Here is a 57,671-nt window from a genome sequence, read left to right as displayed (position 1 = left end):
CCTTCAGCTAACGTCCCTTTGGGTAATGCCGGAATTTCCAGTGACATATCAAAACGATCAAGTAATGGCCCAGATAAGCGGCTGAGATAACGTAAGATGGTTTGCGGATTGACTCTCGATTGATTGCCTTCGTAGTAACCCGTTGGACTTGGATTTAATGCTCCTACTAACTGAAAGCGGGCTGGAAAACGGGTTTTGCCCTGCGCCCGTGAGATGATAATTTCTCCCGACTCTAATGGCTCACGCAAAGAATCCAGCACCTTACGTTCAAATTCGGGCATTTCATCTAAAAACAGTAAACCATTATGGGCTAATGAGATTTCACCAGGGCGAGGAATGGAGCCGCCACCAACTAACGCCGCCATGGAACTGGAATGATGAGGGGCGCGAAACGGGCGCTGTTTCCAGTTATGGATATTGATCTCTTGCTGGGTCAATGACGCCACCGAAGCGGTCTCCATCGCTTCATCACAGGTCATTTCCGGTAATAAGTCACACAGCCGAGAAGCAAGCATGGTTTTTCCGGTCCCGGGCGGGCCTAAAAACAGGAGGTTATGATTCCCCGCCGCTGCGATTTCTAACGCACGCTTACCTTGTTGCTGACCAATAATATCTTGTAGATCTCTTTGCAGTTCCCGCTTTACGCTTAATGATGACGTTTGGTGCAGTGCCAATGCTTGCTGACCACACAAATCAGCACACACTTCGAGTAAACTCTGCGCTGACTTATGCGTATCTGCGCCGACTAACGCTGCTTGGTCACCATTATGATGAGGAACAACCAGTCGACGCTGAGCCTTGTTCGCCGCCAATGCCGCAGGTAATACGCCTTTCACGCAGCGCAGTTCTCCAGATAAAGCCAGCTCACCGATAAACTCAATATCGGCCAGCGCTTGCAGTGGAACTTGTTCGGATGCGGCCAAAATGCCTAACGCGATCGGTAAATCAAACCGCCCACCCTCTTTAGGCAAATCTGCCGGAGCAAGGTTGACGGTAATCCGCTTGGCGGGAAACTCAAAGCGAGAGTTAATGATCGCGCTGCGCACTCTATCTCGGGACTCTTTGACCGTGGTTTCCGGTAACCCAACCAATGTAAAGCCTGGCATACCATTACTAATGTGGACTTCGACCGTCACCGCAGGCGCTTCAACCCCGACACAGGCTCGGCTATGGATAACAGCTAGGCCCATAATCTAACCACCTGACTATTGTTGCTCATTTATACCCCTGATAGTTCGTTTATTTTGTTATCAAGGTTGTTATATAGCTTGGCTAGATGCTGAAAGAATGTGAAAAAAGAATGAGTTTTTGCTTGTCATTTAACGGAATTGTATGTTACCACTAGAGACGCAAACATTTTCGTGCCTAACTAGGCACACATATAACTAAAGAAATAAAGATGAACTTCAACGCCCGCACTAACGCACTGATTGCCCTGATTATCGTGGTCATTATTGACACCACGCGGGGTCTAGTGGGCGAAAGATAGCCACAGAATAGAAAAAACCCCCGCACTGAAAAGTCCGGGGGTTTTTTACAATTAGTACGCCGTAAATTTAGGCATATAACGAATTTAAAAGCTCATATAAGGGCTGCAGGAAGAATGGGAGCGCACATGATGTGCAATGCAACACAACAACAAATGACAGACCACCAGGAGGTTTACGATGACAGGTGCTGAGTTAGTCGTAGCCGCTTTGGCGCAGCAGGGGATAAAAACGGTATTTGGTTACCCAGGCGGGGCCATCATGCCAATCTATGATGCTCTATACGATGGTGGTGTTGAACACATCCTCTGTCGTCATGAGCAAGGGGCAGCAATGGCCGCTATCGGTATGGCCCGCGCAACACAAGATGTCGCTGTCTGCATGGCAACATCAGGTCCAGGAGCAACCAACCTAGTCACAGGTTTAGCGGATGCCTTTATGGACTCTATCCCTCTAGTGGCGATCACAGGTCAGGTTGCAAGCTCTCACATTGGTACTGACGCATTCCAAGAAATGGATGTGATCGGCATGTCCCTTTCATGTACTAAACACAGCTACCTAGTTACTGACATCAATGAACTGGCACCAACCTTAGCCGAAGCCTTTGAAGTCGCTAAAGCTGGTCGCCCTGGCCCTGTCATTGTTGATATCGCTAAAGATGTCCAGCTTGGCCAAGCTCCTGTAAAGACCTTACCTGACTTTACGCCACCTAACGCGCCAGTCGCCAACACTGACGACATCGCTAAAGCTCAACAACTGTTATCACAAAGCTCTCGTCCGGTTTTATACGTTGGCGGTGGTGTACAACTTGGCCACGCGACGGACTCTGTGCGCGAATTCCTGCGCTTAAATCCAATGCCATCAGTTAGTACCTTGAAAGGTCTAGGCACGATCGAGCGTCACGACCCGCACTACCTTGGCATGCTAGGTATGCACGGCACCAAAGCGGCTAACCTAGTGGTACAAGAGTGTGACTTACTGATTGCAGTGGGCGCGCGTTTTGATGACCGAGTAACAGGCAAGCTCGATACTTTTGCGCCGAACGCTAAAGTCATTCACATCGATATCGACGCCGCGGAACTGCACAAGCTGCGCACCGCAAACGCAGCGGTTCGCGCCGAGATCCCAGCCGTTCTTCCTCAGCTAGAGTTAACTCACGACATCACGCCTTGGGTTAAACACAGTGAAAGCTTACGTAGCGGATTTAAATGGCGCTACGACCATCCGGGCGAACTTATCTACGCACCAGGATTACTAAAACAGCTTTCCGACCTGATGCCAGATAGCTCAATCATCTCAACCGATGTTGGCCAGCATCAAATGTGGGCAGCGCAACATATCCAACCGCGCGATCCACAAAACTTCATCACATCTGCTGGCCTTGGCACTATGGGCTTCGGTCTTCCTGCTGCGATGGGCGCTGCCGTCGCTCGCCCTGATGATCAATCTATACTTATTACTGGGGATGGCTCATTTATGATGAACATCCAAGAGCTCGGTACGCTAAAGCGTCGCCAGATCCCGGTAAAAATGGTGTTACTGAACAACCAACGCCTCGGCATGGTTCGTCAGTGGCAATCACTGTTTTTTGATGGCCGCCATAGCGAGACCATCCTAGATGACAACCCTGACTTTGTAATGCTAGCTAAAGCCTTTGATATTCCTGGTAAAACCATCACTAAGAAAGAAGAAGTTGAGCCAGCACTAAAAGAAATGCTAGAAAGTAAGACGTCTTATCTTCTTCATGTTCTAATCGATGAGGAAGAAAACGTCTGGCCACTTGTACCACCAGGTGCTTCAAACAATGAAATGCTGGAGAACACATAACATGGAAAGATACCTAATCGACATCAAAGCAGACGATAAACCTGTCCTGTTAGAGCGTGTTCTTCGCGTTGTTCGCCACCGTGGCTTTATTGTTAAGCAAGTGGCAGGCACGCAAAACCACGAAAGCAAAGTCGCGAGCGTCGAGATCATCGTTGATAGCGATCGCCCAATTTCATTTCTCACCAATCAGATCGAGAAGCTTTGGGATGTACGCACCGTTGAAGTAACGCAAATTGCGCGCGACGAACTACCGAATAACAACCTACAACAAAAGATTTGTGCATAAGGAAGGCAATAAATGGCTACAAAAACTGCAGATTACATTTGGTTCAATGGTGAAATGGTTCCTTGGGCAGAGGCGAATGTACACGTGTTAACTCACGCAATGCACTACGGTACTTCGGTTTTCGAAGGGGTACGCTGTTACAACACACCTAAAGGTCCAATTGTCTTCCGTCACCTAGAGCACGCAAAACGTCTTAAAGATTCAGCGAAGATTTACCGCTTCCCGATTCCTTACACGGTTGAAGAGATCATGGAAGCAACGCGCGAAACACTGCGTCAAAACAAGCTAGATAGCGCTTACATTCGCCCGCTAGGTTTTGTTGGTAATGTTGGCCTTGGCGTTTGTCCGCCAGCAGACACAGAAATGGATCTGATCATTGCAGCCTTCCCTTGGGGCTCATACCTAGGTGAAGAAGCGCTAGAAGCTGGCGTAGATGCGATGATTTCAAGCTGGAACCGCGCAGCACCAAACACTATCCCTACTGCGGCTAAAGCAGGCGGTAACTACCTATCATCACTACTAGTCGGTGGTGAAGCACGTCGTCACGGTTACGACGAAGGCATCGCACTAAGCGTAGATGGTTACCTATCTGAAGGTGCAGGTGAGAACATCTTTGTAATTAAAGATGGCGTGATCACCACTCCACCAGCAACCAGCGCAATCCTGCCAGGTATTACTCGCGACTCGATCATGACGCTGGCACGCGATCGTGGTTATGAAGTACGTGAAGCAAACATTGCTCGTGAAGCACTTTACCTTGCAGACGAAGTATTTATGACAGGTACAGCAGCAGAAGTTGTTCCGGTTGCAACCATCGATAAGATTGAAGTGGGCACAGGCAAACGCGGCCCAATCACCAAAGAACTGCAAGAAGCATACTTTGGCCTATTCAACGGCACCACTGAAGATAAGTGGGGCTGGTTAGATTACGTTTACCCAGAAGACGCGGCGAAATAAGGAAATAGAAGATGCCTATATATAGATCAGCAACCACCACTCATGGCCGTAACATGGCGGGTGCTCGTGCCCTTTGGCGCGCAACTGGGGTAAAAGACGAAGATTTTGGTAAACCAATTATTGCCGTAGTTAACTCATTCACTCAATTCGTACCGGGCCACGTCCACCTAAAAGATATGGGCCAACTAGTCGCGGGTGAAATCGAAAAAGCCGGTGGTATTGCAAAAGAATTTAACACCATTGCGGTCGATGACGGTATCGCAATGGGTCACGGCGGTATGCTTTACTCACTGCCATCACGTGAACTGATCGCTGACTCAGTTGAGTACATGGTCAACGCCCACTGTGCGGATGCGATGGTGTGTATCTCTAACTGTGACAAAATTACTCCAGGGATGCTAATGGCCTCTATGCGCCTCAACATTCCAGTGATCTTTGTGTCTGGCGGCCCCATGGAAGCAGGTAAAACCAAGCTTTCTGACCAAATCATCAAGCTCGACCTTGTTGATGCGATGATCCAAGGTGCAGACCCGAAAGTATCGGACGAGCAGAGTGAACAGATCGAGCGTAGCGCATGTCCAACTTGTGGTTCATGTTCAGGTATGTTCACCGCGAACTCAATGAACTGTCTAACTGAAGCGCTGGGTCTTTCTCAGCCAGGTAACGGTTCAATGCTAGCAACCCACGCAGACCGTGAGCAGCTATTCATCAATGCGGGGAAACGTATCGTTGAACTGACGCGTCGTTACTACGAACAAGATGACGAATCAGCACTGCCGCGCAATATTGCTACGTTTGACGCATTTGAAAACGCGATGGCGCTAGATATCGCAATGGGCGGTTCAACCAATACCATTCTTCACCTGCTAGCCGCTGCGCAAGAAGGTGAGATTGACTTCGATATGGACGATATCGATCGCTTGTCTCGTAAAGTGCCTCATCTATGTAAAGTGGCGCCATCAACGCAGAAATATCACATGGAAGACGTACACCGCGCTGGTGGTGTAATGGCTATCCTGGGTGAACTAGACCGCGCAGGTCTACTGCATAATGACGCTCGCACTGTACTTGGTCTTTCAATGAAAGAGCAGCTCGCTAAGTACGACATCATCCAAACGGAAGACGAAGACGTATTGAAGTTCTTCCGCGCTGGTCCTGCTGGTATTCGTACCACTAAAGCGTTCTCACAAGACTGTCGTTGGGATCGTCTTGATGATGACCGTGCTGAAGGTTGTATCCGTACCAAAGAAAATGCCTTTAGCCAAGAAGGTGGCCTAGCAGTACTGTCAGGTAACATCGCCCTTGATGGCTGTATCGTTAAGACCGCTGGCGTGGATGAAAGTATCCATAAATTCACTGGCCCTGCAGTTGTGTTTGAAAGCCAAGAAGATGCAGTAGAAGGCATCTTGGGCGGCAAAGTAAAAGCCGGTGATGTTGTGATTATCCGTTACGAAGGTCCTAAAGGTGGCCCGGGTATGCAAGAAATGCTTTACCCAACCACTTACCTAAAATCTATGGGTCTTGGTAAAGAGTGTGCACTTCTGACTGATGGTCGTTTCTCTGGTGGTACATCAGGTCTATCAATCGGTCACGCTTCTCCTGAAGCAGCAAACGGCGGCGCAATTGGTCTGGTTAAACAAGGCGATATTATCGCAATTGATATTCCAAACCGTTCAATTTCTTTACAAGTTTCTGAACAAGAGCTTGCTGAGCGCCGTGCGAAACAAGACGAGTTAGGCTGGAAACCAGTCGACCGTCAACGTGAAGTTTCATTTGCACTAAAAGCGTACGCAAGTATGGCGACCAGTGCTGACAAAGGTGCAGTACGAGATAAATCAAAGCTAGAGGACTAGCTTATGAATGACTCAATACTTTCAGGGCAAGAACCTCAAACTGGCGCGGATTACCTGCGCCAGATCTTGCGAGCGCCTGTTTATGAAGTGGCAACGGTAACGCCACTTCAAGAAATGCCACGCCTGTCGGCACGTATTGGTAACAATGTGCAGATCAAACGCGAAGACCGCCAGCCGGTACACTCGTTTAAACTGCGCGGCGCGTACAATATGGTCGCGAGCCTGACTGATGAGCAAAAAGCTGCGGGCGTGATTACCGCATCCGCGGGTAACCATGCCCAAGGTATGGCGCTATCAGGTACAAAGCTCGGCATTAAGACCACCATCGTGATGCCAAAAACCACTCCTGATATCAAAGTCGAGGCGGTACTTGGCTTTGGTGGTAACGTGGTTTTACATGGCAGCAACTTTGATGAAGCGAAAGCTGAAGCAGAGCGTCTGTCTGCTCAGCATGGATACACCTTTGTACCACCCTTCGATCACCCATTAGTGATTGCAGGTCAAGGTACGATTGGTATGGAGATGCTGCAGCAAAATGGCCATCTCGATTATATCTTCGTTCCTGTAGGTGGCGGCGGTCTAGCAGCCGGTGTTGCGGTGCTGGTTAAACAGCTAATGCCAGAAATCAAAGTGATTGCCGTTGAGCCAGAAGATTCAGCCTGTCTAAAAGCAGCGCTGGATGCCGGTGAGCCGGTAGTACTCGATCAGGTCAGTATGTTTGCCGATGGTGTTGCGGTTAAGCGCATTGGTGAAGAGACCTATCGTTTATGTGAAAAGTACATTGATGGTCATATCTCTGTCTCCAGTGATGAAATCTGCGCGGCAGTCAAAGATATCTTTGAAGACACTCGTGCTATCGCTGAACCTTCTGGCGCACTTGCACTAGCTGGTCTAAAGAAGTTCGCTGAACAGAATAAGCTTGAAGACAAGCAACTTGGCACAGTGCTGTCAGGTGCTAACACCAACTTCCATGGTCTGCGTTACGTCTCTGAGCGTTGTGAGCTGGGTGAAAAGCGTGAAGGTCTGTTGGCTGTCACCATCCCAGAGCGTCAAGGTGCATTCTTTGAGTTCTGTAACCTGATTGGCGGCCGTGCAGTGACTGAGTTTAACTATCGCTACAACGACGACAAACTAGCGAACATCTTTGTTGGTGTCCGTTTGCAAGGTGGTCAAGAAGAGTTAGACAACATCATTCATGATCTCCGTGACGGCGGCTACCCAGTGGTCGACCTCTCTGATGATGAAATGGCCAAACTGCACGTGCGCTATATGATTGGAGGTAAACCTTCGAAGCCACTTAAAGAGCGTCTTTACAGCTTTGAATTCCCAGAATACCCGGGTGCACTAGTGAAATTCTTAAGCACGCTTGGTACTCACTGGAATATCAGCCTATTTAACTACCGTAACCACGGTGCTGACTATGGTCGAGTACTGTGTGGCTTTGAGCTTGATGAGTCAGACTTATCCCGCTTCTCAGCCCATTTACGAGAGCTCGGCTATCAATGTAAAGATGAAACCGACAACCCGTCGTACAAGTTCTTCCTTTCATAAACTCTTAAGCCCTTAACCCACTCGGTTAAGGGCTTTTCTTATCTACATCCCTAAACAATTTCTCACTTGCTTATACTTTGGTCAAAATGCGTGATACGCATAGATATAATGCTAAAGTTTCATTTTTGTCATAGCCAGTTTAGGTCTACACTGAACCCAGTTTTTAAATTGCTGCTCTATTTGTGGAGATCACTATGTTTAACGCACTGATTCTAAACCAAGAAGAAAAACGTACTATCGCAACCATCGAACAGATCGATGAAGCACAACTGCCAGAAGGCGAAGTACTGATCGATGTTGATTACTCATCACTAAACTACAAAGACGGTTTAGCAATCACGGGTAAAGGCAAAATCATCCGCAACTTCCCGATGGTGCCAGGTATCGACCTTGCCGGTACGGTAGTGAGCTCTGAAGATGACCGATACCAAGCAGGTGACAAAGTTGTCCTAACTGGTTGGGGCGTAGGTGAAAACCACTGGGGCGGCATGGCACAGCGCGCGCGTCTAAAAGCGGACTGGCTAGTACCACTACCACAAGGCCTAGATAGCAAAAAAGCTATGATGGTCGGTACAGCTGGCTTTACTGGCATGCTGTGTGTTCAAGCGCTACTTGATGCTGGCATCAAACCTGAAGATGGTGAAATCCTAGTGACTGGCGCAAGTGGCGGCGTAGGCTCAGTAGCAGTCACACTGCTAGCTCAACTAGGCTACCAAGTTGCTGCGGTAACAGGTCGCGTTGAACAAAACGGTCCACTACTAGAGAAACTTGGCGCTAGCCGCATTATCGACCGCGTAGAATTTGAAGAGCCAGCACGTCCGCTTGAAAAGCAAATCTGGGCAGGTGCGGTTGATACTGTCGGCAGCAAAGTACTGGCGAAAGTACTGTCACAAATGGATTACAACAGCGCAGTAGCCGCTTGTGGTCTAGCGGGTGGTTTTGACTTACCGACTACAGTAATGCCGTTCATTCTACGTAATGTACGCCTGCAAGGTATCGATTCAGTATCGTGCCCAACCGAAAAACGCATCGCGGCATGGGAAAAACTAGTTGAGTTACTACCAGACAGCTACTTCGAGCAAGCATGTACCGAAGTAGAGCTAGCAGAAGCGCCAAAATACGCTGAAGACATCACTAACGGTCAAGTAACAGGCCGCGTAGTTATCAAGCTTTAAGCACGCACAATAAAAAAGAGCCAGCATCTGTAATGCTGGCTCTTTTTTTATTCAAGCGGTTTAGTCCAAACCAATATCTTCAATTCGTTTGGCAATCAAGCGACTGCATTCTTCCTTTACGATTCCACGTAACCACTCCTGAGCTGGTGAATGTTCACAGCGTGGATGCCAGATCATCGAGTAATCAAAAGGGGTAAATTGGAACGGCAGTGGCTTTATCACTAAGTCGTAACGCTCGGCGACTAAATAAGCTAAATCAGCTGGCACAGTAATAATGATTGGCATGGTATCGACAATCGCTAGCGCCGCTTCAAGATGGTATGCGCGCAGCGCCATTTTGCGTCTTGGTTGGTCGACCAAAGCACCTTCAATCAGAGCCTTAACGCCATCACTGATCGCAATCATCGCATGGGGATAAGTCAGGTAGTCCGCCAAACTCATCTCTTCATCAGCGAGTGGATGCTGCTTTGAGAGCAAACACAACACACCGACACGGCCTAGTATTTCGCTACGGAGTGGCGCAACCGGACCAATTGGACGACAAATGGCTAAATCTGCGCCTTCTGCGGTGAGCTGATCGGCCAAACGGTCATGCTGCAGCGGTAAGAAATTAAACGATACATTGGGCGCTTCTTGATAGATACGCGGCAAAGCAAACGGCAAAATAGTTTGCATCGCATAGTCCGTGGTCGCAATGGTAAAGGTTTGGTCACAGCTTTGCGGCTCAAACTCAATCGGTGATAACAACTGACGCAGTGACTCGAGCGGCTCACCCAAACAGCGATCAATCTCTAACGCTTTTTCGGTCGGGATTAAGTGTTGCCCTTGGCGGGTAAATAAAGGGTCACCAAGCATCTCTCGCAATCGACCTAGCACTCGACTCATCGCAGACTGACTGAGGTTTAAACGATGGGCAGCTTTACTCACGCTGCACTCTTCAATTAACACTCGCAGTGCGACTAGCAAGTTAAGATCACGACGATAGATGTCTTCTAATTCCACGTTGAGCCACTAATTTCTATAAGGGATTAACTTGATTGTACCTTTTTCAGGCAAAAAAAATCCCGCTTTTCAGCGGGGAAGCCCAAGAAAACTGGGGATAGTGTCGGAATGTAGTTGAGCGTAGTGGTAAAAACAGATAACAGTTGGAAGTGCTATTATCCGTTCTCTTGTTCTTCAGATGCGCTCGGCCAGCGATGCATCTCAAGCCAAATCCCTACAACCGTCGCGCCCATACCAAGCAATGGCATAAACGAGGACGATTCTGCTGGTGAACGTAAAACAAGGGCGCAAAAAGAGATAAAACACAGCACGGAATAGATGGTTAAACGATCTAGAGCTGTCAACATACTTGCTTTCCTTGTTAATTGTTACCAACTTGTTAACTAAGTTAAAACAAATTGTTCACTTTGCCAAGGGGTTATTGAATATTTTTTCTTCACTAGTATTATCTAGGCCAAATTGAGTAACCAAAGATACGACCATGACATTCAATCCACAGCAGGCAGACAAAACCTTAGAGGCAGAAGGATTACGCTGCCCAGAGCCAGTTATGATGGTCAGGAAGACAATTCGAAATATGCAGGATGGAGAAGTGTTGCTTGTGAAAGCCGATGATCCATCGACGACACGCGACATTCCTAGTTTTTGCCGCTTTATGGATCATCAACTGATAGATTCTCAAACTGAAGAGCTACCTTTTCAGTACCTAATCAAGAAAGGCATGGAGTAATCTCTGCCTGAGAAAACAAAACGGCAGCCAGATGGCGGCCGTTTTTTTATTCATCATATTCGAGGGTGCGGACTTCGCTTTGCAGTTTGTTGAGCTGTTTTCTCATCGTGCGCATCTCTTCATGCATAGGAATAATATGCGCGACGCGGATCCAAGCTTCAACCGTCAATCCAGTCAAAATAAACGACCCTGCGACTATCGGTAGCCACATATCAGTTAGCACCATTGCCAATAGGCATAGCGCCAAGCCGAAGGTGAACAAATAACTCTGACTCTTAGGGGTCATCCCCATATAACGTGTAAGCATAACCTTGCCCTCTCGCTATCATCCACAAGGTTAAATTACCATGACAACTATGACACTAATATGTCAGCGATCACGTATCAGTTCGAATTTAAGTCAGAGTTTGATCTAACGCGATTTCATCGATAGTTATTGATATTTAACATCGTAATCGCAGCTTTTGGCTACAGTACCGCAGCGCCAATCGCCAGAGCGACAAACAACAAAGCCGTGACTTTTCGAATCAAAGCCAGTGGCATTTTATCCGCGGAAAGTTTACCAATCAGTACCACAGGAACATTGGCCAACAACATACCGATGGTGGTGCCAAGAATCACCCAAGTTAACGCATCAGCATACTGCGCACCCAGAATCGAGGTCGCGATTTGAGTCTTATCGCCAATCTCTGCAACGAAGAATGCAATAAAACTAGCGATAAACGGGCCACGATTGGAAATCTGTTCGTCATCATCCAACGTATCAGGAATCAGTACCCAAGCCGCCATGGCAATAAAACTGACCACCAGCACCCATTTCAAGGTTTCAGGTGTCATGTAATCTGCGACAACCACACCAAGCCATGCAGCTAAGGCATGATTAGCAATAGTGGCAAGAAAAATTGCAGCAATAATAGGGATTGGTTTGCGGTATCGACTGGCTAGTAAAAGTGATAGTAATTGAGTTTTATCACCGATCTCCGCCAGTGCGACGGTGGTGATTGAGATAGCTAAAACGCTCACGACATGCTCTTCATGGGGCGGGAATATTATATTTAACCAAAGACAAACCTCATGCCCCACCCCGGTTCATGATGATTTGTCTAAGGTCTTGCTAAACCACATCGGCATGTTGTTATTGTGCGCCGATATTGGGTCTCGAATGCCATGATGATTTTGCATCAATTATGTTGACAGACGAACCTACTATCCCAGTGTTGATAAATAGGTAAGCTACTCCCCAAAGACGGTGTGATTCTAACCAGCTCAAGGATGATTCTCAACCGCCAAACTGCAAATAAACTCCCTTTTAAGAGAATTTGGTTAGATAAGTCGGAAAAATTCCACTAAAGGAGATTTTCGCCTACGAATTAATCAAGATTAGCGCTACTCCCATGCCAAATATCTGGGTATACTTGATTGTTATTTTTCTCTGTTTTAGACAGACCTTTTACTCAAAGAATTGCGCGAATTACTATGCAAAAATACGATATCAAAACCTTCCAGGGAATGATCCTCGCGCTGCAGGATTACTGGGCACAAAACGGTTGTACTATTGTTCAACCTCTAGATATGGAAGTAGGTGCGGGCACCTCTCACCCAATGACATGTCTACGTGCACTTGGCCCAGAGCCAATGTCGACAGCTTACGTTCAACCTTCACGTCGTCCTACCGATGGCCGTTACGGTGAAAACCCGAACCGTCTGCAGCACTATTATCAATTCCAAGTAGCCCTAAAACCTTCTCCAGATAATATTCAGGAGTTGTACCTAGGCTCACTTGAAGTTCTTGGTATCGATCCGCTAGTTCACGATATTCGCTTCGTCGAAGACAACTGGGAAAACCCAACGCTAGGCGCATGGGGTCTTGGTTGGGAAGTATGGCTAAACGGTATGGAAGTAACTCAGTTCACTTACTTCCAGCAAGTTGGTGGCCTTGAGTGTAAGCCTGTTACTGGTGAGATCACTTACGGTATCGAACGTCTAGCAATGTACATTCAAGAAGTAGACTCAGTTTACGACCTTGTATGGAACGTGGCACCAGACGGTAGCAACGTGACTTACGGTGATATCTTCCACCAAAACGAAGTTGAGCAATCAACCTACAACTTCGAGCACGCTGACGTAGATTTCTTATTCACTTTCTTCGACCAGTGCGAGAAAGAGTGTAAAGAACTACTTGAGCTAGAGAAGCCACTTCCGCTTCCAGCTTACGAGCGCATTCTAAAAGCAGGTCACGCATTCAACATCCTTGATGCGCGTAAAGCTATCTCTGTTACAGAGCGCCAACGTTACATCCTTCGTATCCGCAACCTGACTAAATCAGTTGCTGAAGCATACTACGCATCACGTGAAGCGCTTGGCTTCCCTATGTGTCGTACCCAAGAACAAAAAGTTCAAGGCGAGGAGAAGTAATCATGGCTAAAGAATTTCTAATTGAACTGGGCACGGAAGAGCTACCACCAACGCAACTTCGCACTCTAGCGGAAGCGTTCGCAGCAAACTTCGAAGCTGAGCTAAAAGGCGCAGACCTAGCACATGAAGGTGTGAAATGGTACGCCGCTCCTCGTCGTCTAGCACTTAAGGTTTCAGCGCTAGCTGAAGGCCAAGCAGACAAAGTGGTTGAGAAGCGTGGTCCTGCAGTTTCTGTCGCATTCGATGCTGACGGCAATGCAACTAAAGCGGCTCAAGGCTGGGCTCGTGGTAACGGCATCACTGTTGAGCAAGCTGACCGTCTAGTCACAGACAAAGGCGAATGGCTGCTGTTCAAACAGGAAGTAAAAGGCCAAGCAACGTCTGAAATCGTTGTTGAGCTGGCAGCAAAAGCACTAGGTAACCTGCCTATCGCTAAGCCAATGCGTTGGGGTAACAAGACAACTCAGTTTATCCGCCCGGTTAAAACGCTAACTATGCTAATGGGCACTGACCTTATCGAAGGTGAGATCTTAGGCGTAGCATCAGACCGCACTATCCGTGGTCACCGCTTCATGGGTGAGCAAGAGTTCACTATCGAATCTGCAGAGCAATACCCAGCGATCCTAGAAGAGCGCGGTAAAGTAATGGCAGATTACGAAGCGCGTAAAGCGATCATCCTTGCTGACTCGCAAAAAGCAGCAGCAGCGGTTGGTGGTACAGCAGATCTAGAAGATGACCTAGTAGAAGAAGTGACTTCTCTGGTTGAGTGGCCAGTAGTCCTAACTGCGAAGTTTGAAGAAGAGTTCCTAAAAGTACCTTCTGAAGCTCTGGTTTACACCATGAAAGGTGACCAGAAGTACTTCCCTGTTTACGATGACAACAAGAAGCTACTGCCTAACTTCATCTTCGTTTCAAACATCGAATCAAAAGAGCCTCGCTACGTAATCGAAGGTAACGAGAAGGTTGTACGTCCACGTCTTGCGGATGCAGAATTCTTCTTCAACACTGACCGTAAGCGTCCTCTAATCGACCGTCTACCTGAGCTAGAGCAAGCTATCTTCCAGAAGCAGCTTGGTACTATCAAAGACAAGACTGACCGTATTACTGAACTTGCTGGCTACATCGCTGAGCAGATCGATGCTGACGTTGAAAAATCTAAGCGTGCTGGTCTTCTAGCTAAGTGTGACCTAATGACATCTATGGTATTCGAGTTTACCGATACTCAAGGTGTAATGGGCATGCACTACGCGACTCACGATGGTGAAGACGAGCAAGTTGCACTAGCGCTTTACGAGCAGTACATGCCTCGTTTCGCCGGTGATGACCTACCAAGCACAGGTATCTCATCTGCTGTAGCAATGGCAGACAAGCTAGACACTATCGTAGGTATCTTCGGTATTGGCCAAGCTCCAAAAGGTTCTGACCCATTCGCTCTACGTCGTGCATCTCTAGGTGTACTACGTATCATCGTAGAAAACGGCTACAACCTAGACCTAACAGACCTAATCGCAAAAGCGAAGTCTCTGTTTGCTGACCGCCTGACTAACGACAACGTTGAAACTGATGTTATTGAATTTATGCTTGGTCGTTTCAATGCATGGTACAAAGACGAAGGCTTCAGCGTGGATATCATCCAAGCTGTACTGGCTAACCGTCCAACCAAACCAGCAGACTTCGATCAGCGCGTGAAAGCGGTATCTCACTTCCGCGAGCTAGAAGCCGCTGAAGCACTAGCCGCTGCGAACAAGCGTGTAGGTAACATCCTAGCGAAATTCGACGGTGAACTAGCTGCAGACATCGACCTTGCACTTCTACAAGAAGACGCAGAGAAAACACTAGCAGAAAGCGTTGAAGTAATGACAGAAGCACTAGAGCCAGCGTTCGCTACAGGTAACTACCAAGAGGCGCTAAGCAAGCTAGCGGGTCTACGTGAGCCTGTTGATGCATTCTTCGATAACGTAATGGTAATGGCAGACGACGAAGCTCTGAAGAAGAACCGTCTAACGCTACTTAACAACCTACGTAACCTGTTCCTTCAGATTGCGGATATTTCTCTACTACAGAAATAATCACCGTTGTAAGGTATTAGAAAAAGGGAAGCATTGAGCTTCCCTTTTTTATTAGCGACTTTTTATTGGCGATTAAGGCTAAAAATGCGTTTTGTGAACTCTATAAAATTGTGTAGGGATAAATTCGCCCACCAGTAGGATCATCACTCGGATTGTAGTGGCACTGTTTTGTTATAAACAGCGTAAATATTCGGGAAAGATTCTATGAAAAAGTCTATTTTAGCCCTATCAGCATCTCTTTTAGCCGCTTGCACCCAAACACCCAATAATGCTCTGACCCTAACTATTGGAGATTCGCAGGCCACGTTTGAGCAGCAAGGTGACGGCCTACTTATTGCTGAGCAAACACTGACCAAAGGCAGTTACTCACTCTCTATCGCAGACCACCAGCAAAGTTGTGGCAGTCGCTACGCACTGCAAGATGCCGCGCGCATCAAGTTCAATAAAGCACTTACGCTTGATAACTGTGCTGATTCTGCCGCGATCCCGATGCGAGTATTCCGTGCCAATACCTACCAGTTTATTCTCAACCGAGACTCCAACCAGCTTACCGTTAAAGTGAAACCTAAAGCGGACGCGATTGCTCGTTATCAATGTCCTGTTGCGAGTGATCAACCCACTAGCATTGATGTATCCTCGACCTTCGCTAATGGCAGCACCATTCGCGATGCCTTAACCGGTCAACAAGCTATCGTCAACAACGGCAAAGTAAGCTTAAAAGCGGGTGTAATGAGCCAAGGCGTGATGTTACTAGAGCAAGTGGAATCGCCAGAATCTACAGCGTTTAGTTGGGATAATGCGACGGTCTATTTTGTTATGACGGACCGCTTTTACAACGGCAATCCAAACAATGACCATAGTTATGGCCGCAGCAATGATGGCGATAAAGAGATCGCCACCTTCCATGGCGGCGATCTGGCTGGGTTAACCGAAAAGTTAGATTATCTTGAAGAGTTAGGTGTGAATGCACTGTGGATCACCTCTCCATTAGAGCAAATTCATGGCTGGGTAGGCGGCGGTAGCAATGGTGATTTCAAACACTATGGTTACCACGGTTATTACCACCAAGATTGGACTAAACTTGATTCCAATATGGGCACTGAACAAGAGCTTAAAACCTTAATCGATACTGCACACAGAAAAGGGATTCGTATTATCTGGGATGTGGTGCTCAACCATACGGGTTATGCAACATTAGCCGATATGCAGGCGTTCAATTTTGGCCAGTTGTATTTAGATGATCAAGAAGCGCTAGATATTCTCGGTGAACAGTGGACGGACTGGACACCAAAGCAAGGTCAAAACTGGCACAGCTTTAATGACTATATTAACTACCGTGATGGTGAGGCGTGGCAAAAATGGTGGGGCAAAGATTGGATTCGCACCGATATTGGAGATTATGACCAGCCCGGCTATAACGACCGCACCATGTCATTGGCACATTTACCGGATATCAAAACAGAGTCTGGGCAAGCTACTGGATTGCCCAATTTCTATCGCAATAAATCGACTAACGCACAGGATGTCAGCCAAACACCCCAACAGCACTTAATTACCTGGCTATCTGATTGGGTTAGAGAATATGGCATTGATGGCTTTAGAGTCGATACCGCCAAGCATGTCGAGTTTGAAACTTGGCAACAGCTAAAACTCGAATCGACAGCAGCGCTCGCGGAGTGGAAGCAAAACAATCCAGACAAAGCGCTCGATGATTTACCATTCTGGATGACAGGTGAAGTGTGGGCGCATAGTGTGGTTAAGAGCCCCTATTTCGACCACGGCTTTGATTCGATCATCAACTTTGAATTCCAAGGCGATGTCGCACCGAAAGCACTAAGCTGCTTTGCTGACCTCGACCGTGATTACCAGCGCTATGCAGAGCGAATCAATCAAGACAGTAGCTTTAACGTCTTAAGCTACTTGTCATCTCACGATACCTCTCTGTTTTGGGGTAGCCGAGCCAAAACCATTGAACAGCAAGTTCGCGCTGCCAACGCATTAATGCTGGCACCCGGCGCAATTCAGATTTATTACGGCGATGAGATCGCACGTGACTTTGGCCCGACCGGTTCAGATCCTCATCAAGGGACGCGTTCAGATATGCCATGGAATCAGATAACCGGTGAGCGCCAGCAACTGCTCGAACACTGGCAAAAGCTTGGACAATTTAGACAACGCCATCCTGCTGTCGCTCAGGGCGAACACATTACCCGCCACCAACAAGGTTACTACGCCTTCGAGCGCCGCTATCAAGATGACAAGGTGCTCGTGGTTTACACAGGCTCGCAATAAGTACGCAGATCGGTATTAGCCCGTTTTTTCACTAAGCCAACATCACGATGTTGGCTTTTTTTCACTCAATACTAATTCTCGCTTTGCTCTATTTGCACATTAAGGTATGTTCAGGGATTACTCTATTGGTCAGCAACGCACTGACTGTTCTATACATAAAGCAATGACAATAATGAATTAGGTACAACAAGTAATGCAGTTCTCAAAATTTGGTGAAAAATTTAATCAGTATTCAGGCATCACCCAACTAATGGATGATTTAAATGATGGTCTACGCACTCCTGGTGCCATCATGCTCGGCGGAGGCAATCCAGCCGCCATTCCAGCCATGCTCGACTACTTTCGCCAAGCCAGTGAGGATATGCTCGCCAGTGGAGAGCTCGTCTCCGCGATGGCCAACTATGATGGACCGCAAGGCAAAGATGCCTTTGTAAAAGCACTCGCCAAGCTGTTGAAAGATACCTATGGCTGGGATATTTCAGAAAAGAACATCAGCTTAACCAACGGCAGCCAGAGTGGATTTTTCTACCTATTTAACCTGCTTGCTGGTCAACAACCAGATGGCTCACAAAAAAAGATTCTACTGCCACTCGCCCCTGAATATATTGGCTACGGCGATGCTGGAATTGATGAAGATATCTTCGTTTCCTACCACCCAGAAATCGAACTACTTGATAACGGCCTGTTTAAATACCACGTTGATTTTGAACAGCTTAAAGTCGATGACTCGGTTGCCGCGATTTGTGCCTCTCGCCCAACCAACCCAACCGGTAACGTGCTGACGGACGAAGAGATCCATAAGTTGGATAAGCTGGCACGTGAAAACAATATTCCGCTGATCATTGATAATGCCTACGGCCTGCCATTCCCAAATATTATCTTTGAAGATGTGCAGCCGTTTTGGAATGAGAACACGATTCTATGCATGAGCTTATCTAAACTTGGTCTGCCAGGCGTGCGCTGCGGTATCGTGATTGCTAGCGAAGAAGTGACTCAAGCTATGACCAATATGAACGGTATTATCAGCTTAGCCCCGGGTAGCCTTGGTCCAGCTCTAGCCAATCATATTATCGGTAAAGGCGATCTATTAAAGCTGAGCTCTGATGTGATCAAGCCGTTCTATAAGCAGAAATCATTACGCGCGGTCGAATTGCTGCAAGATGCCATTTCAGACCCTCGCTTCCGTATCCATAAGCCGGAAGGGGCGATTTTCTTATGGCTCTGGTTTGACGAACTGCCAATCACAACCATGGAACTGTATGCTCGCTTGAAAGCACGCGTGGTATTAATTGTACCTGGTGAATATTTCTTTATTGGCCAAGAAGACGATTGGGATCATGCTCACCAATGTCTACGTATGAACTACGTTCAAGATGATGAGATGATGCAAAAAGGCATTAAGATCATCGCTGAAGAAGTTGAGAAAGCTTACAACGAAAGTAAGTAGAGATTCCCTACTCGGTCGTTCCTCCCTCTATGGAATGACACTATAAATAATCCAATAAAAAAGAGCACCGCCTTTTTCAAGGTAAGGGTGCTCTTTCACTCTTCTTCCCGAATATACTCAGCTAGTTAAAGCTGATGGCATTTAGCCCTCAATCAAATTCTTGCCATTAATCGCAATCTTGCGTGGCTGCATCGCTTCTGGGATTTCACGCTCTAGGTCAATGTGTAGTAGACCGTTTTCCATGCTTGCACCTACGACTTTTACGTAGTCAGCTAGCTGGAATTTACGTTCGAAATCACGCTCTGCGATACCTTGGTATACGTAGGTCTTTTCAGCTTCTGTTTTACGCTCACCCTTCACGATCAACATATTTTCTTTTTGAGTCAGATCGAGTTGGTCTTCAGCAAAGCCGGCAACTGCCATGGTAATACGGTAGTTGTTCTCATCTTTTTGCTCGATGTTGTACGGAGGGTAACCGCCAGAAGTGTTCTTCGAGGTGTTTGCTTCCATCATGCTGAATAGACGATCGAAGCCAATTGCGTTGCGGTAAAGTGGAGTGAAATCTACAGTTCTCATAATGCTATCCTTTTAGTAAGCAATAGTCTTAGTCGTGAGTTTGCGCGGATCTACCTTGTATAGATCGTTGCCGACTAAGGGACTCATTCACTATTCCTCTGGCTACCTCTGTTAGGTCTAAGCGCGGGGACATAGCAACGAATCAAGTTTTAAATTGTGTGCCTCAAAGGTCATCCTCTCTTGAGCAATGCCTTGTCAGCGAGTCCAGAGGTTCTGTTTCTTCTCTTATGAGCAAGACAGCTTTCCTCTTCAACAATAGATATGTGGTTGGGGAAAATCAGTTTCAAGGGATAAAAGTAAAAAAGTTGCTAGTTTCGAGTGGCTAGTGGCTAGTGGCTAGATTAATACTAACTGGTTGTTTTAATTACCCTCCAATAAAAAAGCGCAAATCTTTCGATCTGCGCTTATTCTAGAGACTCACTGCTAGTAACGAGGAACGTTATACATCCAAATTAGCAACTTTCAGTGCATTCTCTTCAATGAAGTTACGACGCGGTTCAACTTGGTCACCCATTAGCGTGGTGAACAGTTGGTCAGCACCTACTGCATCTTCAATCGTTACTTGCATCATGCGGCGTGTTTCTGGGTCCATCGTCGTTTCCCAAAGCTGATCTGGGTTCATCTCACCCAGACCTTTGTAGCGCTGTAGGCTTAGACCACGACGTGACTCTTTGATTAGCCATTCTAGTGCGTCAACAAAGCTTGATACAGGCTGAGTACGCTCACCACGTTTAATGTAAGCACCCTCTTCAACTAGACCATCTAATGCTTCAGAAAGAGACGCTAGCTTGCCGTATTCTTTCGAGTTGATTAGGTCGATGCTCAGTGCATGCTCATGGGTCACACCGTGAGTACGAACGACAATCTTAGGTAGGCTTAAACCTAGCTCAGCGTGTTGTTCTACTTCGAAGCTGTATTGGCTTGCGCCTACTTCTTTGGCATTTAATTGCTCAACAAGCTGCTTAGTCCAAGCTTCTACTGTTGATGCATCATGACACTGCTCTGCGGTTAGACGAGGCGTGTAGATTAACTCATGAATGAGCGCACGTGGGTAACGGCGGCTCATACGATCTACTAGCTTAATACCCGCATTGTATTGCTGTACTAGCTTCTCTAGTGATTCACCTGATAGCGCAGGCGCTTCTGGGTTAACATGTAGAGCTGCATTGTCTAGAGCAAGAGCCACTTGGTACTGGTTCATTGCATCTTCATCTTTGATGTACTGCTCTTGTTTACCTTTCTTCACTTTGTAAAGTGGTGGCTGAGCGATGTACACGTAGCCACGCTCAATAAGCTCTGGCATTTGACGGTAGAAGAAGGTCAATAGTAGCGTACGGATGTGCGAACCATCGACATCGGCATCGGTCATGATGATGATGTTGTGGTAACGCAGTTTATCTGGGTTGTACTCGTCACGACCGATACCACAACCAAGTGCTGTGATAAGCGTTGCAACTTCCTGAGAAGACAGCATTTTGTCGAAGCGTGCTTTTTCAACGTTAAGAATCTTACCTTTTAGCGGTAGGATTGCTTGGTTCTTACGGTTACGGCCTTGTTTTGCGGAGCCGCCTGCCGAGTCACCCTCCACTATGTATAGTTCAGAGAGTGCAGGGTCTTTTTCCTGACAGTCAGCTAGCTTGCCTGGTAAACCCGCTAAATCGAGCGCGCCTTTACGACGAGTCATTTCACGAGCTTTACGCGCTGCTTCACGAGCACGTGCTGCATCGATAATCTTAGAACAAACCATCTTCGCTTCTGCCGGGTTCTCAACTAGGAACTCAGACAGTTTCTCACCCATTGCCGATTCAACCGCAGATTTCACTTCAGATGAAACCAGCTTGTCTTTTGTTTGGCTAGAGAACTTAGGATCTGGCACTTTCACCGAAACAACTGCCGTTAGACCTTCACGCGCATCATCACCTGATGTCGCAGTCTTCGCTTTCTTCGAGAAGCCTTCTTTGTCCATGAACGAATTCAAGGTACGAGTTAGAGCTGCACGGAAACCAGCAAGGTGAGTACCACCATCACGTTGAGGGATGTTGTTAGTGAAACAGTAGATGTTTTCTTGGAAACCATCGTTCCACTGCATCGCTACTTCAACTGAAATACCATCTTCACGTTCGAAATCGAAGTGGAAGATTTTCTCGATGATAGGTGTTTTGTTGGTGTTTAGGTGATCAACGAACGCTTGGATACCACCTTCAAACATGAAGTGGTCGCTCTTGTCTTCTTCACGCTCATCTTTAAGCTTGATAGAAACACCAGAGTTTAGGAATGATAGCTCACGTAGACGTTTTGCTAGGATATCATAGTGGAACTCAGTGTTAGTGAACGTCTCGCCACTTGGCCAGAAACGGATTTGAGTACCGGTTTTATCCGTATCGCCCACCACAGCTAGTGGCGCTTGAGGCTCACCGTGATGGTAAGTTTGGCTATGGATATGACCACCACGATGGATAGTTAGCGTCACTTTTTCTGATAGTGCGTTTACTACCGAAACACCAACACCGTGTAGACCACCCGATACCTTGTATGAGTTGTCATCGAACTTACCACCAGCGTGAAGTACCGTCATGATAACTTCTGCAGCTGATACTTTCTCTTCTGGGTGCATTTCCGTTGGGATACCACGGCCGTCATCGCTCACAGAAACTGAGTTGTCCTCATGAATTGTCACAATGATGTCTTTACAGTGACCTGCCAACGCTTCATCAATTGAGTTATCCACCACCTCGAAAACCATGTGGTGCAGACCGGTACCATCATCCGTGTCGCCGATGTACATACCAGGACGCTTACGTACTGCGTCCAGACCTTTTAGTACTTTAATACTCGATGAATCGTAATTTTCAGACATGAGTTATCTTCCGCTATATATTTTGCTCTATTGTGCCATGTTCCACATGGAACATCCTGCCATTTTCATCTCGCATATCTGCAATCTGACTGTCAGTAATAGAACTTACAAAAACTTGAGCCCCCGTCTCTTTCAAGCAGTCAGCAAGACGCTTGCGACGTTGGCTATCTAATTCAGATGCAAAGTCATCAATTAAGTAGATACATTGCTTGCCAGTCATTTCAGTCAGGTGTTGCCCCTGCGCAACCCGCAGCGCACACACCATCAGCTTTAACTGGCCTCGTGACAACACGTCCTCTACGGGAGTGCCATTCACTTTTATGCGTAAATCGGCTTTATTTGGCCCACTAAAGGTGTAACCAAGCGCCTGATCACGCTCAAAATTCTTTTCTAGTATTTCTTGATATGGGGTCTCTTTATCCCAACCACGATAATACTTTAATTGGATATCAAATTCTGGCAAAAACTCTTGGCAGATCTGCTCCGCTTTGACTTTCATCTGCTCAATGTAAGTCGCTCGCCACTGACTGATGTTTTCAGCCAATCTTGCCATCTCCTGATCCCAGTAGCTGAGCTCTCGATAGCTGGTGGCGGTTTTCAACAAAGCATTACGTTGCTTGTTGAGACGTTTAAATCGCCCCCACGCATCATAAAAAGCAGACTCAGTATGAAACACACCCCAGTCGATAAATGCACGGCGATGTTTCGGCCCGTCCGTTAGTAGATCAAACCCTTCCGGATGAATCAACTGCAAAGGTAAGACTTGAGCCAGTTGTGCCAACTTTTGTCCAGATTGACCGCCTATTTTAACCTCTGTTGAGCCGTCACGCTGCTTATTAATGCCAATTGGTAGCTCAAATTGATCCGAGTTCAAAAAACGACCGTGAACAAACAGTTCATTACACTCATTTTGAATCACTCTTCCAGTCAATGAGCTTTTAAACGAGCGACCATGACCAAGCAGATAGATGGCTTCTAAGACACTGGTTTTGCCACTGCCATTCGGCCCAATAAGAAAGTTAAAGCCTGCTGACAGGTTAATGTCACAGGCTTCAATGTTTCTAAATTGTTTTATGATGAGGCGAGAAAGCGGCATGCTAGAGTCGAATCGGCATTACCACGTACATGGCGCTGTCGTCGGCGGCATTCTCAATCAGTGCACTGGCGTTGGCATCAGACATGGATATTCGAACCGTTTCACAGCGCAATGTATTGAGCACATCCAATACGTAGCTGACGTTGAAACCAATCTCAATTGGCTCACCTTCAAAGCTGACGTCAAGCATCTCTTCCGCTTCTTCTTGCTCTGGGTTATTGGCGGTAATACGCATTTCAGTATCCGCTAGGTTCACGCGTACACCACGGAACTTCTCGTTGGACAGAATTGCGGCACGCGAGAAAGCTTGGCGCAGTTCATCACAGCCCGCTTCTAGCGTTTTACTGGTGCTTTGTGGCATTACGCGGCGGTAGTCAGGGAAACGACCATCGACCAGCTTAGAGGTAAACACATAGTTATTTACTTCAGCTCGTACGTTTGAACTACCAATCTGCAGTACAACTGGCTGCTCTGGCGCATCAAGTAGCTTAACCAGCTCAAGCACACCTTTACGCGGCACGATGATTTGCTTTTGTGCAAAGTCCGCACCTAGCTGAGTTTGAGATACCGCCATACGGTGACCATCAGTCGCTACACTACGCAATGTCGTACCTCCGATTTCAAACAGCATACCGTTGAGGTAGTAACGCACATCTTGGTTTGCCATCGAAAATTGGGTTTTTTCCACTAAGCCACGCAGCTCAGCTTGAGTCAACGAGACTTCAACTTCACTCTGCCAATCTTCAATATTTGGAAAGTCATTAGCAGGCAATGTAGATAGAGAGAAACGACTGCGGCCAGAACGAACTTGCACGCGATCACCTTCCAAGACGAAAGTGATCACTGAGTCGTCAGGTAAGCCACGACAAATATCGAGGAACTTACGTGAAGGGACAGTAATACTGCCGGCTTCAAATTCGCCTTCCAAAGTGACACGACTAATCAGCTCAACTTCTAAGTCTGTTGCCGTCATCGATAGCACGTTGTCTTCTACTTTGAGTAATAGGTTGCCTAGAATTGGCAAAGTAGGACGACCACCTAGTGCACCTGACACTTGTTGAAGTGGTTTAAGCAGGTGGCTACGCTCAATGGAAAATTTCATAGGATGCTCTTATCCGAATTCGTTATTGTTGCTCGATGCTTAGAATACTGTGAATCAAGAAATAGTGCGAATTAAGAAGAAAGTGTACGAATCAGATTCGAGTAATCTTCTTTAATATCGTGGCTCTCTTCACGCAGCTGTTCAATCTTACGGCAGGCATGCAAAACCGTCGTATGGTCACGACCACCGAATGCATCACCGATTTCAGGTAAGCTGTGGTTGGTAAGCTCTTTCGCCAATGCCATCGCTAGCTGACGCGGGCGAGCAACTGAACGTGAACGACGTTTAGACAGCAGATCAGCAACTTTAATCTTGTAGTATTCCGCCACTGTCTTCTGGATATTGTCGATAGTGACCAACTTCTCTTGTAGCGCCAGCAAATCACGCAGCGCTTCACGCACGAAATCGATAGTAATCGGACGACCGGTAAAGTTGGCATTGGCAATAACGCGGTTTAATGCGCCTTCTAGCTCACGAACATTAGAGCGTAGACGCTTAGCAATAAAGAACGCCACTTCATCCGCAAGGTGGATTTGGTGGTCTTCGGCTTTTTTCATCAAGATCGCGACGCGAGTTTCAAGCTCAGGAGGCTCGATCGCAACGGTTAGACCCCAACCAAAACGAGATTTAAGACGATCTTCTACGCCGCTGATCTCTTTTGGATAGCGATCCGAAGTCAGGATGATCTGTTGATTGCCTTCAAGCAAAGCGTTGAATGTATGGAAGAATTCTTCCTGTGAACGCTCTTTATTGGCGAAGAATTGAATATCGTCGATAAGCAGCGCATCAACACTACGGTAGTAACGCTTAAACTCTTCAATCGCGTTATTTTGCAGTGCTTTTACCATATCTTGCACGAAACGCTCAGAGTGCATGTAAACCACTTTGGCGTTTGGTTTATTATCAACAATGGCATTACCAACCGCATGCAGAAGGTGCGTTTTACCCAGGCCTGTACCACCGTATAGGAACAGCGGGTTATAAGCAGAACCTGGGTTATCAGAAACTTGACGCGCCGCAGCCAAACCCAGTTGGTTTGACTTACCTTCAACGAAGTTAGTGAATTTATGTTTCGGGTTTACATTCGAGCGGTGATTGATGTCAGCGATCGCTTGCGCATCATCATCCCAAGTTTTATGTACCGGTTTGCGCGCTTGTAGCTGCGCTGGCGCTGAAGATTCTGCGGCCACATCGGCTGGCGTACGTTTAGGTACAGGCTTTGGCGCCGCAACAGGGCGACTGCCGACTTCAAAACGCAAGCTCGGTACGTCATTACCGCAATACTCTTGCAGTAGACGATTGATGCTATTTAGGTATTTATCGCGAACCCAGTCCAAAACAAAACGGTTTGGGGCAAATAAAGTGAGCGTATTGTCATTGAGCTCTGCTTGTAACGGACGAACCCACATGCTGAATTCCGTTGCTGGTAGCTCTTCTTGAAGCTGTTGCAAACATTGCAACCAAAGCGAAGATGACACGGTGCCCCCACTCGAAGTAATTGATCTGAAAAGATTGGCAATTTTACCTGTTGATAACCAAGATCGCCAGCAAATGATCGACGATCCAGTGAATAAGATCTAAGTTATTCACAATATTTTCGACATTATTCGCTGGATCCCCACATCCAGCCCCATTTTTACTCACACTTTGATCCACAAAATGGCCAAATCCCGGTGATCTTTCACCTGGTGATAACTCTGTGAATGAATATTTTTCCTTAGCCATATTTCGTCTTTCTTGCGCCGGGTTCGTCTAACCTGTTGCGAGTGATTATTTCTCCACCTTATTACTCTACTGTCTAGGTTATTGCTCTTGGTTATTTATCTAATTAAGTAAAGAGACAGTAGTATTTATCCCCATAATTATATGGAGTTGTACTATGAAAAACTGGATTAAGGCTGCAGTTGCAGCAATCGCGCTTTCTGCTGCTACTGTTCAAGCGGCAACTGAAGTTAAAGTCGGCATGTCTGGCCGCTACTTCCCATTCACTTTCGTTCAGCAAGACAAGCTGCAAGGCTTTGAAGTTGACCTATGGGACGAGATCGGCAAGCGCAACGACTACCAAGTAGAATACGTGACTGCAAACTTTTCTGGTTTATTTGGTCTGCTAGAAACAGGTCGTATTGATACCATTTCAAACCAAATCACCATGACGGATGCACGTAAGGCAAAATACCTATTTGCTGACCCATACGTGGTAGATGGCGCGCAAATCACGGTTCGCAAAGGCAATGACAGCATCCAAGGTGTTGAAGATCTAGCCGGCAAAACGGTTGCCGTTAACCTAGGTTCTAACTTTGAGCAACTACTGCGTGACTACGATAAAGATGGCAAGATCAATATCAAGACTTACGACACGGGTATCGAGCACGATGTTGCACTAGGCCGCGCTGACGCATTCGTAATGGATCGCCTGTCAGCACTAGAGCTGATCAAGAAAACAGGTCTGCCACTACAGCTAGCAGGTCAGCCATTTGAAACGATTCAAAACGCATGGCCATTTGTTGACAACGACAATGGCAAGAAACTGCAAGCAGAAGTAAACCAAGCACTTGCTGCAATGCGCGCTGATGGTACGCTAGCAAAAATCTCTCAGAAATGGTTTGGTGCTGATATTACCAAATAAGCTGAGATCCGATTTCTAGCCAACTGAATAAGTGTTGGCTAGCCTATAACCCACTGCTTTCCTTCCTTTGCAGTGGGTTTTGTTTTTTATTTTTGTGATTTATTTTGGGACACGTTATGGGATTCGATTTTAATTACATGCTGGATCTGATGCCGATACTGCTTAGGTATCTTGGCACGACCATGGAAATGGCGACGTGGGGTTTAATCTTTTCACTGATTTTATCCGTCATTTTGGCGAATATTCGTGTATTTCGCGTCCCAGTTCTCGATCAACTTAGCCAGCTCTACATCAGTTTTTTTCGTGGTACGCCGCTACTGGTGCAACTGTTCCTGCTTTATTATGGCTTACCGCAAATCTTCCCGTTCTTAGTCGGTCTTGATGCATTCGGTGCGGCGGTCATCGGTTTAACACTCCACTTTGCCGCTTACATGGCTGAAAGTATTCGCGCCGCGATTATCGGCATTGATCGTAGCCAGATGGAAGCGAGCCTTTCTGTCGGCATGACCACGCCTCAGGCAATGCGCCGCGTGATTTTGCCCCAAGCCACCCGTGTCGCTTTGCCTTCGTTGATGAATTACTTCATCGATATGATTAAGTCGACCTCTTTGGCCTTTACCTTAGGCGTGGCTGAAATCATGGCCAAAGCGCAAATGGAGGCTTCTTCAAGCTTTCGCTTCTTTGAAGCTTTCCTCGCCGTCGCCCTCATTTACTGGGGTGTCGTGGTAATCCTAACCCGAGTGCAAATTTGGGCAGAAGCCAAACTGAATAAGGCGTATGTACGATGATCAAACTAGACAATATTCATAAGCGCTTTGGCGACACTGAAGTACTAAAAGGGATCGACCTGGAAATTAACCAAGGTGAGATCATCGTTATCATTGGCTCTAGCGGTACCGGTAAATCCACCCTACTGCGCACGGTCAACTTTCTTGAAAGTGCCGATAAAGGTGTCATTACCATTGATGATGTCAGCGTCGATAGTGAAAAACACTCAAAAGCAGAAGTGCTCGCACTACGTCGTAAAACAGGCTTTGTTTTCCAGAACTATGCCCTTTTTGCCCATATGACAGCACGACAAAATATTGCCGAAGGTTTGATTACCGTGCGTGGCTGGAAAAAATCGGACGCTCTAACTCGCGCTCAAGAGATTCTTGATGATATTGGCTTAGGCGATAAAGGCGAAAGTTATCCAGCGGCACTGTCTGGTGGCCAACAGCAACGTGTGGGTATCGGACGCGCCATGGCATTGCAACCTGAGTTGCTGCTTTTTGATGAGCCGACATCGGCACTCGATCCTGAATGGGTTGGAGAAGTTCTCAATTTAATGAAGGACTTAGCAACAAAACATCAGACTATGCTGGTGGTCACACATGAAATGCAATTTGCTAGAGAGGTCGCCGATCGGGTGATCTTTATGGCTGAAGGCAATATTGTTGAGCAAGGTTCTCCACAGGATATCTTTGGTAATCCACAAGATCCTCGCTTACAAAAATTCCTTCGACAAGTTGGTGCTGAATAAAGATCGCCTCAGAGGATCGTTTGATCCTTGAGATTTTGCTCACACTACGTATAATCGCTCGGCCGGAATTTAGCGCTTGCACAAAGATTGACACTTTGTGTGACTGTGATTACAATTCCGCCTCTTTGTTGAGAGGCGTCGGTTTTGTCCTCTTTATATATAAAGAAGACGTTACTACCCACGCCGGGTTAACATTGACCTAAAACTACTGATCAGTAAAGGTATTTATCATGAAACGCACTTTTCAACCTTCAGTTCTAAAGCGCAAGCGTACTCACGGTTTCCGTGCACGTATGGCTACAAAGAACGGTCGTGCAACAATCAACGCACGTCGCGCTAAAGGCCGTAAGCGTCTTTCTAAGTAATCTTCGATTATTTTGAATACGTACGCGTTCAATCGGGAGTTACGCTTGTTAACTCCCGAGCATTATCAAAATGTCTTCCAGCAAGCTCACCGAGCTGGCTCACCTCATTTCACCATCATTGCCCGTAAAAATAGCCTATCTCATCCTCGACTAGGTTTAGCCGTTCCTAAAAAGCAGATTAAAACCGCCGTTGGTCGCAATCGTTTTAAACGCCTTGCTCGTGAAAGCTTTCGTAACAATCAACATCAACTTGCACACAAAGATTATGTTGTTATTGCTAAGAAAACCGCGCAAGATTTAAGCAATGAAGAAATATTCAAATTGTTTGATAAATTATGGCAGCGCCTGTCTCGCCCTTCACGTGGGTAGCAATCGGCATAGTTCGATTTTACCAAGGCTTTATTAGTCCAATTCTTGGACCACGTTGTCGTTTTTCCCCAACTTGCTCTACTTATGCCCTAGAAGCGTTGAAAGCTCACGGTTTTGTAAAAGGGTGTTGGTTATCAAGCAAACGTCTATTAAAATGCAACCCTTTAAATAAGAAGGGTTGGACATACGATCCCGTACCACCAGTCCAACAACAAGACAGAGATAAATAACGATGGATTCTCAACGTAATATCCTGTTAATCGCGCTAGCACTGGTTTCTTTCCTATTGTTCCAGCAATGGCAAGTTGCAAAGAATCCAACGCCTCAGCCGGTTGAGCAGGCTCAATCAAGCAGTACTCTACCTGCACCATCATTTGCCGACGAGCTAGACCCTGCGCCAGCGCAGCAACAAGCTTCAGCAAAAACAATTACCGTCACAACTGATGTATTGACTCTGTCGATTGATACGGTTGGCGGTGATGTAATTAATGCAGACCTAAACCAATACTCAAACGAGCTTGATTCAGAAGACCCATTTGTTCTACTTAAGAACGAAGCTGGTCATCAGTTCATTGCTCAGAGTGGCCTTGTTGGTCCTCAAGGTATCGACCTAAGCAGCACAAACCGTCCAGCTTACTCTGTAAGTGCAGACAGCTTTACGCTTGCAGATGGCCAAGATGAACTACGCATCCCAATGACGTTCACGGCTAACGGTCTTGAGTACACTAAGACATTCGTGATGAAACGCGGCAGCTACGCTGTTGACGTTGAATACGACATCGTTAACAAATCTGGTAACAACGCGACATTTGGTATGTACGCTCACCTACGTCAAAACCTTCTTGACGCTGGTGGTAGCATCACAATGCCAACTTACCGTGGTGGTGCATACTCTACTGAAGATACTCGTTACAAAAAGTACAGCTTCGAAGATATGCAAGATCGTAACCTGTCTCTAAACCTGGCTAACGGCCAAGGTTGGGCAGCAATGATCCAGCACTACTTTGCTTCTGCATGGATCCCACGCAACGAGCCTGGTGCAAACCTATACACTCGCGTGATCGGCAACCTAGGTGATATTGGTGTTCGTATGCCAAACAAAACCATTGCTGACGGCGACAGTGCAAAATTCCAAGCAACACTTTGGGTTGGTCCTAAACTACAAGACCAAATGGCTGAAGTAGCGCCAAACCTAGATCTAGTAGTCGACTACGGTTGGTTATGGTTTATCGCAAAACCACTGCACACACTACTGTCATTTATCCAAAGCTTTGTGGGTAACTGGGGTGTGGCAATCATCTGTTTGACCTTCATCGTACGTGGTGCAATGTACCCACTAACGAAAGCGCAATACACGTCTATGGCGAAAATGCGTATGCTGCAGCCAAAACTGCAAGCAATGCGTGAACGCATCGGTGATGACCGTCAGCGTATGAGCCAAGAGATGATGGAACTGTACAAGAAAGAGAAAGTGAACCCACTAGGTGGCTGTCTTCCTCTTGTCCTACAGATGCCTATCTTCATCGCACTGTACTGGGCACTGATGGAATCGGTTGAACTGCGTCACTCACCATTCTTTGGTTGGATTCACGACCTTTCAGCGCAAGACCCTTACTACATCTTGCCACTACTGATGGGTGCTTCTATGTTCCTAATTCAGAAGATGAGCCCGACAACAGTAACGGATCCAATGCAGCAGAAGATCATGACCTTTATGCCGGTTATGTTTACTTTCTTCTTCCTGTTCTTCCCATCAGGTCTGGTTCTATACTGGCTAGTATCGAACGTAGTTACACTGATTCAACAGTCGCTGATTTACAAAGCACTGGAGAAAAAAGGCTTACACTCTAAGTAACCTTTAAGCGGAAATAGCAAGAAAGGCGGCCTAAGGGTCGCCTTTTTTATTTGAGCTGATTACAATTCATCACATTACTTATTTGCCACGATATGGCACCAAGAATAGACAGGCACAACTATGACAACTGATACCATTGTTGCACAGGCAACCGCCCCAGGACGTGGTGGCGTGGGCATTATCCGCGTATCTGGCCCACTCGCCGCGAAAGTCGCACTCGAAGTGACAGGTAAAGAGCTGCGCCCACGTTATGCTGAGTATCTGCCATTTACCGCAGAAGATGGCACCCAACTCGACCAAGGTATCGCGCTCTACTTCCCTAACCCACACTCTTTTACTGGGGAAGATGTCCTTGAGCTACAAGGTCATGGTGGCCCGGTTGTTATGGATATGCTGATTAAGCGTATCCTTAAAATTTCTGGTCTTCGTACCGCGCGTCCAGGCGAATTCTCTGAGCGTGCATTCTTAAACGATAAGCTCGATTTAGCCCAAGCAGAGGCGATTGCCGACCTTATTGATGCCAGTTCAGAAGAGGCAGCAAAGTCAGCACTGCAATCGCTTCAAGGTGCCTTCTCTGGCCGAATCAATATCTTGGTCGAATCGCTGATTCATCTACGCATTTATGTCGAAGCTGCTATCGACTTCCCTGAAGAAGAAATCGACTTCCTCGCCGATGGTAAAGTCTCTGCAGACCTGCAAACCATCATCGATAACTTAGCCGCTGTACGCCAAGAAGCGAACCAAGGCGCAATTATGCGTGAAGGAATGAAGGTGGTCATCGCTGGTCGACCAAACGCCGGTAAATCTAGCCTACTCAATGCACTGTCAGGTAAAGAGTCCGCGATTGTGACCGATATTGCTGGTACCACACGTGACGTTCTACGCGAACATATCCATATTGATGGCATGCCGCTGCATATCATCGATACTGCAGGCCTGCGCGATGCATCCGATGAAGTTGAAAAAATCGGTATTGAACGAGCATGGGATGAGATCGCACAAGCTGACCGAGTACTCTTTATGGTTGATGGCACCACCACAGATGCCACTGACCCTAAAGAGATCTGGCCCGATTTCGTTGATCGTCTACCAGGCAATATTGGCATGACCGTGATCCGCAACAAAGCAGATCAAACCGGTGAAGATCTCGGCATTTGCCACGTCAATGATCCTACCTTGATTCGCCTTTCCGCTAAGACGGGTGAAGGGGTTGAAGCACTGAGAACGCACCTAAAAGAGTGCATGGGCTTTGCTGGTGGCCATGAAGGTGGCTTTATGGCGCGTCGTCGTCATTTGGAAGCACTTGAAAGCGCATCTGAGCACCTAGACATCGGCCAACAACAGCTTGAGGGCTATATGGCTGGCGAGATACTCGCAGAAGAGCTACGTATCGCGCAGCAGCATCTGAGCGAAATTACCGGTGAATTTAGTTCCGATGATTTGCTCGGCAGAATCTTTACTTCATTCTGTATTGGTAAATAACCTGAAACGCGGCCTTGTGGCCGCGTTTTTTATTCGAAAAGGAATAGAAATGATCCACATTATTACCGGCAGTACGCTGGGTGGCGCTGAATATGTTGGCGATCACTTGAGTGACCTACTGATTGAAAAAGGCCTAGAAACAACCATTCATAACCAACCTGAGCTTGCTGATGTCGCAACACAAGGCATCTGGTTACTAATCACATCAACCCACGGCGCAGGTGAATACCCAGACAATATCCAACCATTTATTACGTCTCTACGAGCCACACCACCAAAAATGGGTGATGTTAAATACGCTATTATCGCGATTGGAGATTCAAGTTACGATACCTTTTGCGCAGCCGGTTTACACGCTCACGAGCTACTTTCTGACATCGGTGGTACTGCACTAGCTGACTGTTTTACTATCGACGTTCTTAGCCATGACGTTCCTGAAGATGCTGCTGAAGAGTGGCTAAATGCACATATTCACCTCTTTCAAGCCTAATTTAAATGGCCGTACTAACGGCCATTTTCCTCTTCTCCCCTCCAATGTGAATAACTTTCCTCACTTCCCGACAAACTGTTTGCTTATTATTTAACCAAACGAGCTGTGGATAAACTATGATCTATCCGGTGATTAACCTATAGTTATCCAAAGAACAACTTAGATCCTTTTTTACCCCTGTGCATAACTAGCTATTTTGATCCCAGCTAATCCTCGATCTGATCAAAGCAAGATCACATGATATGATCCGCGTAAGATCCATGATCTTGTTGATCATTTATCACTTATCCACAGAAAAGGGGGATCTTAATAGTAGATCTAATAAAAGATCATATATATAGATCTTATATATATAAGAGCTTTCAAGCTTTGAATGAAAAGCGTCAAAAGCATTTTCTCTCTCCGTGAAAGAAGGTAGAATAACGCTCTTTTATCTGTCCAACTCTCTCTTGAATACCTGAGGTCGGTTCATGCTTTATCACGAAAAATTTGACGTCATTGTTGTTGGTGGCGGTCACGCAGGAACGGAAGCCGCACTCGCATCAGCTCGAACAGGGCAAAATACGCTTTTGCTTACACACAACATTGATACTTTAGGTCAAATGTCATGTAACCCTGCGATTGGTGGCATTGGCAAAGGACACTTAGTCAAAGAAGTCGATGCAATGGGTGGATTAATGGCTCAGGCCATTGATCATTCGGGTATTCAGTTTAGAACATTAAACGCGTCCAAAGGACCTGCGGTTCGAGCAACACGTGCGCAAGCGGATCGTGCGTTGTACAAAGCCTATGTTCGTCATGCGTTAGAAAACACACCTAACTTAACTTTGTTCCAACAATCCGTTGATGATCTGATTGTCGACAATGATCAAGTCACAGGTGTCGTCACCCAAATGGGTCTGCGTTTTCATGCCAAAGCCGTGGTTTTAACCGTGGGTACTTTCCTTGGTGGTAAGATCCACATCGGTATGGAAAGCTCATCAGGCGGACGAGCAGGGGATCCTCCATCGATCGCTTTAGCGGATCGTTTACGTGAGTTGCCTTTCCGTGTTGATCGCCTTAAGACAGGTACTCCACCTCGTATTGATGCACGCAGTGTCGATTTTTCTGATCTGGAAGTGCAGCATGGTGACAATCCTGCTCCTGTATTCTCATTCATGGGTAAGCGTGAACATCACCCGCGTCAGATTCCGTGTTTTATTACTCATACCAACGAAAAAACGCACGACGTTATTCGTAATAACCTAGACCGTAGTCCTATGTTCGCTGGGGTTATTGAAGGTATTGGCCCTCGTTACTGTCCTTCGATTGAGGACAAGGTAATGCGTTTTGCGGATAAGAACAGCCATCAGATCTTTATTGAGCCAGAAGGGCTAGACACTCACGAGCTATACCCGAATGGTATTTCCACCAGCTTGCCATTTGATGTACAGGTGCAAATCGTTCGCTCGATGAAAGGCTTCGAGAACGCACATATTGTTCGTCCAGGTTATGCGATCGAATACGATTTCTTCGATCCACGTGATTTGAAACAGACTTACGAAACCAAATTTATTAGTGGCTTGTTCTTTGCCGGCCAAATTAACGGCACAACAGGCTACGAAGAAGCGGCAGCACAAGGTCTAATGGCTGGTCTAAACGCAAGTTTACACAGTCAAGGCAAAGAAGGCTGGAGCCCTCGCCGCGACCAAGCTTACATGGGCGTATTGATTGATGACTTATCAACAATGGGCACCAAAGAGCCGTACCGTATGTTTACCTCTCGCGCTGAATATCGCTTGCTGCTGCGTGAAGACAATGCCGATCTGCGTCTGACCGCACAGGCACGTGAGTTAGGTTTGATTGATGATGCTCGTTGGGCACGCTTCAATGAAAAAATCGACAACATGGAAACTGAACGTCAACGTCTAAAAGATATTTGGATGAATCCAAAATCAGCAGGTGTTGATGCGCTCAATGGGCTGCTGAAGACCCCAATGGCTCGCGAAGCTAGTGGTGAGGATCTTCTACGTCGCCCTGAGATCACTTATGCACAACTGACAGAGTTGGACGCTTTTGCTCCGGCACTTGAAGATCAACAAGCGGCTGAGCAGGTTGAGATCCAAGTTAAGTACGAAGGTTACATTAAGCGTCAGCAGGACGAGATTGAAAAATCACTGCGCCATGAGAATACTAAGTTACCGCTCGATCTCGATTATTCGCAGGTGAACGGTTTGTCGAATGAGGTTGTGGCCAAGCTAGGTGAAGCGAAACCTGAATCAATCGGTATTGCTTCGCGTATTTCGGGTATTACACCAGCAGCGATTTCGATTCTTCTTGTTCATCTCAAGAAACATGGCATGCTAAAAAAGGGTGAGGAAGAATAATGTCTCAGTTACGTACACAACTTGATGCGCTGATTACTCAAACGGACTTAGAAGTGTCGTCACATCAACGTGAACAGTTGGTGGGCTATGTTGAAATGCTCAACAAATGGAACAAGGCGTATAACTTAACTTCAGTTCGCGATCCGCAAGAAATGCTGGTTAAACACATCATGGATAGCATCATTGTTAGTACTCACTTACAAGGTGAGCGTTTCATTGATGTCGGTACAGGGCCTGGATTACCAGGTATTCCGCTAGCGATCATGAATCCGACTAAACAGTTTTGTTTGCTCGATAGTCTAGGCAAGCGAATTCGATTCATTAAGCAAGTTCTACATGAACTAAAGATTGATAATGTGAATCCGATTCAAAGTCGAGTCGAAGAGTATCAACCTGAAGATAAGTTTGATGGTGTACTAAGCCGAGCATTCGCTTCCATTACGGATATGGTTGAGTGGTGTCACCACTTGCCGAAAGCGGATACAGGAAACTTTTTAGCTTTGAAAGGCCAATTACCACAGGATGAGATTGACCAATTACCTGAGTGGTGTTCTGTGACCGATATCAAAGCTTTGAATGTTCCTCAATTGGAAGGCGAGCGTCATCTAGTAATCTTATCGCGCAAGGGATAATAGCGAGGTTCACTGTGGGAAAAATCGTAGCAATTGCCAATCAGAAAGGCGGGGTTGGTAAAACAACAACATGTATCAACTTAGCCGCGTCAATGGCCGCGACTAAGCGTAAAGTCTTGGTGATTGACCTCGATCCACAAGGGAACGCGACCATGGCCAGTGGCGTAGACAAATACCAAGTCGACGCCAGTGCCTACGAACTGTTAGTCGAGGACGTCCCATTCGAAGAGGTGGTATGCCGTAAGACTTCGGGTCACTATGATTTGATTGCCGCTAATGGCGATGTGACGGCCGCTGAAATCAAACTGATGGAAGTTTTCGCGCGTGAAGTGCGTTTAAAACATGCACTTGCGTCAGTTCGCGATAACTATGATTTCATCTTTATTGATTGCCCTCCTTCTCTAAACCTTCTTACAATCAACGCCATGGCTGCGGCCGATTCGGTCTTGGTTCCTATGCAGTGTGAATATTTCGCACTAGAGGGTTTAACTGCACTCATGGATACAATCAGCAAACTTGCTGCTGTTGTAAACGAGAATTTAAAAATCGAAGGTCTACTGCGTACTATGTATGACCCTCGCAACAGATTGTCTAACGAAGTATCCGATCAACTTAAAAAGCACTTTGGCAACAAGGTGTACCGCACTGTTATTCCACGTAATGTACGCTTAGCAGAAGCGCCTAGTCATGGCAAACCTGCAATGTACTATGACAAGTACTCGTCAGGTGCGAAGGCGTATCTCGCTCTTGCTGGTGAAATGCTTCGCCGCGAAGAAGTCCCTGCATAACGACAACCAAAGGAACCCTGTCTCATGTCTAAACGTGGTTTAGGTAAAGGGCTTGACGCTCTGCTCTCTACCAGCTCATTGGCGCGTGAAAAGCAGCAAAATGCTCAGCATAGCCAAGAGCTTTCTTCGGACGGCCAGTTGACCGACCTAAATATCAATAGCTTGAAGCCAGGTGTTTATCAGCCTCGTAAAGATATGGCTGCGGAAGCGCTTGAAGAGCTTGCGGCTTCTATCGAGTCACAAGGCATTATTCAGCCGATAGTTGTTCGTCAGGTAGAGAGCGATAAGTTTGAGATCATTGCTGGTGAACGTCGCTGGCGCGCCGCACGCAAAGCAGGCTTAAAGCAAGTGCCATGCGTGGTAAAGAATGTCGAAGATCGCGCTGCGATCGCAATGGCGTTGATCGAAAACATTCAACGTGAAGATCTTAACGTTATCGAAGAAGCGCAAGCATTGGATCGTTTGCAGGTTGAATTTAAGCTGACCCACCAGCAGGTGGCAGAAGTGATCGGTAAGTCGCGCACTACCGTGAGTAACTTATTACGTCTAAATCAGCTTGAAGATGACGTAAAGAGCCTCGTTGCCGATAAAAAAATTGAAATGGGGCATGCTCGTGCTCTACTTGCGCTGCAAGGCGAGCAACAAGTTGAAGTTGCTCAGCAAGTGGCGAAGAAGCAACTAACGGTGCGTCAAACTGAGCAGCTAGTTAAAAAATGTCTCCAGCCTGTTGTTGAAGATAAAAATGAGCCTCAGGACGTTGAGATACAAGAATTGTCACAAAAATTGAGTGCAATGCTTGGTGGTAAAGTTGCTATTGTGCGAAACCCAAGTGGAAAGTCTAAAGTGACGATTAGTCTTGATGAGCCTCACAAATTAGAGCAACTGATTGCCAAGCTAGAGAGCTAAATGAGATAATTGATCTCAATCAATTATGTAAAAAACGATTTTTTGTGTGAAAGTTGTCGGTTTGTAAACAAAAATGTAACTTTTTGCAGGGTTTTAATTGCAATAAGGTGCACTGACCGTATAATTTTCGCCAATTTCCCTGCACAGAGTGAAGTAGTGCAAAGTGGATATTACTAGAGGTACGAATACATGGTAGCTGCGTTAGCGAGACCAGGACGAGAGCTTGCAAAGCAATTGTTATTGATCGAGGCAGGCGCGGTTACGTTAGTGGCAGCAGGAACGACGATTGCTGTAAATACTGAATGGGGAGTTTCAGCGCTAATTGGAGGGAGCATTTTTGTTGTCGCCAATGCTGTATTTGCCTTGTGTGCCTTTCTTTTTGTAGGAGCGCGCGCGACGAAAATGGTCGCAGTGTCTTTCTACACGGGAGAAGCATTAAAGATCCTCATCACAGTGGCACTCTTCTCCGCTGCTTACATGTATATGCAGGTGGAACTTGTTCCCCTCAAACTAACCTATTTGCTGGTATTAGGGATTAATATCTTTGCGCCAGCGCTATTCATTAACAACAAAAAATAGGATGAGTTATGGCTGCGCCAGGTGAAGCGCTAACATCGTCCGGATACATTGCCCACCACTTATCAAACCTTTCTTTAGCTAAGTTAGGCTTGGTAGCGGATGAAGCAAGTTTCTGGAACGTACATATCGATAGCCTGTTTTTTTCTTGGTTTACTGGTTTAATCTTCTTAGGAATTTTTTACAAAGTAGCGAAGGGAACGACAGCGGGTGTACCAGGTAAGCTTCAGTGTGCTGTTGAAATGATCGTAGAATTTGTCGCGGAAAACGTCAAAGATACGTTCCATGGACGCAACCCATTGATTGCACCTTTAGCACTAACTATCTTTTGTTGGGTATTTTTGATGAACGTGATGGACTTAGTTCCTATCGACTTCTTACCTTACCCAGCAGAGCATTGGCTTGGTATTCCTTACCTTAAGGTTGTACCGTCAGCTGATGTGAACATCACCATGGCTATGGCTCTAGGCGTATTCGCTCTGATGATTTACTACAGCATCAAAGTGAAAGGTCTAGGTGGTTTCGCCAAAGAACTTGCTTTACATCCATTTAATCACTGGACGATGATTCCGTTTAACCTACTGATTGAAGTGGTATCGCTACTAGCGAAGCCTCTATCACTTGGTATGCGTCTATTCGGTAACATGTTTGCAGGTGAGGTTGTATTCATTCTTTGTGCGGCAATGTTACCATGGTATTTACAATGGATGGGTTCACTACCGTGGGCGATTTTCCATATTCTGGTAATTCTGATTCAGGCCTTCGTGTTTATGATGCTAACGATTGTTTATATGTCGATGGCACACGAAGACGGCGATCACTAATTTTTTAAACTCTTATTAGTCAAAAGTTATATTTGGAGATAGTAATGGAAACTGTACTGAGCTTTTCAGCAATCGCAGTAGCAATCATCGTTGGTCTATGTGCAGTAGGTACTGCAATCGGCTTCGCAATCCTAGGTGGTAAATTCCTTGAGGGTGCTGCGCGTCAACCAGAAATGGCTCCTATGCTACAAGTTAAGATGTTCATCATCGCTGGTCTACTAGATGCGGTTCCAATGATCGGTATCGTAATCGCTCTACTATTTACTTTCGCAAACCCATTCGTTGGTCAACTAGCTGGTTAATCATTGCTTTTCAAAGGCAAACACTGGTTTGTCATTGATTAACACTAAGTCCAATTAAAGAGGGGTAGCTGTTGTGAATATGAACGCAACTCTGCTAGGTCAAGCAATCTCATTCGCACTATTTGTGTGGTTCTGCATGAAGTATGTATGGCCGCCAATCATGCAAGCGATTGAAGAGCGTCAGAAGAAAATTGCTGACGGTCTACACGCTGCTGAGCGTGCTGAGAAAGACTTAAACCTAGCGCAAGCTAATGCTTCTTCTCAACTGAAAGAAGCGAAGCGCACAGCAACTGAGGTCATCGAGCAAGCAAACAAGCGTAAAGCTCAAATTCTTGATGAAGCTCGCGAGGAAGCTCAGGCAGAACGCCAGAAAATCCTTGCGCAAGCAGAAGCAGAACTTGAAGCGGAACGCAACCGTGCGCGCGATGAACTGCGCAAACAAGTTGCAACTCTGGCTTTAGCTGGTGCTGAGAAAATCCTTGAGCGTTCTATCGATAAAGATGCGCACAAAGATCTTCTCGACAACATTACTGCAAAACTTTAAGTCTGGGGGCGCATATGTCTGATATGACTACTATCGCACGCCCCTATGCTAAAGCAGCATTCGACTTTGCTGTTGAAAAAGGCCAACTAGACCAATGGGGTCAAATGTTGTCTTTTGCAGCGGAAGTTGCCAATAACGAACAAATTCATGAGCTATTAACGAGCTCAACCTCTGCTGACAAACTAGCAGAAATATTTGTTGCGGTATGTGGCGAACAAGTTGATGCGTTCGGTCAAAACCTAATTAAGGTGATGGCTGAGAATGGCCGACTACAGGTCCTTCCTGATGTGTGTGCTGAGTTCCTGCTTCTTAAGCAAGAACATGAGAAAGAAATCAGTGTTGAAGTGACTTCAGCAACGGAACTTTCAGAACAGCAAAAAGCAGATATCAGCAGCAAACTTGAAACGCGTCTTGAACGCAAAGTCCAGCTGAATTGCAGCGTAGATGAGACCCTACTTGGTGGGGTTATTATTAGAGCCGGAGACTTAGTCATCGATAACTCAGCACGTGGCCGTCTAAGCCGCCTGAGCGATGCATTGCAGTCTTAATGGGGATTGGAGCATGCAACTTAATTCCACGGAAATTAGCGATCTAATCAAACAACGTATCGAATCTTTCGAAGTTGTTAGTGAAGCTCGCAACGAAGGTACTATCGTATCGGTAAGCGACGGTATCATTCGCATTCACGGCCTAGCGGACGTGATGCAAGGTGAAATGATTGAATTACCGGGTGGCCGTTATGCACTAGCACTTAACCTTGAGCGTGACTCGGTTGGTGCGGTTGTAATGGGCCCATATGCTGACCTTAAGGAAGGCATGAAAGTTACAGGTACTGGTCGTATTCTTGAAGTACCAGTTGGTCCTGAAATGCTTGGCCGTGTTGTTAACACGCTAGGTGAGCCAATTGATGGTAAAGGTCCAATTGAAGCTAAACTGACTTCGCCTGTAGAAGTGATTGCACCAGGTGTAATCGACCGTAAATCGGTAGATCAACCTGTTCAAACTGGTTACAAATCTGTTGACTCAATGATCCCAATCGGTCGTGGTCAGCGTGAGCTTGTAATCGGTGACCGTCAGACTGGTAAAACAGCAATGGCGATCGATGCAATCATCAACCAGAGAAACTCAGGTATTTTCTCAATCTACGTAGCTATCGGTCAAAAAGCATCGACTATCGCTAACGTAGTTCGCAAACTAGAAGAGCACGGCGCGCTAGCAAACACTATCGTTGTTGTTGCATCTGCTTCTGAATCTGCAGCGCTACAATACCTAGCGCCATACGCAGGTTGTGCGATGGGTGAATACTTCCGTGATCGCGGTGAAGACGCACTGATTGTTTATGATGACCTATCTAAGCAAGCGGTAGCTTACCGTCAGATCTCTCTACTACTAAAACGCCCACCAGGCCGTGAAGCATTCCCGGGTGACGTTTTCTACCTCCACTCACGTCTACTAGAGCGTGCAGCTCGTGTAAGCGAAGAGTACGTAGAAAAGTTCACTAACGGTGAAGTGAAAGGTAAGACCGGTTCTTTAACTGCACTACCTATCATCGAAACACAAGCTGGTGACGTTTCAGCATTCGTACCGACAAACGTAATCTCGATTACTGACGGTCAGATCTTCCTACAGACTGAGCTATTCAACGCGGGTGTTCGCCCAGCTGTTGACCCAGGTATCTCAGTATCTCGTGTTGGTGGTTCTGCACAGACGAAAATCATCAAGAAGCTATCTGGCGGTATCCGTACTGCACTAGCTCAGTACCGTGAACTAGCGGCATTCGCACAGTTCTCGTCTGATCTTGATGAAGCGACAAAGAAACAGCTAGACCACGGTCAGAAAGTTACAGAACTAATGAAGCAGAAGCAGTACGCTCCAATGTCTGTATTTGACCAAGCTCTAGTAATCTTTGCGGCAGAGCGCGGCTACCTAGCAGGTGTTGAATTAAGCAAACTGCTAGATTTCGAAGCGGCTCTACTATCGTACGCTCGCGGTCAATACGCTGAATTTGCAGCTGAGATCGACAAGACGGGTGCATACAACGATGAAGTTGAAGCGCAGCTTAAGAAGCTGACTGATGACTTCGTAGCAACCCAAACTTGGTAATAGGTCGGTGGCAGTAATGCCACCAACTAATGGAGAGTAACGATGGCCGGCGCAAAAGAGATACGTAATAAAATCGGTAGTGTTAAAAGCACTCAGAAGATTACGAAAGCAATGGAAATGGTAGCAGCTTCTAAAATGCGTCGTTCTCAAGATGCAATGGAAGCTTCTCGTCCATACGCTGAAACAATACGTAAAGTGATCGGTCACGTAGCAAACGCAAGCCTAGAGTATCGTCATCCGTACCTAGAGGAGCGTGAAGCTAAACGTGTTGGTTACATCATCGTTTCAACAGACCGTGGCCTATGTGGTGGCTTGAACATTAACGTGTTCAAAAAAGCTGTCATAGACATGCAAAGCTGGAAAGAGAAAGGTGTTGAAGTTGAACTGGCATTGATTGGTTCAAAAGCAACTGGCTTTTTTAATAACAGCGGTGCAAAAGTAGCGGCTCAGGTTTCTGGTTTAGGCGATAGCCCAAGCCTTGAAGACCTAATCGGCTCTGTAAGCGTAATGCTGAAGAAATACGATGAAGGTGAATTGGACCGCCTATATGTTGTGAGCAACAAGTTTGTGAACACCATGGTTCAACAACCAACGATCGATCAATTACTACCTTTGCCTAAATCGGACAGCGAAGAGATGCAGCGTACCCACCAGTGGGACTACATCTACGAGCCAGAACCAAAAGCACTACTAGACACGCTTCTAGTGCGCTATGTGGAATCTCAAGTATACCAAGGTGTGGTTGAGAACCTTGCTTGTGAGCAAGCGGCTCGAATGATTGCAATGAAAGCTGCAACTGATAATGCGAGCAACCTGATTGATGACTTAGAGCTTGTGTATAACAAGGCGCGTCAAGCGGCGATTACACAAGAGCTATCAGAAATCGTTTCAGGTGCAGCAGCGGTTTAAGCTTAGGTAAAACTAAATAGTTAGAGGATTAACGATGGCTACAGGTAAGATCGTACAGATCATCGGTGCAGTAGTCGACGTAGAGTTCCCACAGAGTGATGTACCAAGTGTATATGACGCTCTAAACGTAACGGACTCAAAAGAACGTCTAGTTCTTGAAGTTCAGCAACAGCTAGGCGGTGGCGTAGTTCGTTGTATCGTAATGGGTAGCTCTGATGGTTTACGTCGTGGAGTTGAAGTAGTAAATACAGGCGCTCCAATTTCAGTACCAGTAGGTACTAAGACCCTTGGTCGTATCATGAACGTACTTGGTGATGCGATTGATGAGTGTGGTGAAATCGGTGCGGAAGAGACTTACTCTATCCACCGTGAAGCACCAAGCTACGAAGAGCAATCAAACGAGATCGCACTTCTAGAAACGGGCGTTAAAGTAATCGACCTAGTTTGTCCATTCGCTAAGGGTGGTAAAATCGGTCTATTCGGTGGTGCAGGTGTAGGTAAGACCGTTAACATGATGGAACTTATCAACAACATCGCACTACAACACTCTGGTCTATCAGTATTCGCAGGTGTTGGTGAGCGTACTCGTGAAGGTAACGATTTCTACTTTGAGATGCAGGAAGCAGGCGTTGTAAACGTTGAAAACCCTGAAGAGTCTAAAGTAGCGATGGTTTACGGTCAGATGAACGAGCCACCAGGCAACCGTCTACGTGTTGCACTGACTGGTCTAACAATGGCAGAGCGTTTCCGTGACGAAGGTCGTGACGTTCTACTGTTCGTTGATAACATCTACCGTTACACGCTTGCAGGTACAGAAGTATCAGCACTTCTAGGTCGTATGCCTTCTGCGGTAGGTTACCAGCCAACTCTTGCAGAAGAGATGGGTGTACTTCAGGAGCGTATCACGTCAACGAAATCTGGTTCTATCACGTCTGTACAGGCGGTATACGTACCAGCGGATGACTTGACTGACCCGTCTCCAGCAACAACGTTCGCGCACTTGGATGCAACGGTTGTACTTAACCGTAACATCGCTGCAATGGGTCTATACCCAGCGATTGACCCACTAGATTCAACATCTCGTATGCTTGACCCTCTAGTTGTAGGTCAAGAGCACTACGACATTGCACGTGGCGTTCAGCAGACTCTTCAGCGCTACAAAGAGCTGAAAGATATCATTGCTATCCTAGGTATGGACGAGCTATCTGAAGAAGATAAGCAAGTTGTATCTCGTGCACGTAAGATTGAGCGTTTCCTAACTCAGCCTTACCACGTAGCAGAAGTATTTACTGGCGACCCAGGTGTTTACGTAGCTCTTAAAGAGACTCTACGTGGCTTCAAAGGTCTACTAGCTGGTGATTACGATGACATTCCAGAGCAAGCTTTCATGTACTGTGGTGCAATTGAAGATGCTATCGAGAATGCGAAGAAGCTATAAGGCTAACTAGGAGGCGATATGGCAGCAATAACCTTTCACCTAGACGTAGTTAGCGCAGAGAAGAAGATCTTTTCTGGCCTAGTTGAAACGTTTCAGGTGACCGGTAGCGAAGGTGAGCTTGGTATTTACCACGGCCACACTCCGCTGCTAACCGCTATCACGCCTGGTATGGTGCGACTTGTTAAGCAGCACGGCCACGAGGAATTTATTTACGTTTCTGGTGGTATGGTAGAAGTTCAGCCGGGTACAGCAACTGTACTGGCTGATACCGCTATCCGTGGTGATGAACTGGACGCAGCTAAGGCTGAAGAAGCTAAACGTCGTGCTCAAGAAGCAATTCAGAATCAGCATGGCGACATGGACTTCGCTCAAGCGGCTAGTGAACTGGCTAAAGCCATTGCTCAGCTACGAGTGATCGAGCTGACACAACAACGTCGATAATCGACAGCGTTGATATAGAAATAAAGGCGGTCTTATGACCGCCTTTTTGCTTATTTTTTACTAGAAATTTAACCCATTCGATTAACTAATCCTCGATTAGTGTCTAGAATACCTCTCAGCTTTAATACAACGTCTATATAGGTAACCTAATGAAATTTAGCGCGGTCATTCTCGCGGCGGGTAAAGGCACTCGCATGTATTCTAATATGCCAAAGGTACTGCATACTTTAGCTGGCAAACCGATGGCAAAGCATGTTATCGATACTTGTAATGGCTTAGGTGCGCAGAATATTCATTTGGTCTACGGTCACGGCGGTGATCAAATGCAAGCTAAGCTTGCTGAAGAGAGCGTAAATTGGGTACTTCAGGCGGAGCAGCTGGGTACTGGTCACGCAGTGGATCAAGCATCGCCTCAATTTGAAGATGATGAAAAGATCTTAGTGCTTTACGGTGATGTTCCATTGATCTCTGAGGAGACGATTGAGAACTTACTAGATGCTCAGCCAAATGGTGGTATCGCGCTATTAACAGTCGTACTCGATAACCCAATGGGATACGGCCGTATAGTACGCCGAAATGGTCCTGTGGTTGCGATCGTAGAACAAAAAGATGCGACAGATGAGCAAAAGCTTATCAAAGAGATCAACACTGGCGTGATGGTTGCCACTGGTGGTGACCTCAAGCGTTGGCTTGCTGGGCTAAACAACGAAAATGCCCAAGGCGAGTATTACTTAACTGATGTGATTGCAGCCGCTCACGATGAAGGTCGCGCAGTAGAAGCGGTTCACCCGGTAAACCCGATTGAAGTGGAAGGGGTGAATGACCGAGCTCAGCTTGCTCGTCTAGAGCGTGCGTTCCAATCTATGCAAGCGCAGAAGTTGCTTGAGCAAGGAGTGATGCTACGTGATCCTGCACGTTTTGATCTGCGTGGTGAGCTGCAATGTGGTATGGATTGTGAAATCGATGCTAACGTGATCATCGAAGGTAAAGTCTCGCTCGGTGATAATGTGGTTATCGGTGCTGGTTGTGTACTGAAAGACTGTGAAATCGATGACAATACTGTGGTTCGTCCATACAGCGTGATTGAAGGGGCAACCGTTGGTGAAGAGTGTACCGTTGGTCCATTCACTCGTCTTCGTCCAGGTGCAGAGATGCGTAATGACTCTCACGTAGGCAACTTTGTTGAAGTGAAGAATGCACGTATCGGTGAAGGTTCAAAGGCTAACCACCTAACCTATCTTGGTGATGCAGAAATCGGTCAGCGCACTAACATCGGTGCAGGCGTGATCACTTGTAACTACGATGGTGCGAATAAATTTAAGACCACTATTGGTAACGATGTGTTTGTTGGTTCTGACTGTCAGCTGGTGGCACCGGTAACAGTAGCCGATGGCGCAACCGTTGGTGCTGGTACCACATTGACTAAAGATGTCGCGGAAGGTGAGTTAGTAATTACTCGCGCGAAAGAGCGCAAAATTACTGGTTGGCAGCGACCTGTTAAACAAAAGTAACTGCTTAGAATAGTAAAAAGGCCCTAGCATCGAACCTGCTAGGGCCTTTTTTATGGCTTATTCATCACTGACCACACGTGAGTTATCAGGCGCACTGAAGTGCTTTGATAGCTCTTTGTTAGAGATTATGTAGCCAGCCCATAGTCCTGCCATACAGATGATGATGGCAAAACCAGTTACTGCTTGAGCCTGACTAGCCATCGCTGCCACAAGCGCACTTGATAGGCTGCTGACACTGATTTGCAGGCTGTTTTGTAAGCCTGCTGCGGTCGCTGGGCTCTGCTTAGCACTTGCAAGCGCACGGTTTACGACAATCGGATATAGCGCGCCGTTAGCCACGGCAATCAAACAGAATGGCGCTAAGATTGGCCAGATAGAGCTAAGTTGCCACTGGGATGCGATAAAGATCAGCAGAGACGCAACACTAAATAGGCCAATCAGCTGACGGAGTACCTTTTCATCACCAAACTTTTTCACGCCGACTTTACCTAGGTAACCACCCGCCATAAATGCGATAGTTTGTGGAATAAAGCTTAGGCCGATATCTTTCGCGGCATAGCCTAGTTGAGCCATGATTTCAGGCATACCAGTTAGGTAAGCAAAGAAAGCGGCAGAAGCCGTGGCAAACATCAGCACATTACCGAGGTAAGTTTTGGAGCCGATCAGAGCTTTAATGTCATTAGAGACCGATGTTGGCTTAGCGGTGGTTGGTTCACTTTTCTGAGCCATAGTTACCGCAACGAGCAATACACCCATGATCGTCAGTGCAATAAAGATACTATGCCAACCAAAATTGTCGGCGAGCAGTACACCTAGCTGAGGGGCAAGGGCAGGTGATAGTGCCACTAATGGCATGATAGTAGCGAAAATCTGCTGGCTTTGATTGGCGTGGCGTTTGATGACCATGGCTTGCCAGATCACCGCTGGAGCACACACACCGATCGCTTGAACAAAGCGTAGTGTGAGTAGTTGCCAAACTTGATCGCTAAATGCTAGTCCGAACGAGGCTAGAGTGAAAAGGGTTAAACCAGCGGCAAGTGTGTTTCGATGGCCGAATTTGTCTGATGCCAGCCCCCATAGGAGTTGACCAATCGCCATGCCAACCAAAAACACGGTCAGTGAAAGGGCTATGTACTCGGGACCTGTAGCAAAGTCGACTTCCATTGCTTTAAATGCTGGTAAGTACATGTCTGTGGCAATAAAGCCCAGCATAGAGAGTGCAGCAAGGTAAACGAGTTGTAGTTTAGAAATTGTCATGATCTTTCCAATCAAATTATTTAATCAGTAATTACTCAGTATCAGTTTTGTTTTGACCCTGATTTATTTGCCTTGCCATTCTATTTTTCGATTCCTAGAATGAGAAACGCTAAAATTGTTGGTTATTAATCAAATTTTTTGATGGATATAAAATGTTTTCTAAATCTTCTCTAGAGATGCTTGATACTGTCGCTCGGTTAGGCAGCTTTACCGCAGCTGCCGATGTATTGCATAAGGTGCCTTCTGCGATCAGCTATGGGGTTAGGCAGGTCGAGCAGGAACTTGATGTGGTTTTGTTCCGTCGTTTGCCGCGTAAGGTAGAGCTCACACCTGCTGGAGAGCTGTTTATTGCCGAAGCGCGGATGCTACTGCGACAAATGGAAGATCTAAAGTCACAAACTCGCCGCGTCGCGCATGGCTGGCAGTCGACGTTAAAGCTGACCCTCGACAATGTGGTTAAGCTCGACAAGCTTAAACCTATGGTCGAGAGCTTTTACCAACAATTTGAATTTGCAGAGCTACAGATCAATATGGAGGTGTTTAACGGTTCATGGGAAGCCATTGCCCAAGAACGAGCTGACATCGTGATTGGTGCGACTTCTGCTATTCCTATTGGTGGTGACTTTGAAGTGAGAGATATGGGCGTACTGGATTGGGCCTTCATCATGTCACCCGCTCACCCATGTGTTCGGCAACAGCATTTAAATGAGGCTTATGTTAGTCAGTTCCCTGCGATTTGTTTAGATGACACTTCAAGTGTGTTGCCCAAACGACATACAGGTCATTACGCCAAACAGAGAAGGTTATTACTCCCCAATTGGTACAGCGCAATTGAGTGTTTAAAAAATGGTATTGGCGTGGGCTACATGCCTCGGCATATCGCTCAGCCGCTGATTACTGAAGGTGTATTGGTTGAAAAAGTGTTGCCAGAAGATAAGCCTCTTAGCCAGTGCTGTTTGGTGTGGCGTAAAGATGATAACCACAAAATGATTGAGTGGATGGTCAACTACTTAGGCTCCAGTGACCAATTACATCAAGACTGGATCCAAGCGCGATAGCTTTAGACCTTGGAGTTAGGCTCTCAATGTGACGGTGAGGCAAGGTCTAACAAAAATAATTAACTCGTAATTGAGTTTTGTATAGTTATTGTTATATTCAACCCGTTGTTCTGTAAAGTTGCGGGTGAGTTGTGAGAATAGTCGATACAAAGTGGCAAATACTGCCAATTGTAATTCTGTCGATATCTATGCTGCTGGGGTTGTACGGCTTTTATGTCACCCTAGAAAAGCTGGTGGTTGAAAATGAGAGTGATCGCTTAACGTCGCTGATGTCTGATGTATTGCATGAGTTCAGAGAAGACAGTGAGCTATTTACCGCGCAGCTGGATATCGATGATTATATTGGTGATTTGACGCAAGCGAGTCCTAACTTACGTATCCAAGTCATAGCGACTGATGGCACTGTTATTGGTGATACTGACTTATCTGATTCAGCGCTGGTCAATATTGAAAATCACGGTAGCCGACCAGAAGTTATTCAAGCGATAGAGAGCGGGCTGGGCAGCGATGTGCGCTTTAGTACCGTGACTTCGACAGATAGGATTTATAACTCCGCTAAAGAGCATGTTAACGGTACAGACTATATCGTTGTAATCTCGTCGCCAATGTATCAACTCAAGCAAATGAACTTCCAACTGATGGGCATTCTTATTGGTATGGCCCTGCTTAGTTTGAGCTTCTTGATCGGCACTTCCTATTTCAGTAATCGCCAGATAAGTCTTAAAGTTGAAGAAGAGCAGAAGAAGCAAGATGAGCGAATTCGTCAACGTACCAACGAAATTGAATTAATGCACCGCTTAGCCAACATGTTGGCGGCTTGTAATAATTTGGTTGAAGCGCAGAAAATTGTCTCCGACATTCTGCCGAGAATCTTAGGTAATGTGAATGGCAGCGTCTCTTTGATGCGCTCGTCTCGCAACCAGCTTTTGACCCAACTGGATTGGGGCGGCCATTGGCCGGGTAGCTCAAGCTTTGCGCCCGATGAATGCTGGTCACTGCGCAAAGGTCGGGTTCATCTGTCTAATGACGATTTCCATACCCTGAGTTGCGCGCATATGCAGGATATCGAACATAACCAAACGCTGTGTATCCCTTTGACCGCACATGGCAATACTATCGGCATTATGCACCTCTATTTTGGCCAAGGGGATATTCCCATTGACCCAATCACCGAGCAGTTGGCCTTTAGTGTTTCTGAGCATCTCGGTCTTGCATTGGCGAACTTAAGCTTGCAAGAGAAATTACGTTCTCAAGCATTAAGCGATCCTTTAACTGGGCTGTTTAACCGTCGATTCTTCGAGCAAAAATTGGAAGAGCATTCGATGAACTCAGCAACAACAGAGCAACCTCTTTCTCTGTTGATGTTAGATTTGGATCATTTCAAACGTTTCAACGATAACTTTGGTCATGATGCGGGTGACTTTGTTCTCAAGGAAGTTAGCGCCTTGCTTAAACATAGTGTCGGTGATGATGAAATTGCCTGTCGATTAGGTGGAGAAGAGTTAGCCGTGCTATTACCTCAATTCACCATGGAGCAAGCCACAGAGTTTGCTGAGGTGATTTGTGAATCGGTCCGTACAATGCATCTAGAGCATAAAGGGCTGTCCTTGGGTCAACTTGGTGTCTCTATCGGTGTCGCAACCTATCCATCTCCAGCCACTGATGCAGAAGCCTTGGTAAAAATGGCCGATCAGGCCTTATATATGGCCAAAGATACTGGCCGAAGCCGAGTGGTCAATTATGAGCAATATAGCCATAATAAATCACCCAATGCCGATGTTATCGACCTAGAAGATAAGCTTTCTAGTAATCAATAAAAAATGCCCGCTTCAAAGCGGGCATTTTATTATGATGTTCAACTTATGGGCGTTCGAAAACCGTCGCTATCCCCTGACCCAGACCAATACACATAGTCGCTAGACCATACTTGGCATCTTTATCTTCCATAAGATTGATTAGCGTCGTCGAGATGCGTGAACCCGAACAACCTAGTGGGTGACCCAATGCAATGGCACCACCGTTGAGGTTGACCTTTTCATCCATTACATCGAGCAGGCCAAGGTCTTTCGCACAAGGAAGAGATTGCGCTGCAAACGCTTCGTTAAGCTCAACAACGTCCATATCTTCAATCGATAGACCTGCACGCTTGAGGGCTTTTTGCGTAGCAGGAACAGGGCCATAACCCATGATGGATGGATCGCAGCCAGCGATCGCCATGCCTTTAATCCGTGCTCGGATCTTCAAACCGAGTTCATTGGCTTTCTCTTCACACATGATCAGCATTGCGGAAGCACCATCAGACAGCGCTGATGATGTACCTGCTGTTACAGTGCCGTTTGCAGGATCAAACACTGGACGAAGCTGAGATAAGCCTTCCACTGAAGTTTCAGGGCGAATTACTTCATCGTGATCGAGAGTAAATAGCGTTCCGTCTGCAGCATGACCTTCAATTGGTAGGATTTCGTTCTTAAAACGGCCTTCTACGGTCGCTGCGTGTGCACGAGCATGAGAACGTGCCGCAAACTCATCTTGCTGCTCGCGGCTGATACCATGCAACTTACCGAGCATCTCTGCGGTTAAGCCCATCATACCTGCGGCTTTGGCGACCGTTTTTGACATACCTGGGTGGAAATCGACACCGTGATTCATTGGCACGTGACCCATATGCTCGACACCACCAATTAGGCAAATCTCAGCATCGCCAGTCATGATGGCACGAGTGCCATCATGCAGGGCTTGCATTGATGAGCCACACAGACGGTTTACCGTCACGGCACCAATCTCTATTGGCAGTCCAGCGAGAAGAGCAGCGTTACGCGCCACGTTGAAGCCTTGCTCTAGCGTCTGCTGAACACAGCCCCAATAGATATCTTCGATTTCGCTTGGGTTTACTTGCGGGTTGCGAGCAAGGATACCTTTCATCAAATGTGCTGATAGGTCTTCAGCACGAGTATGACGGAAAGCGCCACCTTTAGAGCGACCCATTGGAGTACGTAGACAATCGACTACGACAACGTTTCTTGTTTGATTAGTCATTTTGGGAATCCCTCTTTAGATAGAACCTTGCTGTTGTGTGCCGTAGAAGCTTTCGCCTTTAGCCGCCATATCAATCAGCATTTGTGGTGCTTGGTACATCGCACCTAAATCAGTATATTTCTTCGTTATCTCAACAAAGTTAGCAATACCGATGCTATCTAGGTAGCGGAATACACCACCACGGAAAGGAGGGAAGCCTAGACCGTAAACTAGCGCCATGTCCGCCTCTTGAGGCGAAGCAATGATCTCTTCTTGTAGACACAACACGACCTCATTGATCATTGGTACCATCATACGCTCAATGATGGTCTGGTCATCAAACGCTTGTCTCTCATCGCATACGTTGGCTAGTACAGGTAGGATGTTGTCATCGAAGCTTTTCTTCGGCTTACCGCGTTTGTCGACGCTGTAGCTGTAGAAACCTCTACCATTTTTCTGACCGTATTTGTCGGCTTCAAACAGTGCATCAATCGCGTCTTTGTCTTGTTTACCCATTCGCTCAGGGAAACCTTGCGCCATGACAGCTTGCGCGTGGTGAGCAGTATCAATCCCGACCACATCAAGTAAGTAGGCAGGGCCCATTGGCCAACCGAACTGGCGCTCCATAACCTTATCAATCTTAGTAAAGTCAGCACCGTCACTGAGTAGTTTGCTGAAACCGCCAAAGTATGGGAACAGTACGCGGTTAACAAAGAAGCCTGGGCAGTCATTAACAACAATAGGGGATTTGCCCATTTTAGCGGCATAAGCAACTACGCGGTTGATAGTCTCATCAGAGGTGTGCTCACCACGGATGATCTCCACCAATGGCATGCGGTGTACCGGGTTGAAGAAGTGCATACCACAGAAGTTTTCTGGGCGTTTGAGTGATTTCGCCAGTAGATTAATTGGAATCGTCGAGGTGTTTGACGTGATAACGGTGTCTTGGTCAACGTGTGTTTCAACTTCGCTCAAAACAGCAGCTTTGACCTTTGGATTTTCGACCACCGCTTCGACAATTACATCTGACTGCTCAATTCCCGCGTAGTGAAGGCTTGGTGTAATCGATGCAAGAATACCTGCCATCTTAAAACCGTCGATACGACCGCGAGATAGGCGTTTATTTAACAGCTTTGACGCTTCAGTCATACCGAGATCAAGTGATGGCTGCGCGATATCTTTCATCAGCACAGGTACGCCTTTTAGCGCTGATTGGTAAGCGATGCCGCCACCCATAATACCCGCACCAAGCACAGCTGCACGTTGAGTCTCTTTGCTTGCCGATTTCGCGGCTTTCTTAGCAATGCCTTTGATGTATTGGTCGTTTAGGAATAAGCCAACTAAAGATTTAGCTTCTTCAGATTTCGCTAGCTTGACGAAGTGTTTACGCTCAATATCAAGCGCTTCATTACGAGCAAAGCGCGCGCCTTCTTCAATGGTAATAACGGCTGTCATCGGTGCTGGGTAATGAGGCCCTGCTTTTTGTGCCACGAGACCTTTCGCCATCGTGAAGCTCATCATCGACTCAAGTTTGCTCAACGATAGGGCTGAGGTTTTCTGCTTGCGACGACCTTTCCAGTCCAGATTTTCGTTAATCGCCTGGTTAAGCGTTTGGATCGCCGACTCTTTTAATACTGCGGTGTCGACGATTGCGTCGAGTAAACCAATCTTGAGAGCTTCATCTGCGCGGCAAGCTTTACCCTGAGTGATGATCTCCATAGCGCTATCAGCGCCAATAACACGAGGTAGGCGAACACAACCGCCAAAGCCGGGCATAATGCCGAGTTTTGTTTCAGGTAGGCCAATGCTGGTGGTTTTATCACCAATACGCATGTCGGTAGCAAGTACACACTCACAACCCCCGCCCAATGTATGGCCTTTTAGGACCGAAATAGTGGGTACGGGTAAGTCTTCTAGTTTATTGAAGATGCTATTAGCAAATCTTAGCCATTCATCCAGCTCTGATTCTTGCTTAGCAAAAAGGCCAAGAAACTCGGTAATATCTGCACCTACAATGAAGGCATCTTTATCCGAGGTTAACAATAGCCCCTTTAGTGATGAGTGGTTACTTAGTGCATCTAGAGCTTTATCAAGAGACTCTAGTGTCGCTAAGTTGAGCTTATTGACTGATTGAGGAGCGCAGAAGCTGAGCTCAGCAATGCCATCTTGTAATTCCTTTACCTGTAGGGTTTCGGCTTGGTAAATCATTGTCTATCTCCGTGACATACAATCTTTGATTGTGTGTATAGCGGCGAGCGGTGTGTTTTTCTCAACATGGAGAGGCTCGCGTCTATCTAGGAAAGTGGTATTATTTTTATTCTGGTTTGACCAGTCGTTTCAGTGTGGACTTGCTGGTGGTTAAATTCAATACATTTTTTAAACAACTGTTTAACATTGTGCGCTTGGACAGATCTTAGGCGACGCAGAAATCACTCTCATGCTACACTGCAAGCATTGCGATAAATGAACTAACACCATGAATGACCAGCCCTATTTGGTTCCAGCTTTACCGACTCAATTTGATGAAGAGATAAAGAAAAGCCTCTTTATTACTTACCTTGCTCATACCCCTTCTATTGAGGCAGCAAAAGCGTTTATAGACGAAATTAAAACCAAACATTCCGATGCAAGGCATAACTGTTGGGGTTTTGTCGCTGGCCGACCTGAAGATTCAATGAAATGGGGATTCAGTGATGATGGTGAGCCTTCAGGCACTGCTGGAAAGCCTATTTTGGCACAGCTTTCTGGCTCGGGGGTCGGTGAGATCACGGCAGTGGTAACCCGTTACTCCGGTGGAATTAAGCTTGGAACAGGCGGTTTAGTTAAAGCATATGGTGGTGGCGTACAGCAAGCATTAAAGACGCTTCAAACTATTGAGAAAAAAATAACCACAAATCTACTACTGGAGTTAGACTATGGGTTTATGCCTATTGTTCAGTCCCTATGCCCGCAATTTGGTGCTGTAGAAGTCAGTGCTGAATATAGTGAACTGGTAAAAATGGTGGTTGAAATAGAAATACGTCAAGTGAGTGACTTTTCTCAGACAATCATCAATAAAAGTGGCGCCAAGGTAAATATTACCGCTTTGGATAAAAAATAAAGATAATCAGGAAGTCGGAAGCTACGCTTCACACATCATCTATTCATGCAGTTTCGTTCTATTATTCGCATTGTAGGGCTACTACTAGCCTTATTCAGTATCTCTATGCTCGCTCCTGCATTGGTGGCGCTGATCTATAGAGATGGTGCTGGTGTACCTTTTGTTACGACTTTCTTCGTATTACTTTTCTGTGGTGTAGTGTGCTGGTTTCCCAACCGTCGACACAAGCAAGAATTAAAAGCGCGCGATGGCTTTTTGATTGTCGTGCTATTTTGGACCGTACTGGGCAGTGCAGGCTCTTTGCCTTTTCTCATCGCAGACAACCCCAACGTTTCTGTAACCGATGCCTTCTTTGAATCTTTCTCTGCATTAACCACAACTGGTGCGACAGTCATTGTCGGGCTCGATGATCTGCCCAAGGCGATTTTATTCTATCGTCAATTTCTGCAGTGGTTCGGTGGTATGGGGATCATCGTGCTTGCAGTGGCTATTTTACCTGTGCTTGGTATCGGTGGCATGCAGCTCTATCGCGCCGAAATTCCGGGTCCGGTTAAAGATTCTAAGATGACGCCAAGGATTGCTGAAACGGCGAAAGCGCTGTGGTACATCTATTTGAGTTTGACGATTGCGTGTGCGGTGGCCTTTTGGCTAGCGGGAATGTCGCCATTTGACGCAATCGGGCACAGTTTTTCTACTATCGCGATTGGGGGCTTTTCAACCCATGATGCCAGTATCGGTTATTTTAATAGTTACGCCATTAATATGATTACGGTAGTGTTCTTGTTGATATCAGCATGTAACTACTCACTTCACTTTGCCGCTTTTGCATCTGGTGGTGTTCATCCTAAATACTATTGGAAAGATCCCGAGTTTCGCGCATTCGTATTTATTCAAGCGCTGCTGTTTGTGGTTTGTTTCTTAATCCTTCTTAATCACCACTCATATGACACGGTTTACGAGGCTTTCGACCAAGCGCTATTCCAAACTGTATCAATTTCAACAACAGCGGGTTTTACGACCACTGGTTTTGCTGAGTGGCCTTTGTTTTTACCTGTGCTATTGCTGTTCTCTTCGTTTATCGGTGGTTGTGCTGGTTCAACCGGTGGTGGTATGAAGGTGATTCGTATCCTGCTACTTACATTACAAGGTGTACGTGAGTTGAAGCGCTTAGTTCACCCGAGAGCGGTCTATACCATCAAGGTTGGTGGCAGCGCCCTGTCGCAACGCGTCGTAGATGCGGTATGGGGGTTTTTCTCTGCTTACGCCCTAGTCTTTGTTGTTTGTATGCTAGGACTGATCGCTACAGGGATGGATGAGCTAAGTGCCTTTTCAGCCGTCGCAGCAACGTTAAATAACTTAGGTCCCGGATTAGGTGAAGTTGCTCTGCACTTTGGTGATGTGAATGATAAAGCCAAGTGGGTACTTATTGTTTCGATGCTGTTTGGTCGACTAGAAATATTTACCTTACTAATTTTACTTACGCCGACGTTTTGGCGTAGCTAAGGAGATTCCGTGGCGAAAGCGCTATTTTTATACTCTAGCCGAGAAGGGCAGACCAAAAAAATTCTTCATTATATAGAAGAGCAACTTACCGAGTTTGAATGTGAGGTAGTGGATCTGCATACAGCGACTGATATCGACTTCTCTGATTATGAGAAAGTTCTCATAGGAGCATCGATTCGCTATGGTCACCTAAATAAAAAGCTTTACCAGTTTATTGCAAAGAACCAATCACAGCTTGAAGGTAATAAGGTGGCGTTCTTTTGTGTCAATCTTACCGCGCGTAAGGAAGAACAAGGTAAAGATACCCCTGAAGGCAGTGCTTATATAAAGACGTTCCTTAACAAGTCACCGTGGCAACCCAAGTTAATCGGGGTATTTGCTGGTGCTCTCTATTACCCACGTTACAGTTGGTTTGATAGAACCATGATTAAATTCATTATGTCGATGACTGGCGGGGAAACGGATACGACCAAGGAGGTCGAATACACCAATTGGGAAAAAGTGGCTCTTTTTGCAGATAAGTTTAAAAAATTGTAGAAATAACGTGCTCTTTTGAATGCTTTTGATGCAAATTTGTCCGAACGACAAAAAAGTCAGAAAAAACGTCAAAAAGGGCTTGCCAATGTGATCGCAATCTCTATAATGCCACCTCGCTGACACGGGAACGCTTCGAAGCTTAGGTTGAGAAGAGAATGAAAGCCCAGTTGGCTAGGTCACTTAGCCAAGCGAAAACGCTTGAAAATAAGTTTGAAAAAAGTGGTTGACACTAAACTTTAACTCGCTAAAATGGCCGTCCGATTTGAGCAAGGCTCAATTCGAAAAGCTCTTTAACAATATAAACCTATCAATCTGTGTGGGCACTCGTTGATGATAATCCAATTAGATACTTCGGTATCAAATTAGGTTTCAATGAAACGAAGTGACCAATACAAATAATTACTTTCTTTATAGAGAGGGGTTATTTGGC

General features: G+C 46.4%; 53 protein-coding genes (1 of these 53 running past the window's edge). 39 read left to right on the top strand and 14 right to left on the bottom strand.

All coding sequences use genetic code 11. The features are described from left to right. Positions 1 to 1,190, bottom strand: partial view of a YifB family Mg chelatase-like AAA ATPase gene (locus ELS82_RS14895; RefSeq protein ID WP_134836176.1) — the 5' portion only. The gene continues 334 nt to the left of window position 1, outside the view; the window shows 1,190 of its 1,524 coding nt (coding positions 1-1,190); it begins with the start codon at positions 1,188 to 1,190; its stop codon lies off the left edge, out of view. A 477-nt stretch (positions 1,191 to 1,667) separates the two neighbouring features. Here ELS82_RS14895 and ilvG point away from each other — a divergent pair, with 477 nt between their 5' ends. The 6 genes from ilvG (at position 1,668) to acuI (ending at position 9,136) form a co-directional block, all read left to right on the top strand. Beyond that, positions 1,668 to 3,314 carry an acetolactate synthase 2 catalytic subunit gene (gene ilvG / locus ELS82_RS14890; RefSeq protein ID WP_134836175.1) on the top strand — a complete coding sequence of 549 codons (1,647 nt, stop codon included), beginning with the start codon at positions 1,668 to 1,670 and terminating at the stop codon, positions 3,312 to 3,314. Between the two features lies 1 nt (position 3,315). Next, positions 3,316 to 3,600, top strand: a complete 285-nt coding sequence (ilvM, locus tag ELS82_RS14885) for an acetolactate synthase 2 small subunit (protein WP_004411027.1) — start codon at positions 3,316 to 3,318, stop codon at positions 3,598 to 3,600. Positions 3,601 to 3,612: 12 nt separating this feature from the next. Continuing rightward, a complete protein-coding gene (gene ilvE, locus ELS82_RS14880) occupies positions 3,613 to 4,557 on the top strand; it encodes a branched-chain-amino-acid transaminase (protein WP_134836174.1) in 945 nt (314 codons plus the stop codon). An 11-nt stretch (positions 4,558 to 4,568) separates the two neighbouring features. Continuing rightward, a complete protein-coding gene (ilvD, locus tag ELS82_RS14875) occupies positions 4,569 to 6,410 on the top strand; it encodes a dihydroxy-acid dehydratase (RefSeq protein WP_134836173.1) in 1,842 nt (613 codons plus the stop codon). A gap of 3 nt (positions 6,411 to 6,413) precedes the next feature. Continuing rightward, positions 6,414 to 7,961, top strand: a complete 1,548-nt coding sequence (gene ilvA / locus ELS82_RS14870) for a threonine ammonia-lyase, biosynthetic (RefSeq protein ID WP_134836172.1) — start codon at positions 6,414 to 6,416, stop codon at positions 7,959 to 7,961. A 194-nt stretch (positions 7,962 to 8,155) separates the two neighbouring features. After that, on the top strand, positions 8,156 to 9,136 hold the full coding sequence (acuI, locus tag ELS82_RS14865) for an acrylyl-CoA reductase (NADPH) (RefSeq protein ID WP_134836171.1): 981 nt from the start codon (positions 8,156 to 8,158) through the stop codon (positions 9,134 to 9,136). A gap of 60 nt (positions 9,137 to 9,196) precedes the next feature. Here acuI and ELS82_RS14860 read toward each other — a convergent pair whose 3' ends face one another. Beyond that, the gene (locus ELS82_RS14860) at positions 9,197 to 10,138 is read right to left on the bottom strand and encodes a LysR family transcriptional regulator (protein WP_134836170.1); all 942 of its coding nucleotides are present in this window, start codon (positions 10,136 to 10,138) and stop codon (positions 9,197 to 9,199) included. A 155-nt stretch (positions 10,139 to 10,293) separates the two neighbouring features. Further along, complete coding sequence (locus ELS82_RS14855) at positions 10,294 to 10,485, bottom strand: hypothetical protein (RefSeq protein WP_071985918.1); 192 nt, start codon at positions 10,483 to 10,485, stop codon at positions 10,294 to 10,296. A 134-nt stretch (positions 10,486 to 10,619) separates the two neighbouring features. Here ELS82_RS14855 and tusA point away from each other — a divergent pair, with 134 nt between their 5' ends. Continuing rightward, a complete protein-coding gene (gene tusA, locus ELS82_RS14850; protein WP_053439990.1) occupies positions 10,620 to 10,868 on the top strand; it encodes a sulfurtransferase TusA in 249 nt (82 codons plus the stop codon). 46 nt (positions 10,869 to 10,914) lie between these two features. On the opposite strand, the gene ELS82_RS14845 is transcribed toward tusA, so the two are convergent. Then, positions 10,915 to 11,175: a hypothetical protein gene (locus tag ELS82_RS14845; RefSeq protein ID WP_004417254.1), complete on the bottom strand. Its 261-nt coding sequence runs from the start codon at positions 11,173 to 11,175 to the stop codon at positions 10,915 to 10,917. A gap of 161 nt (positions 11,176 to 11,336) precedes the next feature. Then, entirely contained in the window at positions 11,337 to 11,891 is a 555-nt protein-coding gene (locus tag ELS82_RS14840; RefSeq protein ID WP_134836169.1) for a TMEM165/GDT1 family protein, read from the bottom strand. A gap of 453 nt (positions 11,892 to 12,344) precedes the next feature. Here ELS82_RS14840 and glyQ point away from each other — a divergent pair, with 453 nt between their 5' ends. From glyQ to ELS82_RS14820, 4 genes are all read left to right on the top strand, one after another. Next, complete coding sequence (gene glyQ, locus ELS82_RS14835) at positions 12,345 to 13,283, top strand: glycine--tRNA ligase subunit alpha (RefSeq protein ID WP_126575736.1); 939 nt, start codon at positions 12,345 to 12,347, stop codon at positions 13,281 to 13,283. Between the two features lie 2 nt (positions 13,284 to 13,285). After that, entirely contained in the window at positions 13,286 to 15,352 is a 2,067-nt protein-coding gene (glyS, locus tag ELS82_RS14830; protein WP_134836168.1) for a glycine--tRNA ligase subunit beta, read from the top strand. 204 nt (positions 15,353 to 15,556) lie between these two features. Continuing rightward, positions 15,557 to 17,644: an alpha-amylase gene (locus tag ELS82_RS14825; protein WP_134836167.1), complete on the top strand. Its 2,088-nt coding sequence runs from the start codon at positions 15,557 to 15,559 to the stop codon at positions 17,642 to 17,644. A gap of 193 nt (positions 17,645 to 17,837) precedes the next feature. Beyond that, the gene (locus ELS82_RS14820; protein WP_134836166.1) at positions 17,838 to 19,091 is read left to right on the top strand and encodes a valine--pyruvate transaminase; all 1,254 of its coding nucleotides are present in this window, start codon (positions 17,838 to 17,840) and stop codon (positions 19,089 to 19,091) included. 141 nt (positions 19,092 to 19,232) lie between these two features. On the opposite strand, the gene ELS82_RS14815 is transcribed toward ELS82_RS14820, so the two are convergent. The 6 genes from ELS82_RS14815 to ELS82_RS14790 form a co-directional block, all read right to left on the bottom strand. Beyond that, on the bottom strand, positions 19,233 to 19,667 hold the full coding sequence (locus ELS82_RS14815; RefSeq protein WP_134836165.1) for an Hsp20 family protein: 435 nt from the start codon (positions 19,665 to 19,667) through the stop codon (positions 19,233 to 19,235). A gap of 439 nt (positions 19,668 to 20,106) precedes the next feature. Beyond that, positions 20,107 to 22,524, bottom strand: a complete 2,418-nt coding sequence (gene gyrB, locus ELS82_RS14810; protein WP_134836164.1) for a DNA topoisomerase (ATP-hydrolyzing) subunit B — start codon at positions 22,522 to 22,524, stop codon at positions 20,107 to 20,109. 13 nt (positions 22,525 to 22,537) lie between these two features. After that, positions 22,538 to 23,620 carry a DNA replication/repair protein RecF gene (gene recF / locus ELS82_RS14805; protein ID WP_134836163.1) on the bottom strand — a complete coding sequence of 361 codons (1,083 nt, stop codon included), beginning with the start codon at positions 23,618 to 23,620 and terminating at the stop codon, positions 22,538 to 22,540. A 1-nt stretch (position 23,621) separates the two neighbouring features. Further along, a complete protein-coding gene (gene dnaN / locus ELS82_RS14800) occupies positions 23,622 to 24,722 on the bottom strand; it encodes a DNA polymerase III subunit beta (protein ID WP_134836162.1) in 1,101 nt (366 codons plus the stop codon). A 71-nt stretch (positions 24,723 to 24,793) separates the two neighbouring features. Beyond that, positions 24,794 to 26,200: a chromosomal replication initiator protein DnaA gene (gene dnaA / locus ELS82_RS14795; RefSeq protein WP_134836161.1), complete on the bottom strand. Its 1,407-nt coding sequence runs from the start codon at positions 26,198 to 26,200 to the stop codon at positions 24,794 to 24,796. A 43-nt stretch (positions 26,201 to 26,243) separates the two neighbouring features. Next, positions 26,244 to 26,447, bottom strand: a complete 204-nt coding sequence (locus ELS82_RS14790; protein ID WP_134836160.1) for a hypothetical protein — start codon at positions 26,445 to 26,447, stop codon at positions 26,244 to 26,246. A 154-nt stretch (positions 26,448 to 26,601) separates the two neighbouring features. Between ELS82_RS14790 and ELS82_RS14785 the strand changes: the two genes are divergently transcribed. From ELS82_RS14785 to glmU, 23 genes are all read left to right on the top strand, one after another. Further along, positions 26,602 to 27,348 carry an amino acid ABC transporter substrate-binding protein gene (locus ELS82_RS14785; RefSeq protein ID WP_134836159.1) on the top strand — a complete coding sequence of 249 codons (747 nt, stop codon included), beginning with the start codon at positions 26,602 to 26,604 and terminating at the stop codon, positions 27,346 to 27,348. Positions 27,349 to 27,464: 116 nt separating this feature from the next. Further along, positions 27,465 to 28,136 (top strand): amino acid ABC transporter permease, encoded by a 672-nt coding sequence (locus tag ELS82_RS14780; RefSeq protein ID WP_134836158.1) that lies wholly within the window; start codon positions 27,465 to 27,467, stop codon positions 28,134 to 28,136. Next, positions 28,133 to 28,870, top strand: coding sequence for an amino acid ABC transporter ATP-binding protein (locus tag ELS82_RS14775; protein ID WP_053440003.1), 738 nt, complete (start codon positions 28,133 to 28,135; stop codon positions 28,868 to 28,870). Before ELS82_RS14780 ends, ELS82_RS14775 begins: the two co-directional genes overlap by 4 nt. Before the next feature lie 230 nt (positions 28,871 to 29,100). Further along, on the top strand, positions 29,101 to 29,235 hold the full coding sequence (gene rpmH, locus ELS82_RS14770) for a 50S ribosomal protein L34 (protein WP_004411068.1): 135 nt from the start codon (positions 29,101 to 29,103) through the stop codon (positions 29,233 to 29,235). 45 nt (positions 29,236 to 29,280) lie between these two features. Further along, the gene (gene rnpA / locus ELS82_RS14765; protein WP_004411073.1) at positions 29,281 to 29,604 is read left to right on the top strand and encodes a ribonuclease P protein component; all 324 of its coding nucleotides are present in this window, start codon (positions 29,281 to 29,283) and stop codon (positions 29,602 to 29,604) included. Further along, on the top strand, positions 29,571 to 29,834 hold the full coding sequence (gene yidD / locus ELS82_RS14760; protein WP_134836157.1) for a membrane protein insertion efficiency factor YidD: 264 nt from the start codon (positions 29,571 to 29,573) through the stop codon (positions 29,832 to 29,834). Before rnpA ends, yidD begins: the two co-directional genes overlap by 34 nt. A 2-nt stretch (positions 29,835 to 29,836) precedes the next feature. Continuing rightward, positions 29,837 to 31,459, top strand: coding sequence for a membrane protein insertase YidC (gene yidC / locus ELS82_RS14755; protein ID WP_134836156.1), 1,623 nt, complete (start codon positions 29,837 to 29,839; stop codon positions 31,457 to 31,459). A gap of 120 nt (positions 31,460 to 31,579) precedes the next feature. Next, positions 31,580 to 32,941, top strand: coding sequence for a tRNA uridine-5-carboxymethylaminomethyl(34) synthesis GTPase MnmE (mnmE, locus tag ELS82_RS14750; RefSeq protein WP_134836155.1), 1,362 nt, complete (start codon positions 31,580 to 31,582; stop codon positions 32,939 to 32,941). Positions 32,942 to 32,990: 49 nt separating this feature from the next. Continuing rightward, positions 32,991 to 33,431: an FMN-binding protein MioC gene (mioC, locus tag ELS82_RS14745; RefSeq protein ID WP_134836154.1), complete on the top strand. Its 441-nt coding sequence runs from the start codon at positions 32,991 to 32,993 to the stop codon at positions 33,429 to 33,431. 470 nt (positions 33,432 to 33,901) lie between these two features. Further along, complete coding sequence (gene mnmG, locus ELS82_RS14740; protein WP_134836153.1) at positions 33,902 to 35,797, top strand: tRNA uridine-5-carboxymethylaminomethyl(34) synthesis enzyme MnmG; 1,896 nt, start codon at positions 33,902 to 33,904, stop codon at positions 35,795 to 35,797. Continuing rightward, complete coding sequence (gene rsmG / locus ELS82_RS14735; RefSeq protein WP_134836152.1) at positions 35,797 to 36,429, top strand: 16S rRNA (guanine(527)-N(7))-methyltransferase RsmG; 633 nt, start codon at positions 35,797 to 35,799, stop codon at positions 36,427 to 36,429. The genes mnmG and rsmG overlap by 1 nt, the downstream gene beginning before the upstream one ends. A gap of 14 nt (positions 36,430 to 36,443) precedes the next feature. Then, positions 36,444 to 37,217, top strand: a complete 774-nt coding sequence (locus tag ELS82_RS14730) for a ParA family protein (protein WP_004411091.1) — start codon at positions 36,444 to 36,446, stop codon at positions 37,215 to 37,217. A gap of 24 nt (positions 37,218 to 37,241) precedes the next feature. Beyond that, positions 37,242 to 38,123 (top strand): ParB/RepB/Spo0J family partition protein, encoded by an 882-nt coding sequence (locus tag ELS82_RS14725; protein ID WP_134836151.1) that lies wholly within the window; start codon positions 37,242 to 37,244, stop codon positions 38,121 to 38,123. Positions 38,124 to 38,312: 189 nt separating this feature from the next. Beyond that, positions 38,313 to 38,702, top strand: coding sequence for a F0F1 ATP synthase subunit I (locus ELS82_RS14720; protein ID WP_134836150.1), 390 nt, complete (start codon positions 38,313 to 38,315; stop codon positions 38,700 to 38,702). A gap of 8 nt (positions 38,703 to 38,710) precedes the next feature. Continuing rightward, complete coding sequence (atpB, locus tag ELS82_RS14715) at positions 38,711 to 39,523, top strand: F0F1 ATP synthase subunit A (RefSeq protein WP_004411098.1); 813 nt, start codon at positions 38,711 to 38,713, stop codon at positions 39,521 to 39,523. 44 nt (positions 39,524 to 39,567) lie between these two features. Next, entirely contained in the window at positions 39,568 to 39,825 is a 258-nt protein-coding gene (gene atpE / locus ELS82_RS14710; RefSeq protein WP_004411110.1) for a F0F1 ATP synthase subunit C, read from the top strand. Positions 39,826 to 39,898: 73 nt separating this feature from the next. Beyond that, positions 39,899 to 40,369 (top strand): F0F1 ATP synthase subunit B, encoded by a 471-nt coding sequence (gene atpF, locus ELS82_RS14705; protein ID WP_004417263.1) that lies wholly within the window; start codon positions 39,899 to 39,901, stop codon positions 40,367 to 40,369. A gap of 14 nt (positions 40,370 to 40,383) precedes the next feature. Then, on the top strand, positions 40,384 to 40,917 hold the full coding sequence (gene atpH, locus ELS82_RS14700; RefSeq protein ID WP_134836149.1) for a F0F1 ATP synthase subunit delta: 534 nt from the start codon (positions 40,384 to 40,386) through the stop codon (positions 40,915 to 40,917). A gap of 13 nt (positions 40,918 to 40,930) precedes the next feature. Beyond that, complete coding sequence (atpA, locus tag ELS82_RS14695) at positions 40,931 to 42,472, top strand: F0F1 ATP synthase subunit alpha (protein WP_053440012.1); 1,542 nt, start codon at positions 40,931 to 40,933, stop codon at positions 42,470 to 42,472. Positions 42,473 to 42,514: 42 nt separating this feature from the next. After that, positions 42,515 to 43,381 carry a F0F1 ATP synthase subunit gamma gene (gene atpG, locus ELS82_RS14690; RefSeq protein ID WP_134836148.1) on the top strand — a complete coding sequence of 289 codons (867 nt, stop codon included), beginning with the start codon at positions 42,515 to 42,517 and terminating at the stop codon, positions 43,379 to 43,381. 34 nt (positions 43,382 to 43,415) lie between these two features. Beyond that, a complete protein-coding gene (gene atpD, locus ELS82_RS14685; protein WP_004411116.1) occupies positions 43,416 to 44,819 on the top strand; it encodes a F0F1 ATP synthase subunit beta in 1,404 nt (467 codons plus the stop codon). 18 nt (positions 44,820 to 44,837) lie between these two features. Beyond that, positions 44,838 to 45,260: a F0F1 ATP synthase subunit epsilon gene (locus tag ELS82_RS14680; protein ID WP_004411119.1), complete on the top strand. Its 423-nt coding sequence runs from the start codon at positions 44,838 to 44,840 to the stop codon at positions 45,258 to 45,260. Between the two features lie 149 nt (positions 45,261 to 45,409). Further along, positions 45,410 to 46,771: a bifunctional UDP-N-acetylglucosamine diphosphorylase/glucosamine-1-phosphate N-acetyltransferase GlmU gene (gene glmU, locus ELS82_RS14675; protein WP_134836147.1), complete on the top strand. Its 1,362-nt coding sequence runs from the start codon at positions 45,410 to 45,412 to the stop codon at positions 46,769 to 46,771. Positions 46,772 to 46,828: 57 nt separating this feature from the next. Here glmU and punC read toward each other — a convergent pair whose 3' ends face one another. After that, on the bottom strand, positions 46,829 to 48,028 hold the full coding sequence (gene punC, locus ELS82_RS14670; protein ID WP_134836146.1) for a purine nucleoside transporter PunC: 1,200 nt from the start codon (positions 48,026 to 48,028) through the stop codon (positions 46,829 to 46,831). 152 nt (positions 48,029 to 48,180) lie between these two features. Here punC and punR point away from each other — a divergent pair, with 152 nt between their 5' ends. Beyond that, positions 48,181 to 49,086, top strand: coding sequence for a DNA-binding transcriptional activator PunR (punR, locus tag ELS82_RS14665; protein WP_134836145.1), 906 nt, complete (start codon positions 48,181 to 48,183; stop codon positions 49,084 to 49,086). A 188-nt stretch (positions 49,087 to 49,274) separates the two neighbouring features. Then, positions 49,275 to 50,903 (top strand): sensor domain-containing diguanylate cyclase, encoded by a 1,629-nt coding sequence (locus tag ELS82_RS14660; protein WP_134836200.1) that lies wholly within the window; start codon positions 49,275 to 49,277, stop codon positions 50,901 to 50,903. Between the two features lie 43 nt (positions 50,904 to 50,946). Here the strand turns inward: ELS82_RS14660 and fadA are convergent, their stop codons facing one another. Both fadA and fadB read right to left on the bottom strand, forming a co-directional pair. Further along, on the bottom strand, positions 50,947 to 52,122 hold the full coding sequence (gene fadA / locus ELS82_RS14655) for an acetyl-CoA C-acyltransferase FadA (RefSeq protein WP_134836144.1): 1,176 nt from the start codon (positions 52,120 to 52,122) through the stop codon (positions 50,947 to 50,949). 15 nt (positions 52,123 to 52,137) lie between these two features. Beyond that, positions 52,138 to 54,309, bottom strand: a complete 2,172-nt coding sequence (gene fadB, locus ELS82_RS14650) for a fatty acid oxidation complex subunit alpha FadB (RefSeq protein WP_134836143.1) — start codon at positions 54,307 to 54,309, stop codon at positions 52,138 to 52,140. A gap of 268 nt (positions 54,310 to 54,577) precedes the next feature. On the opposite strand from fadB, the gene ELS82_RS14645 reads away from it, so the two are divergent. From ELS82_RS14645 to hemG, 3 genes are read left to right on the top strand one after another with little or no spacing between them, the layout of a single operon-like run. Next, positions 54,578 to 55,201, top strand: a complete 624-nt coding sequence (locus tag ELS82_RS14645; protein WP_134836142.1) for a YigZ family protein — start codon at positions 54,578 to 54,580, stop codon at positions 55,199 to 55,201. Between the two features lie 45 nt (positions 55,202 to 55,246). Continuing rightward, entirely contained in the window at positions 55,247 to 56,704 is a 1,458-nt protein-coding gene (locus ELS82_RS14640) for a TrkH family potassium uptake protein (RefSeq protein ID WP_134836141.1), read from the top strand. Positions 56,705 to 56,713: 9 nt separating this feature from the next. Then, on the top strand, positions 56,714 to 57,241 hold the full coding sequence (gene hemG / locus ELS82_RS14635; RefSeq protein WP_134836140.1) for a menaquinone-dependent protoporphyrinogen IX dehydrogenase: 528 nt from the start codon (positions 56,714 to 56,716) through the stop codon (positions 57,239 to 57,241). Positions 57,242 to 57,671 lie beyond the last annotated feature (430 nt).

Origin of the sequence: Vibrio ouci (assembly GCF_004551525.1) — a bacterium.
Lineage (GTDB): Bacteria > Pseudomonadota > Gammaproteobacteria > Enterobacterales > Vibrionaceae > Vibrio > Vibrio ouci.
The sequence above is the reverse complement of the archived record's forward strand: the minus strand, read 5'-3'. Positions and strand labels throughout refer to the sequence as shown.

What these genes read in the sequence shown, in the direction of transcription:
- gyrB (WP_134836164.1), bottom strand. Translation starts at nt 22,524, where the DNA reads ATGTCTGAAAATTACGATTCATCGAGTATTAAAGTACTAAAAGGTCTG.
- ELS82_RS14725 (WP_134836151.1), top strand. Translation starts at nt 37,242, where the DNA reads ATGTCTAAACGTGGTTTAGGTAAAGGGCTTGACGCTCTGCTCTCTACC.
- ELS82_RS14790 (WP_134836160.1), bottom strand. Translation starts at nt 26,447, where the DNA reads ATGGCTAAGGAAAAATATTCATTCACAGAGTTATCACCAGGTGAAAGA.
- ilvA (WP_134836172.1), top strand. Translation starts at nt 6,414, where the DNA reads ATGAATGACTCAATACTTTCAGGGCAAGAACCTCAAACTGGCGCGGAT.
- punR (WP_134836145.1), top strand. Translation starts at nt 48,181, where the DNA reads ATGTTTTCTAAATCTTCTCTAGAGATGCTTGATACTGTCGCTCGGTTA.
- ELS82_RS14780 (WP_134836158.1), top strand. Translation starts at nt 27,465, where the DNA reads ATGGGATTCGATTTTAATTACATGCTGGATCTGATGCCGATACTGCTT.
- atpG (WP_134836148.1), top strand. Translation starts at nt 42,515, where the DNA reads ATGGCCGGCGCAAAAGAGATACGTAATAAAATCGGTAGTGTTAAAAGC.
- ELS82_RS14680 (WP_004411119.1), top strand. Translation starts at nt 44,838, where the DNA reads ATGGCAGCAATAACCTTTCACCTAGACGTAGTTAGCGCAGAGAAGAAG.
- ilvE (WP_134836174.1), top strand. Translation starts at nt 3,613, where the DNA reads ATGGCTACAAAAACTGCAGATTACATTTGGTTCAATGGTGAAATGGTT.
- ilvG (WP_134836175.1), top strand. Translation starts at nt 1,668, where the DNA reads ATGACAGGTGCTGAGTTAGTCGTAGCCGCTTTGGCGCAGCAGGGGATA.
- mioC (WP_134836154.1), top strand. Translation starts at nt 32,991, where the DNA reads ATGATCCACATTATTACCGGCAGTACGCTGGGTGGCGCTGAATATGTT.
- yidC (WP_134836156.1), top strand. Translation starts at nt 29,837, where the DNA reads ATGGATTCTCAACGTAATATCCTGTTAATCGCGCTAGCACTGGTTTCT.
- ELS82_RS14845 (WP_004417254.1), bottom strand. Translation starts at nt 11,175, where the DNA reads ATGCTTACACGTTATATGGGGATGACCCCTAAGAGTCAGAGTTATTTG.
- atpH (WP_134836149.1), top strand. Translation starts at nt 40,384, where the DNA reads ATGTCTGATATGACTACTATCGCACGCCCCTATGCTAAAGCAGCATTC.
- ilvM (WP_004411027.1), top strand. Translation starts at nt 3,316, where the DNA reads ATGGAAAGATACCTAATCGACATCAAAGCAGACGATAAACCTGTCCTG.
- ilvD (WP_134836173.1), top strand. Translation starts at nt 4,569, where the DNA reads ATGCCTATATATAGATCAGCAACCACCACTCATGGCCGTAACATGGCG.
- ELS82_RS14720 (WP_134836150.1), top strand. Translation starts at nt 38,313, where the DNA reads ATGGTAGCTGCGTTAGCGAGACCAGGACGAGAGCTTGCAAAGCAATTG.
- acuI (WP_134836171.1), top strand. Translation starts at nt 8,156, where the DNA reads ATGTTTAACGCACTGATTCTAAACCAAGAAGAAAAACGTACTATCGCA.
- punC (WP_134836146.1), bottom strand. Translation starts at nt 48,028, where the DNA reads ATGACAATTTCTAAACTACAACTCGTTTACCTTGCTGCACTCTCTATG.
- glyQ (WP_126575736.1), top strand. Translation starts at nt 12,345, where the DNA reads ATGCAAAAATACGATATCAAAACCTTCCAGGGAATGATCCTCGCGCTG.
- dnaN (WP_134836162.1), bottom strand. Translation starts at nt 24,722, where the DNA reads ATGAAATTTTCCATTGAGCGTAGCCACCTGCTTAAACCACTTCAACAA.
- tusA (WP_053439990.1), top strand. Translation starts at nt 10,620, where the DNA reads ATGACATTCAATCCACAGCAGGCAGACAAAACCTTAGAGGCAGAAGGA.
- glmU (WP_134836147.1), top strand. Translation starts at nt 45,410, where the DNA reads ATGAAATTTAGCGCGGTCATTCTCGCGGCGGGTAAAGGCACTCGCATG.
- yidD (WP_134836157.1), top strand. Translation starts at nt 29,571, where the DNA reads ATGGCAGCGCCTGTCTCGCCCTTCACGTGGGTAGCAATCGGCATAGTT.
- fadA (WP_134836144.1), bottom strand. Translation starts at nt 52,122, where the DNA reads ATGACTAATCAAACAAGAAACGTTGTCGTAGTCGATTGTCTACGTACT.
- atpA (WP_053440012.1), top strand. Translation starts at nt 40,931, where the DNA reads ATGCAACTTAATTCCACGGAAATTAGCGATCTAATCAAACAACGTATC.
- rsmG (WP_134836152.1), top strand. Translation starts at nt 35,797, where the DNA reads ATGTCTCAGTTACGTACACAACTTGATGCGCTGATTACTCAAACGGAC.
- atpD (WP_004411116.1), top strand. Translation starts at nt 43,416, where the DNA reads ATGGCTACAGGTAAGATCGTACAGATCATCGGTGCAGTAGTCGACGTA.
- fadB (WP_134836143.1), bottom strand. Translation starts at nt 54,309, where the DNA reads ATGATTTACCAAGCCGAAACCCTACAGGTAAAGGAATTACAAGATGGC.
- ELS82_RS14785 (WP_134836159.1), top strand. Translation starts at nt 26,602, where the DNA reads ATGAAAAACTGGATTAAGGCTGCAGTTGCAGCAATCGCGCTTTCTGCT.
- ELS82_RS14825 (WP_134836167.1), top strand. Translation starts at nt 15,557, where the DNA reads ATGAAAAAGTCTATTTTAGCCCTATCAGCATCTCTTTTAGCCGCTTGC.
- ELS82_RS14855 (WP_071985918.1), bottom strand. Translation starts at nt 10,485, where the DNA reads ATGTTGACAGCTCTAGATCGTTTAACCATCTATTCCGTGCTGTGTTTT.
- atpE (WP_004411110.1), top strand. Translation starts at nt 39,568, where the DNA reads ATGGAAACTGTACTGAGCTTTTCAGCAATCGCAGTAGCAATCATCGTT.
- ELS82_RS14645 (WP_134836142.1), top strand. Translation starts at nt 54,578, where the DNA reads ATGAATGACCAGCCCTATTTGGTTCCAGCTTTACCGACTCAATTTGAT.
- ELS82_RS14640 (WP_134836141.1), top strand. Translation starts at nt 55,247, where the DNA reads ATGCAGTTTCGTTCTATTATTCGCATTGTAGGGCTACTACTAGCCTTA.
- mnmG (WP_134836153.1), top strand. Translation starts at nt 33,902, where the DNA reads ATGCTTTATCACGAAAAATTTGACGTCATTGTTGTTGGTGGCGGTCAC.
- ELS82_RS14815 (WP_134836165.1), bottom strand. Translation starts at nt 19,667, where the DNA reads ATGAGAACTGTAGATTTCACTCCACTTTACCGCAACGCAATTGGCTTC.
- ELS82_RS14660 (WP_134836200.1), top strand. Translation starts at nt 49,275, where the DNA reads ATGCTGCTGGGGTTGTACGGCTTTTATGTCACCCTAGAAAAGCTGGTG.
- rpmH (WP_004411068.1), top strand. Translation starts at nt 29,101, where the DNA reads ATGAAACGCACTTTTCAACCTTCAGTTCTAAAGCGCAAGCGTACTCAC.
- glyS (WP_134836168.1), top strand. Translation starts at nt 13,286, where the DNA reads ATGGCTAAAGAATTTCTAATTGAACTGGGCACGGAAGAGCTACCACCA.
- mnmE (WP_134836155.1), top strand. Translation starts at nt 31,580, where the DNA reads ATGACAACTGATACCATTGTTGCACAGGCAACCGCCCCAGGACGTGGT.
- ELS82_RS14775 (WP_053440003.1), top strand. Translation starts at nt 28,133, where the DNA reads ATGATCAAACTAGACAATATTCATAAGCGCTTTGGCGACACTGAAGTA.
- atpB (WP_004411098.1), top strand. Translation starts at nt 38,711, where the DNA reads ATGGCTGCGCCAGGTGAAGCGCTAACATCGTCCGGATACATTGCCCAC.
- ELS82_RS14820 (WP_134836166.1), top strand. Translation starts at nt 17,838, where the DNA reads ATGCAGTTCTCAAAATTTGGTGAAAAATTTAATCAGTATTCAGGCATC.
- recF (WP_134836163.1), bottom strand. Translation starts at nt 23,620, where the DNA reads ATGCCGCTTTCTCGCCTCATCATAAAACAATTTAGAAACATTGAAGCC.